Annotated in this window: 51 protein-coding genes, 1 tRNA gene and 2 pseudogenes (1 of these 54 cut by a window edge); 15 read left to right on the top strand and 39 right to left on the bottom strand. The window is 65.6% G+C overall.

Annotation, left to right across the window (positions count from 1 at the left end; translation table 11 throughout):
* Window positions 1–118: 118 nt before the first annotated feature.
* A pseudogene (locus EPD82_RS07635) lies at window positions 119–586 on the top strand (ArsA-related P-loop ATPase); the annotation flags it as partial.
* A gap of 51 nt (window positions 587–637) precedes the next feature.
* On the opposite strand, the gene EPD82_RS07630 reads toward EPD82_RS07635, so the two are convergent.
* Window positions 638–1,075 carry an HPP family protein gene (locus tag EPD82_RS07630; protein WP_198289008.1) on the bottom strand — a complete coding sequence of 146 codons (438 nt, stop codon included), beginning with the start codon at window positions 1,073–1,075 and terminating at the stop codon, window positions 638–640.
* Window positions 1,076–1,288: 213 nt separating this feature from the next.
* Between EPD82_RS07630 and EPD82_RS07625 the strand changes: the two genes are divergently transcribed.
* The 4 genes from EPD82_RS07625 to EPD82_RS07610 are packed head-to-tail and all read left to right on the top strand — an operon-like array spanning window position 1,289 to window position 4,163.
* Window positions 1,289–1,909: a TetR/AcrR family transcriptional regulator gene (locus EPD82_RS07625; RefSeq protein ID WP_055423306.1), complete on the top strand. Its 621-nt coding sequence runs from the start codon at window positions 1,289–1,291 to the stop codon at window positions 1,907–1,909.
* A 37-nt stretch (window positions 1,910–1,946) separates the two neighbouring features.
* Window positions 1,947–2,681, top strand: a complete 735-nt coding sequence (gene ubiE / locus EPD82_RS07620; protein ID WP_141056306.1) for a bifunctional demethylmenaquinone methyltransferase/2-methoxy-6-polyprenyl-1,4-benzoquinol methylase UbiE — start codon at window positions 1,947–1,949, stop codon at window positions 2,679–2,681.
* Between the two features lie 18 nt (window positions 2,682–2,699).
* Window positions 2,700–3,572 carry a Tim44 domain-containing protein gene (locus tag EPD82_RS07615; RefSeq protein WP_141056305.1) on the top strand — a complete coding sequence of 291 codons (873 nt, stop codon included), beginning with the start codon at window positions 2,700–2,702 and terminating at the stop codon, window positions 3,570–3,572.
* Window positions 3,573–3,575: 3 nt separating this feature from the next.
* A complete protein-coding gene (locus EPD82_RS07610) occupies window positions 3,576–4,163 on the top strand; it encodes a hypothetical protein (protein ID WP_055423309.1) in 588 nt (195 codons plus the stop codon).
* A gap of 53 nt (window positions 4,164–4,216) precedes the next feature.
* Here the strand turns inward: EPD82_RS07610 and EPD82_RS07605 are convergent, their stop codons facing one another.
* The 9 genes from EPD82_RS07605 to EPD82_RS07565 form a co-directional block, all read right to left on the bottom strand.
* A complete protein-coding gene (locus tag EPD82_RS07605) occupies window positions 4,217–4,657 on the bottom strand; it encodes a F0F1 ATP synthase subunit epsilon (protein ID WP_055423310.1) in 441 nt (146 codons plus the stop codon).
* A gap of 86 nt (window positions 4,658–4,743) precedes the next feature.
* Window positions 4,744–6,141: a F0F1 ATP synthase subunit beta gene (atpD, locus tag EPD82_RS07600; RefSeq protein ID WP_141056304.1), complete on the bottom strand. Its 1,398-nt coding sequence runs from the start codon at window positions 6,139–6,141 to the stop codon at window positions 4,744–4,746.
* Between the two features lie 29 nt (window positions 6,142–6,170).
* Window positions 6,171–7,040 carry a F0F1 ATP synthase subunit gamma gene (gene atpG, locus EPD82_RS07595; RefSeq protein ID WP_141056303.1) on the bottom strand — a complete coding sequence of 290 codons (870 nt, stop codon included), beginning with the start codon at window positions 7,038–7,040 and terminating at the stop codon, window positions 6,171–6,173.
* A gap of 34 nt (window positions 7,041–7,074) precedes the next feature.
* A complete protein-coding gene (gene atpA, locus EPD82_RS07590) occupies window positions 7,075–8,613 on the bottom strand; it encodes a F0F1 ATP synthase subunit alpha (RefSeq protein WP_055423313.1) in 1,539 nt (512 codons plus the stop codon).
* A 10-nt stretch (window positions 8,614–8,623) separates the two neighbouring features.
* Window positions 8,624–9,166, bottom strand: a complete 543-nt coding sequence (locus tag EPD82_RS07585) for a F0F1 ATP synthase subunit delta (RefSeq protein WP_141056302.1) — start codon at window positions 9,164–9,166, stop codon at window positions 8,624–8,626.
* Between the two features lie 3 nt (window positions 9,167–9,169).
* Window positions 9,170–9,643: a F0F1 ATP synthase subunit B gene (locus EPD82_RS07580; protein ID WP_028875395.1), complete on the bottom strand. Its 474-nt coding sequence runs from the start codon at window positions 9,641–9,643 to the stop codon at window positions 9,170–9,172.
* Window positions 9,644–9,692: 49 nt separating this feature from the next.
* Window positions 9,693–9,938, bottom strand: a complete 246-nt coding sequence (gene atpE, locus EPD82_RS07575; RefSeq protein ID WP_028875394.1) for a F0F1 ATP synthase subunit C — start codon at window positions 9,936–9,938, stop codon at window positions 9,693–9,695.
* Window positions 9,939–10,042: 104 nt separating this feature from the next.
* Window positions 10,043–10,894 carry a F0F1 ATP synthase subunit A gene (gene atpB, locus EPD82_RS07570; RefSeq protein WP_141056301.1) on the bottom strand — a complete coding sequence of 284 codons (852 nt, stop codon included), beginning with the start codon at window positions 10,892–10,894 and terminating at the stop codon, window positions 10,043–10,045.
* A 9-nt stretch (window positions 10,895–10,903) separates the two neighbouring features.
* Window positions 10,904–11,260, bottom strand: coding sequence for an ATP synthase subunit I (locus tag EPD82_RS07565; protein ID WP_141056300.1), 357 nt, complete (start codon window positions 11,258–11,260; stop codon window positions 10,904–10,906).
* Between the two features lie 144 nt (window positions 11,261–11,404).
* On the opposite strand from EPD82_RS07565, the gene EPD82_RS07560 reads away from it, so the two are divergent.
* Window positions 11,405–11,845: a PaaI family thioesterase gene (locus EPD82_RS07560; RefSeq protein WP_055423317.1), complete on the top strand. Its 441-nt coding sequence runs from the start codon at window positions 11,405–11,407 to the stop codon at window positions 11,843–11,845.
* 42 nt (window positions 11,846–11,887) lie between these two features.
* On the opposite strand, the gene EPD82_RS07555 is transcribed toward EPD82_RS07560, so the two are convergent.
* The 10 genes and pseudogenes from EPD82_RS07555 to mdh all read right to left on the bottom strand — a co-directional run bounded on the left by EPD82_RS07555 (window position 11,888) and on the right by mdh (window position 23,322).
* Entirely contained in the window at window positions 11,888–12,709 is an 822-nt protein-coding gene (locus EPD82_RS07555; protein ID WP_072247929.1) for an ABC transporter ATP-binding protein, read from the bottom strand.
* 46 nt (window positions 12,710–12,755) lie between these two features.
* Entirely contained in the window at window positions 12,756–14,006 is a 1,251-nt protein-coding gene (locus EPD82_RS07550) for an ABC transporter substrate-binding protein (protein ID WP_141056299.1), read from the bottom strand.
* A 41-nt stretch (window positions 14,007–14,047) separates the two neighbouring features.
* Window positions 14,048–15,121 carry a branched-chain amino acid ABC transporter permease gene (locus tag EPD82_RS07545; RefSeq protein ID WP_055423319.1) on the bottom strand — a complete coding sequence of 358 codons (1,074 nt, stop codon included), beginning with the start codon at window positions 15,119–15,121 and terminating at the stop codon, window positions 14,048–14,050.
* A gap of 3 nt (window positions 15,122–15,124) precedes the next feature.
* Window positions 15,125–16,012 carry a branched-chain amino acid ABC transporter permease gene (locus EPD82_RS07540; RefSeq protein ID WP_028875388.1) on the bottom strand — a complete coding sequence of 296 codons (888 nt, stop codon included), beginning with the start codon at window positions 16,010–16,012 and terminating at the stop codon, window positions 15,125–15,127.
* A 1-nt stretch (window position 16,013) separates the two neighbouring features.
* Window positions 16,014–17,978 (bottom strand): AMP-dependent synthetase/ligase, encoded by a 1,965-nt coding sequence (locus EPD82_RS07535; RefSeq protein ID WP_141056298.1) that lies wholly within the window; start codon window positions 17,976–17,978, stop codon window positions 16,014–16,016.
* Entirely contained in the window at window positions 17,968–18,765 is a 798-nt protein-coding gene (locus tag EPD82_RS07530) for an ABC transporter ATP-binding protein (RefSeq protein WP_198289009.1), read from the bottom strand. The genes EPD82_RS07535 and EPD82_RS07530 overlap by 11 nt, the downstream gene beginning before the upstream one ends.
* A 140-nt stretch (window positions 18,766–18,905) precedes the next feature.
* Window positions 18,906–19,280: a DUF779 domain-containing protein gene (locus tag EPD82_RS07525; protein WP_141056297.1), complete on the bottom strand. Its 375-nt coding sequence runs from the start codon at window positions 19,278–19,280 to the stop codon at window positions 18,906–18,908.
* A 99-nt stretch (window positions 19,281–19,379) separates the two neighbouring features.
* A complete protein-coding gene (locus tag EPD82_RS07520; protein WP_141056296.1) occupies window positions 19,380–20,435 on the bottom strand; it encodes a zinc-dependent alcohol dehydrogenase family protein in 1,056 nt (351 codons plus the stop codon).
* Window positions 20,436–20,497: 62 nt separating this feature from the next.
* Window positions 20,498–22,018: an aldehyde dehydrogenase gene (gene adh, locus EPD82_RS07515; protein ID WP_141056295.1), complete on the bottom strand. Its 1,521-nt coding sequence runs from the start codon at window positions 22,016–22,018 to the stop codon at window positions 20,498–20,500.
* A 124-nt stretch (window positions 22,019–22,142) separates the two neighbouring features.
* Window positions 22,143–23,322, bottom strand: a pseudogene (gene mdh / locus EPD82_RS12275) (iron-dependent methanol dehydrogenase).
* Between the two features lie 312 nt (window positions 23,323–23,634).
* On the opposite strand from mdh, the gene EPD82_RS07505 reads away from it, so the two are divergent.
* On the top strand, window positions 23,635–25,470 hold the full coding sequence (locus EPD82_RS07505) for a sigma-54-dependent Fis family transcriptional regulator (protein WP_206202236.1): 1,836 nt from the start codon (window positions 23,635–23,637) through the stop codon (window positions 25,468–25,470).
* 4 nt (window positions 25,471–25,474) lie between these two features.
* On the opposite strand, the gene EPD82_RS07500 is transcribed toward EPD82_RS07505, so the two are convergent.
* The 7 genes from EPD82_RS07500 to EPD82_RS07470 all read right to left on the bottom strand — a co-directional run bounded on the left by EPD82_RS07500 (window position 25,475) and on the right by EPD82_RS07470 (window position 31,893).
* Window positions 25,475–26,323 (bottom strand): ParB/RepB/Spo0J family partition protein, encoded by an 849-nt coding sequence (locus EPD82_RS07500; protein WP_055423325.1) that lies wholly within the window; start codon window positions 26,321–26,323, stop codon window positions 25,475–25,477.
* The gene (locus EPD82_RS07495) at window positions 26,323–27,114 is read right to left on the bottom strand and encodes a ParA family protein (protein WP_055423326.1); all 792 of its coding nucleotides are present in this window, start codon (window positions 27,112–27,114) and stop codon (window positions 26,323–26,325) included. The genes EPD82_RS07500 and EPD82_RS07495 overlap by 1 nt, the downstream gene beginning before the upstream one ends.
* On the bottom strand, window positions 27,114–27,782 hold the full coding sequence (gene rsmG / locus EPD82_RS07490) for a 16S rRNA (guanine(527)-N(7))-methyltransferase RsmG (protein ID WP_055423327.1): 669 nt from the start codon (window positions 27,780–27,782) through the stop codon (window positions 27,114–27,116). The genes EPD82_RS07495 and rsmG overlap by 1 nt, the downstream gene beginning before the upstream one ends.
* Complete coding sequence (gene mnmG, locus EPD82_RS07485; RefSeq protein WP_141056293.1) at window positions 27,779–29,701, bottom strand: tRNA uridine-5-carboxymethylaminomethyl(34) synthesis enzyme MnmG; 1,923 nt, start codon at window positions 29,699–29,701, stop codon at window positions 27,779–27,781. Before mnmG ends, rsmG begins: the two co-directional genes overlap by 4 nt.
* Before the next feature lie 68 nt (window positions 29,702–29,769).
* On the bottom strand, window positions 29,770–30,627 hold the full coding sequence (locus EPD82_RS07480; RefSeq protein ID WP_055423329.1) for an SPFH domain-containing protein: 858 nt from the start codon (window positions 30,625–30,627) through the stop codon (window positions 29,770–29,772).
* 28 nt (window positions 30,628–30,655) lie between these two features.
* Window positions 30,656–31,114 carry an NfeD family protein gene (locus tag EPD82_RS07475; protein ID WP_055423330.1) on the bottom strand — a complete coding sequence of 153 codons (459 nt, stop codon included), beginning with the start codon at window positions 31,112–31,114 and terminating at the stop codon, window positions 30,656–30,658.
* Window positions 31,111–31,893, bottom strand: a complete 783-nt coding sequence (locus EPD82_RS07470) for an alpha/beta fold hydrolase (RefSeq protein WP_055423331.1) — start codon at window positions 31,891–31,893, stop codon at window positions 31,111–31,113. The genes EPD82_RS07475 and EPD82_RS07470 overlap by 4 nt, the downstream gene beginning before the upstream one ends.
* A 117-nt stretch (window positions 31,894–32,010) precedes the next feature.
* Between EPD82_RS07470 and EPD82_RS07465 the strand changes: the two genes are divergently transcribed.
* Window positions 32,011–32,280, top strand: coding sequence for an HPr family phosphocarrier protein (locus EPD82_RS07465; protein ID WP_055423332.1), 270 nt, complete (start codon window positions 32,011–32,013; stop codon window positions 32,278–32,280).
* A gap of 13 nt (window positions 32,281–32,293) precedes the next feature.
* The gene (gene ptsP, locus EPD82_RS07460; RefSeq protein ID WP_055423402.1) at window positions 32,294–34,036 is read left to right on the top strand and encodes a phosphoenolpyruvate--protein phosphotransferase; all 1,743 of its coding nucleotides are present in this window, start codon (window positions 32,294–32,296) and stop codon (window positions 34,034–34,036) included.
* Between the two features lie 3 nt (window positions 34,037–34,039).
* On the opposite strand, the gene EPD82_RS07455 is transcribed toward ptsP, so the two are convergent.
* On the bottom strand, window positions 34,040–34,645 hold the full coding sequence (locus EPD82_RS07455) for a UbiX family flavin prenyltransferase (RefSeq protein ID WP_055423333.1): 606 nt from the start codon (window positions 34,643–34,645) through the stop codon (window positions 34,040–34,042).
* A 37-nt stretch (window positions 34,646–34,682) separates the two neighbouring features.
* On the opposite strand from EPD82_RS07455, the gene EPD82_RS07450 reads away from it, so the two are divergent.
* Complete coding sequence (locus tag EPD82_RS07450; RefSeq protein WP_198289012.1) at window positions 34,683–35,795, top strand: C40 family peptidase; 1,113 nt, start codon at window positions 34,683–34,685, stop codon at window positions 35,793–35,795.
* Between the two features lie 40 nt (window positions 35,796–35,835).
* On the opposite strand, the gene EPD82_RS07445 is transcribed toward EPD82_RS07450, so the two are convergent.
* Genes EPD82_RS07445 through EPD82_RS07425 form a run of 5 tightly spaced genes read right to left on the bottom strand, consistent with a single transcriptional unit; the run spans window position 35,836 to window position 39,839 of the window.
* Entirely contained in the window at window positions 35,836–36,552 is a 717-nt protein-coding gene (locus EPD82_RS07445; RefSeq protein WP_055423335.1) for a uracil-DNA glycosylase family protein, read from the bottom strand.
* Window positions 36,549–37,166, bottom strand: coding sequence for an ABC-type transport auxiliary lipoprotein family protein (locus EPD82_RS07440; RefSeq protein WP_170210805.1), 618 nt, complete (start codon window positions 37,164–37,166; stop codon window positions 36,549–36,551). The genes EPD82_RS07445 and EPD82_RS07440 overlap by 4 nt, the downstream gene beginning before the upstream one ends.
* Window positions 37,167–37,204: 38 nt before the next feature.
* On the bottom strand, window positions 37,205–38,125 hold the full coding sequence (locus EPD82_RS12265) for an MlaD family protein (protein WP_141056291.1): 921 nt from the start codon (window positions 38,123–38,125) through the stop codon (window positions 37,205–37,207).
* 3 nt (window positions 38,126–38,128) lie between these two features.
* A complete protein-coding gene (locus EPD82_RS07430; protein ID WP_141056290.1) occupies window positions 38,129–38,848 on the bottom strand; it encodes a dienelactone hydrolase family protein in 720 nt (239 codons plus the stop codon).
* Between the two features lie 55 nt (window positions 38,849–38,903).
* A complete protein-coding gene (locus EPD82_RS07425; RefSeq protein WP_141056289.1) occupies window positions 38,904–39,839 on the bottom strand; it encodes a LysR family transcriptional regulator in 936 nt (311 codons plus the stop codon).
* Window positions 39,840–39,958: 119 nt separating this feature from the next.
* On the opposite strand from EPD82_RS07425, the gene EPD82_RS07420 reads away from it, so the two are divergent.
* The 4 genes from EPD82_RS07420 to gabD all read left to right on the top strand — a co-directional run bounded on the left by EPD82_RS07420 (window position 39,959) and on the right by gabD (window position 45,312).
* The gene (locus EPD82_RS07420; RefSeq protein ID WP_141056288.1) at window positions 39,959–41,146 is read left to right on the top strand and encodes an acyl-CoA dehydrogenase; all 1,188 of its coding nucleotides are present in this window, start codon (window positions 39,959–39,961) and stop codon (window positions 41,144–41,146) included.
* A 17-nt stretch (window positions 41,147–41,163) separates the two neighbouring features.
* A complete protein-coding gene (locus tag EPD82_RS07415) occupies window positions 41,164–42,387 on the top strand; it encodes a CaiB/BaiF CoA transferase family protein (RefSeq protein ID WP_141056287.1) in 1,224 nt (407 codons plus the stop codon).
* 182 nt (window positions 42,388–42,569) lie between these two features.
* Complete coding sequence (locus EPD82_RS07410) at window positions 42,570–43,844, top strand: Glu/Leu/Phe/Val family dehydrogenase (RefSeq protein WP_141056286.1); 1,275 nt, start codon at window positions 42,570–42,572, stop codon at window positions 43,842–43,844.
* Between the two features lie 16 nt (window positions 43,845–43,860).
* Window positions 43,861–45,312: an NADP-dependent succinate-semialdehyde dehydrogenase gene (gene gabD / locus EPD82_RS07405; RefSeq protein WP_141056285.1), complete on the top strand. Its 1,452-nt coding sequence runs from the start codon at window positions 43,861–43,863 to the stop codon at window positions 45,310–45,312.
* Window positions 45,313–45,373: 61 nt separating this feature from the next.
* Here the strand turns inward: gabD and EPD82_RS07400 are convergent, their stop codons facing one another.
* From EPD82_RS07400 to EPD82_RS07380, 5 genes are all read right to left on the bottom strand, one after another.
* Window positions 45,374–46,570 (bottom strand): RNA-guided endonuclease InsQ/TnpB family protein, encoded by a 1,197-nt coding sequence (locus EPD82_RS07400; RefSeq protein ID WP_141056284.1) that lies wholly within the window; start codon window positions 46,568–46,570, stop codon window positions 45,374–45,376.
* Window positions 46,567–47,199 carry an IS607 family transposase gene (locus EPD82_RS07395; RefSeq protein ID WP_141056283.1) on the bottom strand — a complete coding sequence of 211 codons (633 nt, stop codon included), beginning with the start codon at window positions 47,197–47,199 and terminating at the stop codon, window positions 46,567–46,569. Before EPD82_RS07395 ends, EPD82_RS07400 begins: the two co-directional genes overlap by 4 nt.
* Window positions 47,200–47,224: 25 nt before the next feature.
* Complete coding sequence (locus tag EPD82_RS07390) at window positions 47,225–48,013, bottom strand: ABC transporter ATP-binding protein (protein ID WP_141056282.1); 789 nt, start codon at window positions 48,011–48,013, stop codon at window positions 47,225–47,227.
* Window positions 48,010–49,146: an MlaE family ABC transporter permease gene (locus EPD82_RS07385; RefSeq protein ID WP_141056281.1), complete on the bottom strand. Its 1,137-nt coding sequence runs from the start codon at window positions 49,144–49,146 to the stop codon at window positions 48,010–48,012. Before EPD82_RS07385 ends, EPD82_RS07390 begins: the two co-directional genes overlap by 4 nt.
* 19 nt (window positions 49,147–49,165) lie before the next feature.
* A tRNA-Sec gene (locus EPD82_RS07380) sits at window positions 49,166–49,261 on the bottom strand.
* 124 nt (window positions 49,262–49,385) lie between these two features.
* Between EPD82_RS07380 and EPD82_RS07375 the strand changes: the two genes are divergently transcribed.
* Window positions 49,386–50,444, top strand: a complete 1,059-nt coding sequence (locus EPD82_RS07375; protein WP_141056280.1) for a transglutaminase-like domain-containing protein — start codon at window positions 49,386–49,388, stop codon at window positions 50,442–50,444.
* Here EPD82_RS07375 and selB read toward each other — a convergent pair.
* Window positions 50,437–52,345: the 3' portion of a selenocysteine-specific translation elongation factor gene (gene selB, locus EPD82_RS07370; RefSeq protein ID WP_141056279.1), read on the bottom strand. 11 nt of this gene lie beyond the right edge of the window; 1,909 of the gene's 1,920 nt are visible here — the last part of the coding sequence; its start codon lies off the right edge, out of view — the gene reads right to left on this strand; its stop codon occupies window positions 50,437–50,439. The genes EPD82_RS07375 and selB overlap by 8 nt on opposite strands.

The raw sequence follows: 52,345 nt of genomic DNA, 5'->3' as shown, positions 1-52,345 counted from the left end.
CATCTTCCGTACCTCCTGTAGCAACTGCGTCCGTCTCATTAGGCACCTCCTTCCATACCTAATGAAAACCGGACAAACCTCGTGCTACAAGTCCGGACAGTTTATTTGTTCGCTACACTCCGGTTTCGTCGTGCTTGACACGGCACCTACCGGCCATACCATTCTGTTGCTCGACGCGACCGAGGCTTACCACCGCGAAGTCCTGCGCACCCAGGGCGACCTGCCCGAAGCGGTGCGCGAACTGCTGCCGCGCCTGCGCGACCCTGACTTCACGCACGTCTGCATCGTCACCCTACCGGAATCCACGCCGGTTTCCGAAGCCGAGGCGCTCGAAGCCGACCTCGAGCGCGCCGGCATCCACCCCTTCGGCTGGGTGATCAACCAGTCGCTGCTCGCGAGCGGCACGCGCCATCCGTGCCTTGCCGAACGCGCCGCCTACGAACTGCCCTTCATCCGCCGCGTACAGCAACACACACGCGGCCGCTGCGTGCTGATTCCGTGGTTCGCCCGAGAGCCGGTCGGCCGCGACGGTCTGTGGCAGCTCGTCGATGCCGGGGAAAAGAGCCGTTACTGCGCTGCGGCCTGAGGCAGGAAAAGGAAAGGGACGCCTCGTTGCACCGAACGCCCCTTTCCACGCTCACCACCAGTATGTGGGATACGCTCGCCCCGTGCGCAAGTTATTGACGATCAACGCCACCCCGACCAGGGCGAGCGCCCCGCATAAGGTCGGCGTGAGCAAGAACGGCCACGACGCCCCCGAGAGCATGACGATGACCGGGTTCGAGCCGGCCGGCGGATGGACGGTACGGGTGAGTTGCATCCCGGCGATCGTGCAGCCCGCCGCCAGCGCCATGCTCCACCAAGCATCCCCGAGCAGATGCAGGAACACCAAGCCCACGAGTGAAGCGAGCAAGTGGCCACCGATCACGTTGCGCGGCTGGGAAAAGGGGCTATCGGGAAATCCAAAGAGCAACACGCAACTGGCGCCGAACGAACCCAGAACGAGCGGCAGCTGCGCCCGGCTCGAAGCATAGGCCACCACGGCGATCGCGATTGCCCCCCGAGTCCGGCCCAAGCGATATCCCCCAAAGGGGCTCGCGGCGGGCATACGGCACCGCCAATTTTCCATTTGCTGACGAATCCGATCATGAGGGGCTCCCAAGGCGTCGTCGAAAGATGGCGTGCAAGAGACACGAAACTGATAATACAGACCTGTCTGTATATGTCAACTTGGGCTTGCCCTTCTCTTCCCATATACTTCACCTTGCCTGCCACAGCGATGCTTCCGATGCGCGACACCCGCCAGCTCCTACTCGATACGGCCGAGCGCCTTTTCTACGCTCACGGCTACCACGCCGTCGGCATCGATCGGATCGTGGCCGAATCCGGCGTCTCCAAGATGACGCTCTACAAACACTTTCCCTCGAAGGACGCCCTGATCGCCGCCGTCCTCGAGCGACGCGACGCAGCGTTTCGCGCTGCGATGGATGCCTTCGTCGCCTCGTTCGACTCACCTTGGGAACGACTCGAAGCGGTGTTCGTCTGGCACGAACGCTGGTTCAACGAACCCACCTTCAACGGCTGCATGTTCATCAGCGCCGCGGCGGAGTATCCAGCACCGGATGATCCGATCCACCTCGCCGCCAAGGCTCACAAGGAAGCGATCCGAAAGAAGATCAAAGAGATCGTGTCACCACTCACCGAGGAATCCGCCGCCGGACGCCTCGCTGCACAAGTACTCTTGCTCCTCGAAGGAGCCATCGTGACGGCGCTCGTGCTCGGAGAGAAAGATTCCCCTCGCAGCGCCTGGCAAGCAACCCAGACCATCCTGGCGCAGAGCAGACCGAAGACGACAGCACCGACCGTTTCGGCTGATTCGTCCACCCCGCGGCACGATGCGTTATCATGAATGCTTCGCATCGATGCCGTGGAGAAACAGGTACGCCATGAACGAAGTCACCGACTTCGGCTTCCGCAAGGTACCCGAACCCGAAAAGAAACGCCTCGTTGGCCGGGTATTTTCCTCGGTCGCCGGCAAGTACGACCTGATGAATGATCTCATGTCGCTCGGCCTGCACCGGCTGTGGAAAAAGTTCGCCGTGACCGTCTCCGGCGTACGCCCCGGCCACCGCGTGCTCGACATCGCCGGCGGCACGGGCGATCTGGCGCTCGCCTTCGCCCGGCGCGTGGGCCCCACCGGGGAAGTCTGGCTCACCGACATCAACGGTGCCATGCTCGCGCGCGGGCGCGACCGGCTCCTCGACGAAGGGGTGCTCGTGCCCACGGCGCAGTGCGACGCCGAAGCGCTCCCCTTCCCCTCGGATCATTTCGACTGCGTCAGCGTCGCCTTCGGCCTACGCAACATGACGCACAAGGAAACGGCGCTCGCCGAGATGCACCGCGTGCTCAAGCCCGGCGGGCGACTCCTCGTGCTCGAATTCTCCCGCGTCTGGGGGCCGCTTTCCCCCGCCTATGACCTCTATTCCTTCAAGGTCCTACCTTGGCTGGGCGAGAAAATCGCGCACGACGCCGAGAGCTACCGCTACCTCGCCGAATCGATCCGCGTGCATCCCGACCAGGAAACGCTCAAGGCGATGATGGAACGCATCGGCTTTCATCGTGTCGATTATTACAATCTCACCGCCGGCGTGGTCGCCCTGCACCTCGGCCGCAAGCTGTAAGCCCTTAACGGAGGTCCCATGAAACGCCCCTTCCTCACCCTGCTGCTCGCGCTCTTCGCCTCCTTTACTTTCTTCGACGCCGCCGAAGCCAAACGCCTCGGCGGCGGCAGCGGTGGCGGCCTGCAGCGCAACATCACCCCCTCTACCCCCCTCTCCCCGGTGCCGAAACCGGCAAGTCCAACCTCTCCCACCCAGGCTCCCGCCCAGCGCCAGACACCGACGCAGCAACCCAGCACCGCGCCGCAGCCGGCACCCAAACGCTCCTGGCTCGGTCCCCTCGCTGGACTCGCTGCCGGCCTAGGGCTGGCAGCGCTCTTCCAGCACCTGGGCTTGAGCGAAGAATTCGGTTCTCTGCTCCTCCTCGTGCTCTTCGCCGTCGTGCTCTTCGCCCTCTTTCGCCGCTTCGCCGGAGCACGGCGCGCGCCCGAACCGGCCTACGCCGGAGCGACCGAGCGCACGATGACCGGGCCCGCCATGAGCGCGCCCCCTGCAGCGCCGGCCAACGGCACTCCTGTCGCTGACGACCTGCGCGCCCAGCTCGACGAAGCCGCCTTCCTCGCCGAAGCCAAGCGGCGTTTCGTCGAACTGCAGGCAGCGCACGACCGCGGCGACTGGGAAGCCATTGCCTCCCTCGTCACGCCGGAGCTGCTCGCCGACCTGCGCCGCCAGGGTGGGCAGACTCCCGGTGAGAAGACCGACATCGTGATGCTGGAAGCGCGCCTCGTCGATCTCGCCCTCGAAGGGGACCACTACGTCGCCACGGTCGAATTCTCCGGTAGCCTGCGCGAGTCGCGCGACGCCCCGCCGCAACCCTTCAGCGAATACTGGCATCTGGTCAAACCGCTCCACGGCGGCGGCTGGCGGCTTGCCGGCATCCAACCGGTTGCCTGAACCATGTGGCAAGGGGTGCTCACGGCGGCGCTCGAGCGTCACCTCGACGAAGTCCCCTGGTGGCGCGAGCGGCTCGCCGCCCACGCCGGCGCTGCGGTACGCCTCGAAATCGAACCCTTGCCGCCCTTGGGATTGCGAATCGACGCAAACGGCCGACTGCTGCCCGATGCTGCCGTTGCGCCCGCCGTGACGATCCGCCTGCGCCTCGAAGAAGTCCTGCGGCGGAGGCTGCTCGCCGAAGGCGCCGCGGTGCGCACGCACGTCGAGGGCGAAGCGGCGATCGCCGAGCTGCTCGCCAAGGCCTTCTCCGAACCTGCCCCAACGCTGGAACACTGGTTTGCCGAGCGGTTTGGCCCCATCCTGGGGCTGCGCCTGCATGCGCTCATGCGCGCCGGTCTCGCCGCCCTGCGCAATGCCGGCGCGGCGATCGGCGGCAACCTGATCGAAACCCTGAAAGAAGAAGAGGGGCTGCTCCCCTCTCGCGCCGAATACGAACGGCTGCAGGCAGACGCGGCGGCGCTCACCCGCGAACTCGACGCCCTACGCCGGCGCATCGCACGCCTGGCCTCCGGCACAGCGGCACACAAGTGAAAAAGGCCGCATGTCGCGGCCTTTTTCTTTTCCACCTCCGAACAGCAGGCGGCTCAGGTGCCGCCCACGCGGTTCTTCAGGCGCTTCATCTGCTCGATCGTCTGCAGCTGCGCCACGGCCTCGAGCAGCTCGGCCTGCGCCCGCGCGTAGTCGATCTTCGCCTGCTGGTCCTTCAAAGCCTCCTCGGCCCGGCGCTTGGCCTCCATCGCCCGCGCCTCGTCCAGATCGCGGCCGCGGATCGCCGTATCGGCGAGCACCGTCACCAGGCTGGGCTGCACCTCCAGCATGCCGCCAGCCACGAAAATGATCTCCGGCTCCTCGCGATCCGGCACCTTGATGCGCACTGCTCCCGGACGGATACGGGAAAGCAGCGGCGCATGCCCCGGCAGCACCCCCAGCTCGCCCGCCTCGCCGGGCAGCACGACCAGCTCCGCGAGCCCCGAGAAAATCTGCTCCTCGGCGCTCACGACATCGACATGTACGGTCATCGCCATCTTTGCATCCCCTCGTCGAAGGCGCCGCGGACGAGATGCCGCGGCGCGCGATCACGGCCGCCACAACACCACGGCGGCCGAGACCGTCATTGCAGTTTCTTGGCCTTTTCCATCGCTTCGTCGATGGTGCCGACCATGTAGAACGCCTGCTCGGGAATGTCGTCGCACTGCCCTTCGACGATCATCTTGAAGCCGCGGATCGTCTCCTTGAGCGGCACGAACTTGCCGGGGCTGCCGGTGAACACCTCGGCCACGTGGAAGGGCTGCGACAGGAAGCGCTGGATCTTGCGCGCGCGGGCCACGACCAACTTGTCTTCCGGCGAGAGTTCGTCCATGCCGAGAATGGCGATGATGTCGCGCAGTTCCTTGTAGCGCTGCAGCGTCGCCTGCACGGCACGGGCCACGTTGTAGTGCTCCTCACCCACGACGAGCGGGTCGAGCTGGCGCGAGGTGGAATCGAGCGGATCGACCGCGGGATAGATCCCCAGCGCGGCGATGTCGCGCGACAGCACCACGGTCGAGTCGAGGTGAAGGAAGGTGGTGGCGGGCGACGGGTCGGTCAGGTCGTCCGCCGGCACATACACCGCCTGGATCGAGGTGATCGAACCCACCTTGGTCGAGGTGATGCGCTCCTGCAGCTTGCCCATCTCCTCGGCGAGCGTCGGCTGGTAACCCACCGCCGAAGGCATCCGCCCGAGTAGCGCCGACACTTCGGTACCGGCCAGCGTGTAGCGGTAGATGTTGTCGACGAAGAAGAGGATGTCGCGACCCTCGTCGCGGAACTTCTCCGCCATGGTCAGACCCGTGAGCGCCACGCGCAGACGGTTGCCCGGCGGCTCGTTCATCTGGCCGAAGACCATCGCCACCTTGTCGAGAACGTTCGACTCCTGCATCTCATGGTAGAAGTCGTTGCCCTCGCGGGTACGCTCGCCCACACCGGCGAACACCGACAGACCCGAGTGCTGCTTGGCGATGTTGTTGATGAGCTCCATCATGTTGACGGTCTTGCCCACGCCGGCGCCGCCGAACAGACCCACCTTGCCTCCTTTGGCAAAGGGGCAGATGAGGTCGATCACCTTGATGCCGGTCTCCAGCAGCTCCACCGACGGGGAGAGCTCGTCGAATTTCGGCGCCTTCTGGTGGATCGAGCGGTATTCTTCGGCCTGGATGGGGCCGGCCTCGTCGATGGGGCGCCCCAGCACGTCCATGATGCGGCCCAGCGTGCCGGAACCGACCGGAACGGAGATCGGCGCCCCCGTGGCCTTGACTTTCATGCCGCGACGCAGCCCATCGCTGGAGCCCAAGGCGATGGTACGCACCACGCCGTCGCCCAACTGCTGCTGCACCTCGAAGGTGAGCCCCGTCTCGGCGAACTCACTCGTATCTTCGAGCTTCAAGGCCTCGTAGATTTTCGGCATCTCGTCGCGGGGGAACTGAATGTCCACCACCGCGCCGATGCATTGAACGATCGTACCCGTTGTCATCGTGTCTTTCCTCGATTGTGCATTGTCCGTCACACCGCCGCCGCGCCGCCGACGATCTCGGCGAGCTCTTTCGTGATCGCCGCCTGCCGCGATTTGTTGTAGACGAGCTGCAGTTCCTTGATCACGTTGCCCGCGTTGTCGGAAGCCGCCTTCATCGCCACCATCCGGGCGCTCTGCTCGGAAGCCATGTTCTCGGCCACCGCCTGGTAGACGATCGCCTCGATGTAGCGCACCAGCAGCTCCTCGATGACCAACTGGGGATCGGGCTCATAGAGGTAATCCCACGCGTGCTCCGGCGCCCCCAGCCGTTCCCCGGTGAGCGGCAGCAGCTGCTCGACCACCGGCTCCTGTTTCATCGTGTTGATGAAACGGGTGTAGGCGAGATGCACCGCATCGACCTCACCGGCAGTGTAGGCGTCGAGCAGCACGCGCACCGGGCCGATGAGCTGGTCGAGGTGCGGCACGTCGCCGAGCTGCGTGCGCTGGGCCACGACGTTGGCCTTGATGCGCTGCATGAACCCCAGGCCTTTGTTGCCAATGGCCACCACACGGATGTCCTCGACCCCACTGCCTTCCCACGCCTTCATGGCAGTGACGGTGTGGCGCAGAATGTTGGTGTTGAGGCCGCCACAGAGCCCCTTGTCGGTCGTCACGAGAATGAGCCCGACCCGCTTCACCGCTTCCTTCTGGATGAGGAAGGGGTGACGGAACTCGGTCACATTGGCGTGCGACAGGTTTGCGGCGAGCCGGCGGATCTTCTCGGCGTAGGGACGGGCCGTCCGCATCCGCTCCTGGGCTTTGCGCATCTTGGAGGCCGCCACCATTTCCATGGCTTTGGTGATCTTGCGCGTGTTCTGCACGCTCTTGATCTTGCCCCGTATCTCTTTGCTACCGGCCATATCCCGTTTCTCCTAGTGATCGTCGCCCGTACGCTCAGACCCAGGATTTCTTGAACGCGGCGATCGCATCCTTGAGGCGCTGCTCGTCTTCGGCAGAGAGCTCGCCCGTCTTCAGGATGCGCTCCATCACGTCGGGCAGCTGCTGCGCCACGTACTGGTGCATGTCGTGTTCGCAGGCGAGCACTTTCTCCACCGGCACGTCGTCGAAGAAGCCGTTGTTGACCGCCAGCAGCGACACCGCCATCTGGGCGATGTTCATCGGCGAGTATTGCGGCTGCTTCAAGAGCTCGGTGACGCGGCGACCACGCTCGAGCTGCTTGCGGGTAGCTTCGTCCAGGTCGGAGGCGAACTGCGCGAACGCCGCCAGTTCCCGATACTGCGCAAGGTCGGTCCGGATACCGCCCGAGAGTTTCTTGATGACCTTGGTCTGAGCCGCACCGCCCACCCGCGACACCGAGATGCCAGGGTTGACCGCCGGACGGATACCAGCGTTGAAGAGGTCGGTCTCGAGGAAGATCTGGCCGTCGGTGATCGAGATCACGTTGGTGGGCACGAAGGCGGAGACGTCGCCGGCCTGCGTTTCGATGATCGGCAGCGCCGTGAGCGAACCGGTCTTGCCCTTGACCTCACCCTTGGTGAAGTTCTCGACGTACTGCTCGTTGACGCGCGCGGCGCGCTCGAGCAGACGAGAGTGCAGGTAGAATACGTCGCCCGGATAGGCTTCGCGCCCCGGCGGACGGCGCAGCAGCAACGAAATCTGGCGGTAGGCCCAAGCCTGCTTGGTGAGATCGTCGTAGATGATGAGCGCGTCCATGCCGCGGTCGCGGAAATACTCGCCCATGGTGCAACCGGCATAGGCGGCCAGATACTGCATGGCGGCGGATTCGGAGGCGGGCGAGGCGACGACGGTGGTGTATTCCATCGCGCCGTGCTCTTCGAGCTTGCGCACTACGTTGGCGATGGTCGAGGCCTTCTGCCCGATCGCCACGTAGATGCAGTACATGTTCTGGCCTTTCTGGTTGATGATCGTATCGACGGCCACCGCGGTCTTGCCGGTCTGGCGGTCGCCGATGATCAGCTCGCGCTGGCCGCGGCCGATCGGGATCATGGTATCGACGGCCTTCAGGCCCGTCTGCACCGGCTGCGACACCGACTTACGCCAGATGACGCCCGGAGCCACTTTTTCGATCTTGTCGGTGAGCTTCGCTTCGATCGGACCCTTGCCGTCGATCGGTTGCCCCAGGGCATTGACCACGCGCCCGAGCAGTTCGGGGCCAACCGGCACTTCGAGGATGCGGCCAGTAGCCTTGACCGTGTCGCCTTCGGAGATGTGCTCGAAGTCGCCGAGCACCACGGCACCGACCGAGTCGCGCTCCAGGTTGAGCGCGAGCCCGTAGGTGTTGCCGGGAAACTCCAGCATTTCGCCCTGCATCGCGTCGGCCAGACCGTGGATACGGCAGATGCCGTCGGCAATCGACACCACGGTGCCCTCGTTGCGGGCCTGGGCCGATAGCTGCAGGTTCTGGATCCGGCTCTTGATCAGGTCGCTGATTTCAGAGGGATTGAGTTGCATCGAATGACTCCTAGATTTTGAGCGCAGCGGCCAGGTTCGCGAGCTTGCCACGTACGGAAGCGTCGATCACTTCGTCGCCCACCTGCACTCGCACCCCTCCGATCAGATCCGGATCGACGGCGACTTCGAGCTGCAGTTTTTTCTTGAAATGGGCTTCCAGGTCTTGCTTGAGGCGTTCCCGCGCCGCATCGTCGAGCGGAAATGCGCTCGTGACCTTGGCGACGGCGACCCCTTCGTGATCGTTCTTCCGGGCGACGAACAGCGCATGGATTTCGGGCAGCAACAGCACGCGGTCGTTCTGCACCAGCAACCGCACGAAGTTCTGCACCGCCTCGGGCAACGGCTGATCGGCGCCTGCGAGCTCGAGGAGCACACGCGCCTTGCTGTCATCGTCGACCTTGGGATCGAGCAGCACGGTGCGCACTTCGTCGAGCGTGGCGAGGGCGGCGAGCCGCTCCAGCGCTTGCGACCAGGCCTCCAGCGCACCGGCCCCCAGCGCCAGCGAGAACGCGGCCTCCGCATAGGGGCGAGCGATGGTGACTTTTTCGGCCATGGCTTAGACGAGTTCCTGTTTGAGGTTGGCCAAGAGCTCGGCGTGAGCCTTGGCGTCGATCTCGCGGCGCAGGATACGTTCGGCGCCGGCGACGGCGAGCCGGGCAACTTCCTCGCGCAGATCGTCTTTGATCCGCTCGACGGCGGCGCGCGCCTCCTGCTCGGCCGCTTCGCGCGCCTGAGCGATGAGACGGGCCGCTTCCGCCCGGGCTTCTTCCATCAGCTTGGCGATCTGCTTGTCGGCGGCCGCGCGCAGCTGGGCCGCCTCCTCGCGCGCCTTGCGCAGTTCTTCGACGGCTTTCTTCTCGGCGAGCGCCAGATCCGCCTTCGCCTTGTCGGCCGCCGCCAGCCCCTCCGCGATCTTGGCCGAACGCTCGTCGAGCGCCTTGACGATCGGCGGCCACACGTATTTCATCGTGAACCAGCCAAGGATGAAGAACACCACCAGCTGGGCGATGAGGGTTGCGTTCAAATTCACGACGTCTGCCCCCTATGAAAAAACGGATGGGCGTTCACGACTCCGAGGATCAGAGCTGGAACGGGTTGGCGAACGCGAACATCATCGCGATACCGACGCCGATCAGGAACGCCGCGTCGATCAGACCGGCGAGCAGGAACATCTTGGTTTGCAGCGCGTTCATCAGCTCGGGCTGACGGGCGGAGGCTTCGAGGTATTTCGACCCCATGATGCCGATACCGATACAGGCGCCGATGGCCCCAAGACCGATGATGAGACCAGCGGCGAGCGCGACGAGACCCAGAACGTTTTCCATGACGACTCCTAGTGGTTGATGACGAGAAAAAAAGAAAAGCGCGATTCTACACTGTTTGCCCATGGCCACCGGCGGCGGGAAACAGCCCCCGCCGCCGCATCCGATCAGTGTCCCTCGTGGGCCTGACCCACATATACCAGCGTCAGCATCATGAAGATGAACGCCTGCAGGACGATGATCAGGATGTGGAAGATGGCCCATGCCGTGCCGGCGAGGACGTGACCGACGAAGCCGAGCACGGTGGCGGTGCCGCCGAGCAGCGCAATCAGGATGAAGATGAGCTCGCCCGCGTACATGTTGCCGAAGAGCCGCAGCCCGTGCGACAGGGTCTTGGCGAGGAACTCGATGATCTGCATGAGGAAGTTCACCGGATAGAGCACCGGATGGCTACCGAAGGGGGCGGTGAAGAGCTCGTGCAGCCAGCCGCCGAATCCCTTGATCTTGACGTTGTAATAGAGGCAGATGAGGAGCACGCCGATGGACATGCCCAGAGTGGCGTTGACGTCGGCCGTGGGCACCACCCGCATGTAGGCATGATGCGGATCCCCGCCCATCGCGGCATAGACACCCTCCCAGATACGGGGCAGCAGGTCGACCGGCAGCAGGTCCATGGTATTCATGAAGAGGATCCACAGAAAGACGGTGAGCCCGAGCGGGGCCACGAACTTGCGCGACTCGGCGCTGTGGATCACGCCCTTGGCCTGGTCGGCGACCATCTCGACCAGGATCTCCACGGCAGCCTGAAAGCGCGTCGGCACGCCGGAAGTGGCTTTCTTTGCCGCACGGTAGAGCAGGTAGACGGTGAGCACGCCCAGCAGGACGGAGTAGAAGAGCGTATCGAGATTGAGTACCGAGAAGTCGACGATGTGCTTCTGCGGCCCGCCTAGAGTGTTGAGGTGCGTCAGGTGATGGACGACGTATTCGGACGCCGTAGGTCCGTGTGCGCTAGCAGTCATGCCTTTCCCTCAGATTTTGCGTAAAAATCCAGCAACGGCGATGTTTGCCTGCAGCGTCACGACCAGCCCGACGATCAACGCGGGCCAACTCTGTACGCCGGCATGGCGCACGAACGCGAACAGCAACACCACCACGGCGGCGATCTTGAACAGTTCGCCGACCAGGAAACCGACTGCCGAGGGAGTGCCGAGCCGCGCGCGTATCGCGAGATAGACGGCGAACGCGGCATTGGGCAACCAGACCGAGAACGCGCCGATCGCTGCCGATCGCCCTGCTGCTTCGCCGGCCAAGACCCAGGCCGCGAGTGTGGCGAGAATGCCGGCAACGAGTTGCCACGCCGCCAGACGCATCAGGCCGGAGCCCACAGCGACCACCCCCTGCAGAAAATCCCGTGGATTCTAAAGCACATCGGTCGATGCTGTCAAACTCCGTTACACTATTCGCGCAGTACGATCGAAACCGTTTTGCGGACGATCAAAATTTTTTGATTCCCTGCCGAGGAGGATTCCATGCCATTCACCCCCGCCGATCCCGACTTCGTGCGCCGCGTACGCGACAATTTCGCCCGCCAACGCGTCATGCAGACCTTCGGTGCCGAACTCACCCGCGTCGAACCGGGCGAGGTGGAGATCGTGCTCCCCTTTCGCGCCGACCTGACGCAGCAGCACGGCTTCCTGCATGCCGGCGTGGTCATCACCATCATCGACAGCGCCGTGGGCTATGCGGCCTATTCGTTGATGCCGCCTGGTCATGCGGTGCTGTCGGTCGAACTCAAGACCAACCTGCTCTCACCCGCCCGAGGCGATCGCTTGGTGGCGATAGGGCGCGTGGTACGCGCCGGGCGCACCCTCACGGTGTGCCTGGGTGAAGGCTGGATGGAACGAGAAGACGGGCGTGAGCAGGTGGCGCTGATGACGGCCACCATGATCGGCTTGCCCGATCGGGAGTAAGCACAAAGCAGTAGACGCGGCCACCGCCGCGTCTTCCGCGATTCAAGCGAGCCAGCGCTTGCGCCGGCGGTAGTGCTTGACGTTGTGATAATCGACGGCATGGCTGCCGCCGAGGTAGAACTCCTGGATATCGGGATTCTGGCGCAACAGCGCGGCGCTGCCCTCCATCACGATGCGGCCCTGGTCGACGACGTAGGCGTGCTGCACCACGTTCAGGGCCGCCACGGCGTTCTGCTCCACGAGGAGCACGCTCATGCGCTCTTTCTCGTTGATCGTGCGGATGATGCCAAATATCTCCTTGACGAAGAGCGGCGAGAGCCCCAGGCTCGGTTCGTCGAGCATCAGAAGTTTCGGCTCGGTCATCAGCGCCCGGCCGATGGCCAGCATCTGCTGCTCTCCGCCGGAGAGATAGCCCGCCTTCGATTTCGCCCGCTCGACCAGGCGCGGGAAGTAACCATAGACCATGTCTCGCAGCTGCAGGTAGCGGCGCTGGTCGCGCCCCCGGTAGGCGGCGATGAGGTTTTCCTCCGGCGTGAGATGCCCGAAGACGCGCCGCCCCTCGAGCACGTGGGCGATACCGAGGTGCACGCGCTGCGGCGCCGGCATCGTGCCCAGATCGCGCCCGGCGAACTCGATGTGCCCGCGGGTCACCTCGCCGCGCTCGGGCGCGAGCAGGCCACTCACCGATTTCAGCGTGGTGCTCTTTCCGGCGCCGTTGGCGCCGAGCAGTGCCACCATATCCCCTTCGCGGATCTCGAGCGAGACGCCCTTGATCGCCAGGAAAACCTTGTCGTAGACCACCTCGACGTTGGATAGCCGCAGCAGCACGGGGGCCGTGCCGCGCGTATCGCCCGTTTGGCTCATGCTCGCTCCCTGTGCGGCGCCGAGAATGTCCCGGCGCCGGCCATCCTCATTTCCCTTGGCTGAACTTGGCCGCGCTCGCGCGAGCCTCTTCCCACACCACGTCCTGATAGGCCGCGGCCCAGTCGCTCACCGGAACCCACGCCTTGCCGTCCCACTGCGACACGCGCGCCTGACCGCCGCCCTGGTGATCCTGCGGCGTGATCGTCACCGGCGGCATGAAGCCCTTGGTGTCGAGGTTGCGGATCATCTCCATGCCGGCCTTGAGTTTCTCGCCGGTGAGCGGCGGACCGAGTTTCTCCAGCGCGAGCTTCGCACCTTCGGTGGCGATCACCATGTCGGCCACGCCGTAGTTGTAGTAAGTGTTGCCCACCCGCGCTTCGGGGCCAGCTCCTTTGCCGGCCTTGTAGACCTTGTCGAGGATGCGCTGGATGATCGGATGATCGCGCCCCGGCTGCACCACTTCGACGCGCTTGGCGCCAATGGCCGTGCTCTCGCCGATGTTCTTCATGTCGGTCTCGGTGAGCCAGACGACCGACAGGATCTTCGCCGGATCGATGCCGTTGCGCACCGCCTCGCGCACCGACACCATCTGCGAGTTGCCCGCGCCCCAGATCAGCACGAAATCGGGCCGGTAACGGCGCACGTCGGACCACACGGCCGACTGCTCGTTGCCGGGGCTGGGGTAGGCAAAGGAGCGCAGCTCGAAGGATTTCTGCTGGGCGAGTTTCTCCAAAATGGGCAGCGGCTCGCGCCCGAAGGGAGTGTCGATGTGCACATGGGCGATCTTCTTGCCCTTGAGCCCGCCTTGAGTATCCTCGACGTACTTGAGCAGGCGCGCCGCCTGCGACCAGTAACTCGCCATCATGGGGAAGACGTAGGGGAAGGTCTCGCCCACCATGGTGTCGCCCCGCCCGTGCAGCGGCGTACCCAGCACCACCTTGTCCTGCAGCGCCCGCGGCACGACGGCGTTGGCCACCGGCGTGCTCAGGAACATGAAGTAGATCGCCCCTTCTTCGCGTGCGCGGTTGTAGAGTTCCAGGCCGCGCTGCGGCTCGTTGCCGTGGTCACGCACGATGGCCTCGAACTTCTGCCCCTTGATGCCACCCTCCTCGTTGATCAGCGTGAGGTAGTCCCGCTGCCCCTGGCTGAACTCGTCGGCCACGAAGGTATAGACCTTGGTGAAATCGTGGAAGAGGCCAAACTTCACCGTTTCCTGCGCCTGCAATGCCGGCGCGGCGGCGAATGCGGCCGTGGCGAACAGCGCCCCGAGCATGCCTTTTTTGAACATCGTTTTCATCGCGTCTCCTCCTTGTCGTAATGAACCACCTGAAATTTCCGTCAGCGCCGCGAGTGCTTGAACGGCCAAACGAGAAAGTAATTGCGCATGTTGTCGTAGATCTTCGCCAGCCCCAAGGGCTCGGCGAGCAGAAAGCCGATGATGAGCGCACCGTAGATCATGAGCGGCAGGTGCGCGAGGAGGTTTGCCGATACCGACAGCCAGCCGGCATCCGACAGCGCCGCGATGCCATTGGAGAGGATCATAGGCGTGAGCAGCACGAAAGCCGCGCCGAGATAGGCGCCGATCACGCTGCCCAGGCCGCCGACGAGCACCATGGCCACGAGCTGGGTCGAGACGTTGAATCCGAACTGCTCCGGCGTCACGGCCCGGTAGAAGCAGAACGCCAGCACCGCGCCGCTCATGCCGCCGAAAAACGAACTGGTGAAGAACGCGAGCAGCTTGTACTTGAACGGACTCACCCCGATCACCGAGGCGGCGTAATCCTTGTCGCGGATGGCCACCAGCGCCCGCCCAAAGCTGGTGCGCTTGGTGTTGAGCAGGAAGACCGTCATGAACACCGCCCAGAAGAAGGCGAAGTAATAGCGCGTGAACCCGTCGGCGAAGGAGAAGAACAGCACTCGCGCTTCGGGCGCCTGCAGCGTGGCGTGCGCCCCGCCCGAGATCGCCGGAACGTTGACGATGACCCAGTCGACGAGGTACTGCATGGCGAGCGTCGCCATCACGAGATAGAGCCCCTTGACGCGCAAAGCCGCCGCCCCAAACAGACAACCGATCACCGCCGCGACGAGCCCCGCCCCGATGAAGGCGAGCTCGAAGGGTACCCCCAGGCGCACGAGGTGGATCGCCGAATAGGCACCGATGGCCATCACCGCGGCGTAGCCGAAGTGCAGCTGCCCCGCCACCCCCATGAGCAGCGTCAGCGACAGGGTGGCCGCGCTCCAGATGAGCCAGGGCAGGAGATAGTTCTGCAGGTAGAGCTCGGAGAGCCACAGCGGGGCGCTGAGCGCAAGGAGGAAGAGCACCGCCACCAGCCGCCGGTCGGTGGGGATGGGCCACAGCCGCCGCGTGTCTTCGTAGCGGGTGTGATGGACGCCGGAGAGACGGTAGAACATGGATCAGACCCTCTCGATGTCTTCGCGGCCGAACATGCCATAGGGCCGGAAGAGGATGGTGAGCACGATCAGCACGGAGGTGACGACGTCGCGCGTACCGCCGCCGACGATGGGATCGAGATAGCCGGGAATCACCGAGCCGAGCACCCCGACCACCAGCCCGCCGACGAAGACGCCGAGCAGGCTGTCGATGCCGCCCAGGATCACCACGGCGATGGCAGGAAAGAGCAGTGCCGACAGGGTCCAGTCCACCCCCTGCACCGAGCCCCAGACGGTGCCGGCCCCCACGGCGGCCACGCCGGCGATCCCCCAGGAGATGCCGATCGCGCGCTCCACCGAGATACCCACGGCCCAGCTGGCGACGTGATCGTCCGAGACCGCGCGCAGCTTGGTACCGAGCCGGGTGCGGAAAAAGAGCATGGCCGCGGCGATGAGCACCATGGCACCGATCGCCCCGACGAGGTAGGCGCGGTTGACGAAGACGTCGGCCACGATGATGGGCGCAAGACCGATGCCCAGGTCGAGCCGCTTGGGCGCCGCACCCAGCAGTCCGGGCACGAAACCCCGCAGGAAGATGTCCAGACCGAGCGTGAGCATGACGATCATGATGACCGGCTGGCCCACCATGCGACGCAGCAGCCAGCGCTCGGTGGCCAGACCGAAGAGGAACATGCCCACCACCGCGAGCGCGATCGCCAGCCACAGCGGCCAGGAAAGGAGGCTCACCACAGCCCAGACGAGATAGCCCGAGAGCATCACCATCGCCCCCTGCGCCAGGTTGGGCACGCCGCTCGCCTTGTAGATCAAGGTAATGCCCAGCGCCACGAGGCTGTACATGAGCCCGGTGCTCAGACCATTGACGAAGAGTTCGGCCAGAAACAAGAAATCCATCTCACTCTCCCTGCGCCGGGGCGACGTCGTACAGCCGCAGACGGCGGGCAATGACGCCAGTCTCGCCGGTCTCGTAGGTGATCGTCGCCTGGAAGTCGATCTCGCGCCGCGCCGGGTCGTAGAGCGCCTCGAGGATGGGCGCATAGCGATCGTAGATCACCTTGCGGCGCAGCTTGCGCGTGCGCGTGACTTCGCCGTCGTCCGGGTCGAAGGGTTTGTGCAGGTTGACGAAGCGGCGGATGCGCAGCCCCGACGGCAGCACGTTGTTGACGTGCGCGATGACCCTTGCGACCAGATCGTAAACTTCGGGCTTCTGCGACAGATCGGCATAGGAGGTGTAGGGCACGCCGTGCTCCTCCGCCCAATGCCCCACCGCCTCGAGGTCGATGCAGACGATGGCGGTGAGGAAGGGGCGGTTCTCACCGACCACGCAGACGTCCTTGACGTACTGACTGAACTTGATGCGGTTCTCGATGTAGGTGGCGACGTAGCGCTCGCCGGCGGCGGTGTAGGCGACTTCCGACAGGCGCCCGAGCACGACGAGCGAGCCGTCCTCTTCGAAGTAGCCGGCATCGCCCGTGTGCAGCCAGCCGTCTTCGAGGGCCTCTTCGCTCGCCTTGGGGTTGTCGTAATAGCCGTCGAAGACGTTGTCGCCGCGCACGAGGATCTCGCCGCTGTCGGCGATCTTTACCTCCACGCCGGGAAAAGGGCGTCCGACGGTGTGTAGCTTGACGTCGTCGGCCGACTGAGCGGCGCACAGGGCGCAGTTCTCGGTCTGGCCGTAGAACTGGCGCAGCGGAACGCCGAGCGCGCGCAGAAAGAGGAAGTCGTCCTCGCCGATCGCCTCGCCGGCGGTGTAGGCGCGCCGCACGCGGGCAAGCCCCAGCTGATCCTTGATCGGGCCATAGATCATCCACTCGCCCAACGTCCGCCATAGCCGCGCACCGAGCGAAGGCGGGCTTCCGGCCAGACGCCGTCGCTCGAGGTCGATGGCGAAAGCCATGAAATGCTCGTAGAGCCGGCGCTTGAGCGGCGTGGATTCGTCCATGCCCACCTGGATGCGGGTGATCATGCCGGCCCAGGCGCGCGGCGAGGAGAAGAAGACGGTGGGCGCGATCTCGCGCAGATCGCGGATCACCGTTTCCTGCCGCTCGGGGATGTTCACCGCGAAGCGCAGGGCGAAGGCCGCCCCGATGGAGAAGATGTAGTCGCCCACCCACGCCATGGGAAGGTAGGCGACGTGCACGTCGCCATTCTGGAAATAGCCCGCCTGCGCGGCGTTGCGCACCGCCGAGAGCACGTGGCCGTGCTTGAGCGGCACCCCCTTGGGCGTGCCGGTGGTACCGGAAGAGTGCAACAGCACGGCCACGTCGTGCGCGGAGGGGCGCTCGAGCAGGGCCTGGCGCAACAGGGGATCGGCGGCGAGCCGCTCGCGCCCACGCGCGACGACGTCGGTGAAGGCAACGAAGCGCTCGGGCATCTTGCCGGCCAGGCCGCGCGGGTCGTCGTAGACGATGAGCCGGTAGCGTTCGCCGTGCTCTTTTTCCAGCTGCAGCAGCTTGTCGACCTGCTCCTGATCTTCGACGACGGCACAGCGCACGTCTTCGCGCTCGGCAAGCAGAGCGATCTCGTCCGGCGTGGCGTCGGGGTACGCCGGCGAGGCGATGGCGCGCAAGGCCCCCAACGCAACCATGGCGAAATAAAGCGCCGGCCGGTTGTCGCCGATGATCTGTACCACCTCGAAGGGACGCACGCCAAGGGCTTCGAGGCCGGCGGCGAAGGCGAGCACCGTGTCGTGATAATCCTGCCAGGTGTATTCGCGCCAGATGCCGCGGTCGCGCTCGCGCATGGCGATCTCGGCCGGATGGCTCGAGGCGTTGGCGGCGAGCAGCGCAAGCAGGTGGTCCCCTTTGTGCCAGTCGTGGGGGCGCCAGGGCAGGGCTTGAGGCAGATCGTCAGGCCGCATCGCTCGCTCCGATGTAGGCGGCCACGACGGCCGGATCGTTGATGGTCTCGCGCGGCGCACCTTCGGCGATCTTCACGCCGTCGTTGAACACCGCCACGCGGTGGCAGATGGAGGTGACCACGTCCATGTGGTGCTCGATCATGAGGATGGTGAGACCGAGATCCTCGTGCGCATCCAGGATGAAGCGCACCATGTACTCTTTCTCTTCCTGGTTCATGCCGGCCATGGGCTCGTCGAGCACCAGCAGCCGCGGCTCGGCGGCGAGTGCCCGGGCGAGTTCGACGCGCTTTTGCAGCCCCAGGGGGATGACATCGACGGGCTCGTCGCGCACGTCTTCGAGCTGCAGGAGGTCGATCACATCCTCGACCTTGGCGCGGTGCGCCACCTCCTCTTTCTTCGCCCACCACCAGTAGCCGAGCGTGGCGAGCGCGCTCGGGCGCATGTGGATGTGGCGCCCCACGAGGATGTTGTCGAGCACGGTGAGACCGCGGAAGAGCGCGACGTTCTGGAAGGTGCGCGCCACGCCCTTTTGCGCGATGCGATAGGGTGGCAGGCCGTTGATCTGCTCGTCGAAGAGCAACACCCGCCCCTTCTGCGGCGGATAAAACCCCGTGACGGTATTGACAAGGGTGGTCTTACCGGAGCCGTTCGGCCCCACCAACCCAAAGATTTCGCCTTGGAAGATCGCCAGATCGGGGCCCTTGAGCGCATGCAGGCCACCGAACCAGCGATTGACGTTTTCACAGCGCAGCGCGACCCTGCGCGCGGCTTCGGCCGTCGTCGCCACTCCTCCCTCCTTTTGTTGCATCGCAATATCGAATGATGATGCGATGAACGTTTGTTATCGTATGAAGGAGATACTAGAGGAAGTTCAGCATGGGGTCAAGAGGGTCTGGTCGAAGGAGATTTGTTGCATAGCAACGAGGCTCACACCTTGCCGGCCGCCTGCAAGGCGGCATATTCTTCATCAGTAAAAAGCCGAGAACGCACGAGGAAGCGCACTCCTTCGCCATTTTCCAGGGAGAACATGCCGCCCCGGCCGGGCACGACGTCGATGATGAGCTGCGTGTGTTTCCAGTACTCGAACTGCGGCTTGCTGATGTAGAACGGCGCCCCGCCGATCTCGCCGAGCAGCACGTCGTTGTCGCCCACGAGAAATTCCCCCTGCGGATAGCACATCGGCGAGGAGCCGTCGCAGCAGCCGCCGGATTGGTGGAACATCACCGGCCCGTACTTCGCTTTGAGCTTTTCGATGAGCTCGAGCGCGGCCGGCGTGGCAACGACCTGTGGCGGCGGTTGCATCCGAGGGCGTTCCCCGGATGCAGTTTGTGCGGACATTTCTGCAGCCATCGTAGCCTCCCAGACAAAGCGCCGGGGGCACAGCCCCCGGCATCCGGAACCTCAAAAGCGCGTAATGACGTGGAAGCCCATCGTCTTGAACTCACTCATCGCCTGGAAGACGCTGTTGACCTCCTCCAGCGCCACCTCGCGGCTGATGAGTGACTTCGGATTGAGCTTGCCTTGTGCGATGAGCGCGAGTAGTCCGGCGTAGTCGGGATGCGGATTACCGAAGCTACCCACGAACTCGAGCTCCATCGCCGTGAAGAGATCCACGGGTAGAGGCACCATTCCGCCCTCTTCCTTGGTGGTGAGCCCGATCTGCACGTGCCGGCCGCCACGGCGAAGCGACAGGACCGAATTGGTCGTCGTCTCGCGCACACCCAAGGCTTCGATGCTGGCATGCGCCCCGCCTTTGGTGATTTCCTTGATCGCCTCAGGGACTTTATCGCGCTTGGCGTTGACCACGGCCACCGCCCCTTCCTGCTTGGCTTTTTCGAGCTTGGCATCGTCGATGTCGACGGCGATCACGTTCTTGCCCAAGGCGGCGGCGATCTGCACCGCCGACAATCCCACGCCTCCCGCTCCATGCACCGCCACCCAGTCACCGGGTTTGCCGCCGGCGCGTACCACCCCGTGATAGGCGGTCATATAACGGCAACCGATGGCGGCAGCCGTCTTGCCGTCTACATTTTCGGGCAGGCGGATGAGGTTGAAATCGGCATTGCGCACGAGCACGTATTGCGCATAGCCGCCGTTATAGCCCGTGCTCAAGCCGAAAATGACCACGTTTTCGCAGATGTTGGGCTGCCCTTTGAGACAGTATTCACAATGGCCGCAAGCTGAATGGAACGGGACGGTAACGGCGTCCCCCTTGCGGTAGCGCTTGACGTTGCTGCCGACTTCTTCCACCACCCCACCGAACTCGTGCCCGGGAACGATCGGAAGGTCGGGGGAAATGCCGATCCACGACCAGTCGCCCTGCCAGGCGTGCCAGTCGGAGCGACAGATACCACAGGCCTCGACCTTGAGGATGACATCATCGGGTCCGGGTGTGGGATTGGGCAGATCATCGATTTTGAGGGGATTGCGGTGCTTGACCAAAACGGCTGCTTTCATGATTCGCTCCTCTACTACCAATAGAAGGGAAGGAGGGAGAATCTCCTCCCTCCCCATCCCTATTAGAAGAAACCGAGTTTCTTCGGCGAGTAGCTCACCAGTAGGTTCTTCGTCTGCTGATAATGCTCCAGCATCATCTTGTGGTTCTCACGGCCGATGCCGGACTGCTTGTAACCGCCGAAGGCCGCGTGCGCCGGATAGAGGTGGTAGCAGTTGGTCCACACCCGACCGGCTTGGATGCCGCGGCCCATGCGATAGGCCCGGCTGCCGTCGCGCGTCCACACGCCCGCGCCAAGGCCGTAGAGCGTGTCGTTGGCGATCGAGAGCGCCTCGGCTTCGTCCTTGAAGGTGGTGACCGCCAGCACGGGGCCGAAGATCTCCTCCTGGAAGATGCGCATCTTGTTGTGCCCTTTGAAGATCGTGGGCTTGACGTAGTAGCCGCCGGCGAGTTCTCCGGGCAGTTTCGCCTGTTCGCCGCCGATGAGGCACTGCGCCCCCTCTTGCTTGCCGATGTCGAGATAGGAGAGGATCTTCTCCAGTTGCTCGGAGGAAGCCTGAGCGCCGATCATCGTCGTCGGATCGAGCGGGTTGCCCTGTTTGATCGCCTTGACGCGTTCCAGGGCGCGCGACATGAATTTGTCGTAGATCGACTCCTGGATGAGGGCGCGCGAAGGACAGGTGCACACTTCGCCCTGGTTGAAGGCGAAGAGCACCATGCCTTCGATTGCCTTGTCAAAGAAGTCGTCGTCGGCCGCGGCCACGTCCTCGAAGAAGATGTTGGGCGATTTGCCGCCGAGCTCCAGTGTGACCGGAATGAGGTTCTGGCTGGCGTACTGCATGATGAGCCGGCCGGTGGTGGTCTCGCCGGTGAAGGCGATCTTGGCGATGCGCGGGCTGGTGGCCAGGGGCTTGCCCGCCTCGAGACCAAAGCCGTTGACGACGTTGACCACGCCCGGCGGAATGATGTCGGCGATGAGCTCCATGAGCACCATGATGCTCACGGGCGTCTGCTCGGCGGGCTTGAGCACCACGCAGTTGCCAGCCGCCAGCGCCGGGGCGAGTTTCCAGGCCGCCATCAGGATGGGGAAGTTCCAGGGAATGATCTGACCGACCACGCCCAGCGGCTCGTGGAAGTGGTAGGCGACGGTATTTTCGTCGATCTCGGAGAGCGTCCCTTCTTGGGCGCGGATGCAGCCGGCGAAGTAGCGGAAGTGATCGACGGTGAGCGGAATGTCGGCCGCAAGGGTTTCGCGGATCGGCTTGCCGTTGTCCACCGTGTCGGCGTAGGCGAGTTTTTCCAGGTTCTGCTCGAGCCGATCGGCAATCGCGAGCAACACCTGGGCGCGTTGCGCCGGCGGGGTCTTGCCCCATTTTTCCTTGGCGGCATGCGCGGCATCGAGCGCGAGCTCGATGTCTTCGGCCGTGGAGCGCGCCGCTTGGCAGAACACCTTGCCAGTGATGGGCGTGATGTTGTCGAAGTACTGCCCCTTGACGGGCGGCACCCATTTGCCGCCGATGAAGTTGTCGTACTTGGCCTTGAACTGGACCGGGGCACCAGCAGCGCCGGGGAAAGGGTAGGTCATCTTCGCGTCTCCTCGTGGATCAATGATTTCGTTGCCACATCTATGGGCAGCGTATAGATAAAATTAGCACATGCACAGATAAATTCAATCCTCCATCAAGTCGTCTCTTCCGAAAGGGAGGATGTCACATGGCCGCCTCGAAGATGCCGATCACCTGTTCCAACGTAGCTTTGCGCGGATTGGTGAGCATGCAGGCATCCTTCTGGGCGTTTTCGGCCATTACCTTGTGATCGGCCGCCTTCACACCCAGCTCACTCAGACCACGGGGAATGCCAATGGATGAAGAAAGCTCCTTGATGGCAGCGATCGCCGCCAAGGCAGCCTCTCGCGTCTCCATGCCTGAAGTGTCTACACCCAGCAAGGCGGCAATCCGGGCATAGCGTTCAGTGGCTGCGATGAGATTGAACTGGCAGACGTGCGGCAGTAGGATGGCATTGCACACACCATGCGGCAGATTATAGAAACCGCCGAGCTGGTGCGCCATGGCATGGACGTAACCGAGCGAGGCATTGTTGAACGCCATGCCGGCAAGATACTGGGCATAGCACATGGCGGCGCGCGCTTCCATCCAATCACCGTTGGCCACCGCTTTGGGGAGCCATTGACCGATGAGTTCGATGGCCTTTTCGGCACAAGTATCGGTGATGGGGGTGGCGGCGGTGGAAACATAAGCCTCGACCGCGTGCGTCAAAGCGTCCATACCCGTGGCGGCGGTAAGCGCAGGCGGCATCTTCACCATCAAGCGAGGATCATCGATCGCTACCAACGGGGTACAGCGCCAGTCGACGATGGCCATTTTCACGTGGGTATCGGTATTGGTGATGATGCAAAAGCGGGTCATTTCCGAGGCGGTACCGGCAGTGGTGTTGATGGCGATCAGCGGCGTCATCGGCACCTTGGACTTGTCGACTCCTTCGTAGTCGCGGATATGCCCCCCCCGCGGTGACCAGACCGATACCTTTGGCACAGTCGTGCGAGGATCCGCCACCCAAGGAAACGATGAAATCGCACTTCTCTTTCTGATAAACTTTTACACCATCATGAACATTGATGTCGGTTGGATTGGGTTCGGCACCAGCGAAAATTACACTGTCAATGCCCTCGCTGCGCAGTAGGTCGGCAATTTCCTGCGACAACCCCATCTTGTGCAACCCAGCGTCGGTGACGATCAACGCCCGTTTCGCTCCCAGCATCTTGGCCCGTGGCCCAACTTCTTTGACACATCCAGGGCCAACGAGGGTCACTGAAGGGATGAAGAAACCATCGGTGCGGTCGGCCAGTTGAAGATAATTCACCAAACTCATGGAAGTCTCCTCTCAAAATATAGAGATACAATTTTCATCATACCGATGGATCGATCCATCGGTGAAATTGATATAGCAAAAAACATGCCGCAAACCGCATCCCTGTAACTTCACTCATGAAGAGGGGTATCGGGGCCAAAAAACGGAAAAGTGTCGCAATTCGAGACGATACACCGAAATACAGGGTCGCAATCTGCGACACCGTCTCACATAGTGGAGGAGGAAATGGAGATCGAATTCCGGGTTTGTCCAGAATCCGTACGTCAAGCTAAGCGAATCTTTGTCGAACGAGGTGAACTTCCCGCCCTTCCCTTGGCGACACCCATCCTACACTCGTGGAAACGCTGCCGTGAGCACCATGTAGCAGCCGAGCGTCTCCTGCCTCCCGAAGAAGGTGTAGTAGAAACACTCATCCTCGAGCAGGCTCGCCAGTCGGTCGAGGAATGGCTACGGCTTGCCCGTCCAGTATTGGAGGGTGTTTTCGGCGGCTTCGACACGAGTCGCAGCGTACTCGTCGTCGCCGACACACAGGGTTTGATCGTAGAGGCGGAGGGAAATTCGTCTTTCCTCGAACGCGCGCAACGGGTCCACCTGGCCCGCGGTGCGATCTGGCACGAAGGCGTGCGCGGCACCAACGCCGTGGGTACGGCGATCGCCGAAGGGGCTCCGGTCGAGGTGCTGGGGCCGGAGCATTATCTGAGCTGCAACGAATTTCTCGCCTGCACCGCCGCCCCCATCTTCGACGGCACTGGCCGCTTGGTGGCGGTGCTCGACGTCTCCTGCGACTGGCACGACCACCATCCACACACCCGCGCCCTGGTCGATACGGCGGTGCGCCTGATCGAGAACCACGCCATCGTTGCCCGCCACCGCGGTCTGCGCATCCATTTGCATCGCGATGCGCACGCCCTGGGCAGCTTCGTCGATGACGCCATCGTCTGCGTGGACGACGACGGTCGCGTGGTGGCAGCCAATTCCGCTGCCCGCCGCCTTTTTTCTCTACGGCACGAGGAGCTTGGTGCGGTGCCACTGGAACGGCTCTTCCGCCGCGCCGCCCCCGTGCCGCGCGGCGACGAACCGGTGCTGCTGTACGATCCGCAGGGCAATCCCCTCTATGCGCGCTTCGAAGGACGCCGCGCGCGCGTCGTGATCCGCCGCGCCGATCCTGCACCGGCCAACGATGCCTTGGCCGAGCTCGACACCGGCGACGAGGCGCTGCGCCGGGTCATCGCCCAGGCCCGTCGGGTGCTCGACAAGGACATCCCCATCCTGCTGCGCGGCGAGAGCGGCGTGGGCAAGGAACTCTTCGCCCAAGCCCTCCATCGCAGCTCGCCGCGGCGCGACAAACCGTTCGTAGCGGTCAATTGCGCTGCGTTACCGGAAGCGCTCATCGAGGCCGAGCTCTTCGGCTATGCCCCCGGCGCCTATACCGGCGCGCGCCGCGAGGGGAGCCTCGGGCGCATCCGCGAGGCGCACGGCGGCACGCTCTTTCTCGACGAGATCGGCGACATGCCGCTCGCGCTGCAGGGGCGACTGCTGCGGGTGCTGGAGACGAAGGAGGTCGTGCCACTGGGCGGAAAACCGGTGCGCGTCGAGTTTGCGCTCATCGCGGCCACGCACCGCGACCTGCCGGCAGAAGTCGAGGCGGGGCGATTCCGCGCCGATCTCTACTATCGGCTGGCGGGCCTGACGCTGACCCTGCCGCCGCTGCGCGAGCGCAGCGATCTACCCGTGCTGGTGGAGCGCATCCTGCGCGCCTGCGCGCCGGACCGGGACCTGAGGCTCGCGCCCGAGGTGGCCGCCGCGTTCGCGGCCCATTCCTGGCCGGGCAACGTGCGGGAACTGGCGCAGGCGCTGCGCGTGGCCGCAGCCCTGGTGGATGAGGAAGAAATGGTGATCGGCTGGGAGGCGCTGCCCGAGGGGCTCGCGGCGGCGCTGAAGCAACGGACCAGCATGTCCCCCTCCCTGCCGCAAGGGCAGGAAGAGACATTGGAACTGGCAACCCTGTCGCGCGCCGCGATCGAGCGGGCGCTCGTCGCAAGCCGCGGCAACCGCACGGCGGCGGCAAGGCGCCTGGGCATCAGCCGCGCCACGCTCTACCGCAAATTGCGCGAGATGGGCAGCACCCCCGCGCAAGCGGCGGGTTGACCGTTCAGGCCCGCACGCCCAGGCGTTCGAGCAGGCCCTCGAGCGTGTCGTCGTCGGCGAAGGCGATCTCGAGCGTGCCGCGCCCGTCGCGGCGGCGCTTGATGAGGACTGGCGCGCCGAAGTGTTCGGAAAGCGCCTCTTCCAGCCGCCGCCAGTCGGGGTCTTTCACCGCTTCGGGTTTGGGCGCGGGCGGAGAAAGCAGCGCCTGCACGGCGCGCTCGGTCTGGCGCACCGACCAGCCCTGCGCCGCAGCGCGGCGGGCGAGTTCCACCTGTTGCGGCACGGCAAGCGCGAGCAGCGCCCGGGCGTGGCCCATTTCGAGCGCCCCCTCCATCAGCAGCTCGCGCACCGGCTCGGCCAGTTGCAGCAGGCGCAGCAGGTTGGTGACCGCCGAGCGGCTGCGCCCGACGGCCTCGGCCGCCTGCTGGTGGGTCATGCCGAATTCGTCGATGAGCCGCTGCAGCCCTTGAGCTTCTTCGATGGGGTTGAGGTCTTCACGCTGGAGGTTCTCGATGAGGGACATCGCCAGCGCCGCCTCGTCCGGGATCTCGCGCACGAGACAGGGCACTTCCAGCAGACCCGCCATGCGGGCGGCACGCCAGCGCCGCTCGCCGGCGATGAGCTCGTAGCGCTCGCCCACGGGGCGCACCAGCAGCGGCTGCATCACGCCCTGGGCGCGGATCGAGGCGGCGAGTTCTTCCAGCGCCTGAGGGTCCATGCGCGTGCGCGGCTGGTAGCGGCCGGGGTCGATGCAGTCGATGTCGAGGCTGCGCAGCGCCTCTTCCACCGCCGTCGGCGCGCCCAGCAGTGCGTCCAGCCCGCGCCCCAGCCCCTTGCGCTTGCCCGCTGCCATCAGTGCGCCTCCGCGAGCGGAGCGGCCACGCCCAGGCGCCGCTCCAGCTCGGCGGCGAACTCGAGGTAGGCGAGGGCGCCCCGAGAGCGGGGATCGAAGACGACCCCGGGCATACCGTGGCTCGGCGCCTCGGCCAGGCGCACGTTGCGCGGAATCACCGTCGCGAAGACTTTCTCGCCGAAATGGCGCTGCACTTCCTCCGAGACCTGCTGCTGCAGCGTCACGCGCGGATCGAACATCACCCGCAGCAGCCCAACGATGCGCAGGTCCCGGTTGAGGTTGGCATGCACGCGCTTGATGGTGTTGGCCAGATCCGACAAGCCCTCCAGCGCGTAGTATTCGCACTGCATCGGAATGATCACGCCGTGGGCGCAGGTGAGCGCATTGAGCGTGAGCAAGGAAAGCGAGGGCGGACAATCGATGAGCACGAAATCATAGGTGGAAGGGGCGGCGGCGAGCGCATCGCGCAGGCGGAATTCACGCCGAGGCAAGTCGACGAGCTCCACTTCGGCGCCGGCCAGTTCCCGATTGGCCGGCAGTACGTCGTAGCCGCCGGATTCGGAGCGTAACGTTGCCTCTTCCAGGCCCGATAACCCGACCAGCACCTGATAGACGGAGCGCTCGAGCGTGCGCTTGTCGATGCCACTGCCCATGGTGGCGTTACCCTGTGGGTCGAGGTCGACGAGCAGCACGCGGTGCCCCCGCCGGGCGAGCGCCGCGGCAAGGTTGACGCTGGTCGTGGTCTTGCCGACCCCGCCTTTCTGGTTGGCGATGCAAAACACGTGGCCCATCAGCGAAGTTCCCCGATCACGAGATGGCGCGCCTCGGCAAGCCCCGGCACTTCGAGCGGCACGACCCGAACCGCCACATCTTCCGGCAAGCCGGCGAGCTCTTCTTCATGGCGCGGTCCTTTCATGGCGTACCAGCGTCCGCCCGGCGGCAGGAGGTGGCGTGTGAGGGCGATGAATTCATCGAAGCGCGCGAATGCCCGCGAGATGATACCCGAGATCGGCGCCGGTGGCTGCCAGCGCTCGATGCGTTCGTGCCAGGGATGGAAGCCTTTCAGTCCCAATTCGATCGCCACCTGACGCTGAAAGGCGATCTTCTTCGCCACCGCATCGAGCGAATGCACTTCGAGCGGCCGCCCCTCGGCCTGCGCCGCGAGCGCGAGCACGATGCCCGGTAGTCCCGCGCCGGAGCCGACGTCGACAAGCACCCTTTCCTGCCGCACCCAGGGCCAGACGGCGAGCGCATCGAGCAGGTGGTGCGTGACCACTTCCTCAAGCCGCGTGATGGCCGTGAGGTTATAGACGCGATTCCACTTCACCAGTAGGCCAGCGTAGCGCCACAGCGCCTCCAGCGTCGTCGCAGGCAAGGAAAGCCCGAGCACGGCGACACCCTCTTCGAGCAGGGCGCGCGCCGCGGCTTCGTCCTGGGACGAGGGAGCGCGAGGGCTCACTCGATGCCCTCCGGCGCCACTTCGACCTGCGGCGCGGGTTCGCCACGGCGCAGCCACACGAGCAGGATGGCGATCGCCGCCGGGGTCACGCCCTGGATGCGACTTGCCTGCCCCAGCGTCTCGGGCGCGTGCTGGGCGAGTTTCTGCTGGATCTCGCGCGACAGCCCCGGGATGCGGGAATAGTCGATCCCCGGCGGAATGCGCAGCGCCTCGGCGGCCTTGAGCCGCTCGACCTCGGTGTGCTGGCGCGCGAGGTAGCCGTGGTACTTGGCGGCGATCTCGAGCTGCTCGATCACCGCCGGGTCGCACTCGGGCAGCTCCGGCGCCCCTGGCAGGGTCATGAGTTCCTCGTAGCGCACGCCGGGGCGGCGCAACAGGTCGAAGAAGCTCGCCTCGCGCTCGAGCGGCGCACCCAGCACGCGCGCGAACGCCTGCGCCTCGTCCGGGGAGAGCCGGGCCGGCACGACGCGGCTTGCCTGCAGACGCGTGGTCTCGCGCTCGATTGCCTCGCGCTTGCGGCAGAACGCCGTCCAGCGCAGATCATCGACCAGCCCCAGGCGACGCCCGATCTCGGTGAGCCGCAGGTCGGCGTTGTCCTCACGCAGTTGCAAGCGAAACTCCGCGCGCGAGGTGAACATGCGGTAGGGTTCGCTCACGCCCTTGGTGACGAGATCATCGACGAGCACGCCGAGATAGGCCTCGTCGCGCCGCGGCCACCACGGCTCATGGCCGAAGACGAAGCGCGCCGCATTGACCCCGGCGAGCAAGCCCTGCGCGGCGGCTTCTTCGTAGCCGGTGGTGCCGTTGATCTGCCCGGCGAAGAAAAGCCCGTGGAAATGCTTGGTCTCGAGGCTGTGCTTGAGGTGGCGCGGATCGTAGTAGTCGTATTCGATGGCGTAGCCTGGGCGCAGCACGTGCACCCGCTCCAGCCCCGGGATGGTGCGCAGCATCTCGATCTGCACGTCGAAAGGCAGCGACGTGGATACGCCATTGGGGTAGATCTCGTTCGTCTCCAGCCCCTCGGGTTCGAGGAAGACGTTGTGTCCATCCTTGTCGGCGAAGCGGTGGATCTTGTCCTCGATCGAGGGACAATAGCGCGGCCCCACCCCCTCGATCACGCCGGCGTAGAGGGGCGAGCGATCGAGGTTGCGACGGATGATCTCGTGCGTGCGCGCGTTGGTGCGCGTGATCCAGCAGGGGCGCTGCGGCGGATGCATGGCGCGCGAGCCGAGGAAGCTGAACACCGGCTCGGGATCGTCGCCCGGCTGCACGGTGCAGCGGGAGAAGTCGATGGTGCGCGCATCGAGCCGCGGCGGCGTGCCGGTCTTCAGGCGCCCCTTGGGTAAGCCCAGCTCGGCGAGCCGCTGCGCGAGCGACACGGAAGCCGGATCGCCCGCCCGCCCGGCCGTGTAGCGCGACAGTCCCACGTGCACGAGGCCATTCAAGAAAGTGCCGGTAGTGAGCACCACGGCTGGCGCCTCGAAGCGGATACCCAGCTGGGTGACCACGCCCAGCACGCGATCGCCCTGCACCAGCAGGTCGTCGACCGCCTGCTGGAAGAGCCACAGGTTGGGCTGGTTCTCCAGGCGCTTGCGGATCGCCTTGCGATAGAGCACGCGATCGGCCTGGGCGCGGGTGGCGCGCACCGCCGGCCCCTTGCTCGCATTGAGCGTACGAAACTGGATACCGGCTTCGTCCGTGGCGAGCGCCATCGCCCCGCCCAACGCGTCGACTTCCTTGACGAGATGCCCCTTGCCGATGCCGCCGATGGAGGGGTTGCAGCTCATCTGCCCCAGGGTGTCGAGGTTGTGGGTGAGCAGCAGCGTGCGCGCACCGGCGCGCGCCGCGGCCAGCGCCGCCTCGGTGCCGGCGTGGCCGCCGCCGACGACGATGACGTCGAAGCGTTCAGGAAAAATCATGGGCTTGCGATGGTCGAGGAGAAACTTTTGATTTTAGGCGTTTTCGACGCCGAAGACCAGCAAAGGGTTCAATGCCCCCCGCGGGCGAAGAGCCCCGCCACCGCCTGGGGCAGATCGGCCGGCAGGACGAGGAACTTGGCGTTCTCTCCGGCGGCGAGGCGCTCAAGCGAGGCGACGTACTTCTCGCCCAGCAGATACCACAGGGCGGCGGAATCCGGTCCCACCGCCTCGCCCACCCGGCGCAGCGCCTCGGCGGAAGCCTGCGCCAGCATCACCTGGGCGTTGGCGTCGCGCTTGGCCGCCTCCAGCCGCGCCTCGGCTTCCAGGATGGCCGCCTGTTTCTCGCCTTCGGCGCGCGTGACCATGGCCTTGCGCTCGCGCTCGGCGGCGGCCTGCTGTTCCATTGCCTGCTGCATGGACGGGGAAGGACGAATGTCCTGGATTTCCACCGACTTCACCGTCAGCCCCCAGTCGATCGCCTCATCGACGATGGATTCACGCAGCCGCACCTTGATCTTCTCGCGCGAGGAGAGCGCTTCGTCGAGCTCCATCTCGCCGATGATCGAGCGCAGCGTCGTCATGATGAGGTTTTCGATCGCCACGGCGAAATTCGTCACGCCATAGGCGGCCTTCACCGGATCGGTGACCTTGACGAAGGCCACCGCATTGGTGACGATCACGGCGTTGTCGCGCGTGATCACCTCCTGTTCCTTGATGTCGAGGATGAGATCCTTCGTCACCAGCTTATAGGCGATGCGATCGAAGTACGGGATGACGATGTTGAGCCCGGGCCGCAGGGTGGTCCGGTATTTCCCCAGACGCTCCACGATCCACTCTTCCCCCTGCGGCACGATACGCACCCCCTTGGCGATCGTGACGACCACGAAGAGCAGCAAGACGCCGACGACGACCAGACTCGCGTTCATTTCCCCACCTCCCGCAAAAAAGCATCCCTCAAGATCGCCCCTGACGCAGCCGCGCCACTTTCACCATCTGCCCTTCGACCGCCACCACCCGCACCCGCTCGCCTTCGCCGATCGGCTCGTCGGCCAAGGCCGGCCATTCTTCCGCCCCGAGAACCGGCCGCTGGAACCGCACTTTTCCTCGCCGCTGCGGCTCGATCGCCTCGCTCACCCAGCCGATCTCCCCCACCGCCGCGTCGGAAGCCCCGATGCGCGAGCGCCGCCGGCGCGGTTCCAGCCAGCCAAACCACGCCGTCACGAGCAGCAGGGAAGCGACCAGCCAGAGACCGAGCTCCAGAAGTAGCGAACTCTGCGGCAGGATCGCCACTACGGCGGCCACGCCACAGGCGGCCAAGCCGAACCAGAAAATGAAGAAAGAAGGCACCACCAGCTCGGCGAGCATCAGGAGCACGCCCAGCACCAGCCACACCCAGGCAGGCCAGCCGTTCATGTACGTTCCTCGTCGAGCTGGTGGAGGAAGTCGGCAATCAGCGCGATCAGCGCCTCAGGTCGCTCCCGATGCGGGCTGTGGCCGCACTGCGGCAATACCGCCATCTTCCCGCGAGGCGCGCCCCGTGCGATCTTCTCGATCTGGGCCAAGGTCGCGTATTCGTCCCGGTCACCCTGCACCGCCAGCACCGGACAGGCGATTTTCGGGATCTCCGCCTCGATGTTCCACGCACGAAACTCAGGCGAGCGCCAGGTATCACGCCAAGCGGCGAACACGCGCTGCGGATCGGGCTGATGCCGCGCCAGGCGCTGCGGCCAGTCGGTCGTGCGCCACAGCCGGTCGGCCGCCTCGATGCCGGCGATCGCCTCGGGTTCCACCTCGACGTGCGGCGCGATCAGCACCGCCGCCTCTGGCCGCGGTGCCAAACCGGAAGCGGCGCAGATCAACGCGATCGAAGCCCCGTCGCTGTGCCCCACGAGCACCGGATGCTCGATCTCCAACGCCGACAGCACCCGCGGCAGCCAATGCAAGGCCTCGCGGTGCAGGTAATCCACCCCGCGCGGACGATCCTCCCGGCCGCTGCGCCCATAGCCCTGGCGCGAGTACGCCATCACGGGACGGCGCAGGGCAGCGGCCAGCCGCTGCGGGAAATCGCGCCAGATCGACACCGAGCCCAGGGCCTCGTGCAGCAACACCACGGGCGAAGCCGCCGCAGCGGCATCCTGCGGCCGCCACCATTCGTATTCCAGCGCAATTCCATCGATCTCGACGAATGCCATGGTCTCCTTTCCTTCCATCCGTTTTGCGCAGTCTAGCATTACCCTGCTTTCCACGAAAAGAAACCCTTTCCCCCGCAGATTCGCTAAAATGCAGACTCCTTTCCCGGCGCTACCACCATGCCCAAGGCCGAAGTCGAAATCATCAACAAGCTCGGACTGCACGCGCGGGCCTCGGCCAAGCTCACCGAGCTCGCCAGCCAGTTTCCCTGCCAGATCTGGATCAGCCGCAACGGGCGACGGGTCAACGCCAAGAGCATCATGGGCGTGATGATGCTTGCCGCCGCCAAAGGCAGCAAGATCGAGATCGAAACCGAGGGCGAGCGGGCCGACGAAGCCTTGCAGGCCATCGTCGAGCTCATTGGCAACCGCTTCGGCGAGGAGGAGTGAGCCCTTGGGCGGCATCTCCTTCGCGCTGCACGGGCTCGCCGTCTCGAGCGGCATCGCCATCGGCCGGGTGCACCTCGTCTCGCACGCCCTGCTCGAAGTCAGCCATTACGAAATCCCCGAGAACCGCGTCGAGGACGAATGCGCCCGGCTGCGTGCCGCCGCCGCCGCGATCAAGGCCGAACTGGCCGCGCTCAAGGCCACCACCGCCGCGAGCCAGGCCTCGGCCGAACTGAACGCCTTTCTCGACCTGCAGGCGATGATGCTCGAAGACCCGCTGCTCATCGAAGCCGCCTGCGATCGCATCCGCCAGCAGCACATCAACGCCGAATGGGCCCTCACCCAGCAGCTCGACACGCTGCTCGAGCAGTTCGACACCATCGAAGACCCTTACTTGCGTGAGCGTCGCGCCGACGTCATCCAGATCGTCGAGCGGCTCCTCAAGGAACTGCTGGGGCTGGCGCGCCCGCCGAAACCGCGGCGCGACGATCTGCCCACCATCGTCGTGGCGCACGACCTCTCGCCGGCCGATACCATCGGTTTTCGCGGCCAGCACATCGCCGGCTTTCTCACCGACGTCGGCGGCCCTACCTCCCACACCGCCATCGTCGCGCGCAGCCTGCAGCTGCCGGCGGTGGTGGGTGTGCGGCTCGCGCGCCAGCTCCTCGAAGAAGACGATCTCGTCATCATCGACGGCGCGCGGGGCGTGGCCATCGTCAATCCCCATCCCAGCATCGTCGAGGAATACCGCCTGCGCAAGGCCGAGCTGGAGATCTCGCGCACGCGGCTCGCCCGCCTGAAAGACGCCCCCACCGTCACGCTCGATGGCACACCGATCGAGCTCTTGTGCAACATCGAGACACCGAGCGACCTCGAGCTCGTGCAGCGCGTCAACGCCGATGGCATTGGGCTCTACCGCACCGAATTCCTCTTCCTCGACCGGCTCGATCGGCCGAGCGAAGACGAACAGTACGAAGCCTATCGCGACGTGCTCAAGAGCATGAAAGGCAAGCCGGTCACCATCCGCACCTTCGATCTGGGCGGCGACAAGGATTTCGAGCCGAACACCTCGCGCGTGCAGCCCAATCCCGCCCTGGGGTTGCGGGCCATCCGCTATTGCCTCGCCGAGCCCACGTTTTTCCTCACCCAGCTGAGGGCGCTGCTACGCGCTTCGGTGCACGGCAAGCTCAAGATCCTGCTGCCCATGGTGGCGCACGCCCACGAAATCGACCAGACACTGCAGCTGCTTGCCCGCGCCAAGGAACAGCTGCAGCGCGAAGGGAAGAAATTCGCCGAAGACGTCGAACTCGGCGCCATGGTCGAAATCCCGGCCGCGGCGCTCGCGCCTGGTATCTTCCTCAAGCGCGTGCAATTCCTCTCCATCGGCACCAACGACCTCATCCAGTACACCTTGGCCATCGACCGGCAGGACGATGCCGTGGCCGATCTCTACGACCCGCTGCATCCGGCCGTACTGCGGCTCATCGCCGGTACTATCCAGTTCGGCGCCAAGAACGGCCTGCCCGTATCCCTGTGCGGGGAGCTCGCCGGCCACGCCGAATACACCTGGCTCTTCCTCGGTATGGGTCTGCGGCAATTTTCCATGCACCCCGAGCGGGTGCTCGGCGTGAAGCAGCGCCTGCTTCATGCCGACATCAACGAACTCACTCCCAAGGTGCAGCGCCTGCTCAAGCTCGACGAGCCGGCGCGGCTGCGCGAGGCGTTCGAAAAACTCAACGCCGCCCTGCCCGCCGCCTGAGCCTCACTCTTCGCCCGTCCATTGCGCCCACGGCGCCGGTGCCACGCCGAAGAGCGAAGCCACCCGCATGGCGATCTGCTGTACCAGCCGCTGCGGCGTGAGTTCCCCCAGATAGAACGCCGGCACGGGCGGGGCCACCACCGCACCCGCCTCGGTCACCGCCGTCATGTTGCGTAGGTGAATGAGGTTCAAGGGCGTCTCGCGCGGCACCAGAACCAAGCGCCGGCGCTCCTTGAGCGTCACGTCCGCCGCCCGTGCGATCAGGGTGTCCCCCAGACCGTGGGCGATCGCCGCCAAGGTGTTCATCGAACAAGGGATCACTACCATGCCGAGCGTGGCGAACGAACCCGAGGCGATCGATGCGCCGATGTCCTTGTTCGCGTACATCGCATCGGCGAGCGCCGCGAATGCCTCGCGCCCGACGCCCAGTTCGAGCCGGGCGGTACGCAGCGCCGCTGCCGACACCACCACGTGCAGTTCCCAATCGGTCGCCTCGCGCAGCCAGCGCAGCAGTTCCAGCGCCAAGGCGCTACCAGAAGCGCCGGTCACCGCCACCACCAGCCGCGACGGGGAGCGGGCGAGGTTTGCATCTCGTACGTTTCGTTGCATAATTGGCAATTATCCTTTTCTGGTCGGAGGGTCTGCCATGCCGACACCAGTGACCCAGCCCTTGTGGCGGCTGAGCCTTCTGGCGATGGCGTTCGGTCTGCTGAGCGCCTGCACCCTCACCCAACAAGCAACACGCCCCGATGATTCTTCTCAGTATGCCCTAACCAGCGGCAACGAGATCGCCACCCAGGAAGAAGACGAAGAGGCAGCGGAAGACGCGCTCGACGTCTTTCTCTCTGCCCCCATCTACCGCAGTCCCGACTATACCCTGAGCGCCGACGTCAAACCCGGTCGCATGGCTCGGGCACTGGAGACCGCCCTCTCCTTGCAGGGAACACCTTACCGCAACGGAGGGGACCTCCCTGAAGAAGGCCTCGATTGCAGCGGTTTCGTCAAATATTCGTTTTCCAGCGTCGGCATCGACCTGCCGCGCACCTCCAGCGACATGTACAACGCCACGGAACGGGTCTCGCGCAGCGAGCTTCAGCCAGGCGATCTCCTCTTCTTCAAGACCGGGCGCCGCAGCCGCTCGATCAACCACGTCGCCATCTACCTCGGTAACGGCCGTTTCATCCACGCCCCTCGGCGCGGCCGCACCGTCTCCATCGACACGCTCGAGCAGGACTACTGGCGCGAGCGCTTCATCGCCGGAGGTCGCGTCGGCGGCATGAGCCACGCGCCGCTCGAACTCGCCGCCAAGGAAGAAAGCCAGGAAACTCCTTCTTCCCACGGCAAAGATTCCCTCGAAACGGCGGCCGCCGCGGCCGCTCCTCTGCTCGCGGCCGGCGTCGCACCCAACAAGGGGGGCAGCAGCAAGGCCAAGCCCGCCAAAGCGGCTCCCTCGGCCAACCGCGTCGTCGCACGCAACGACAAAACCCGCAAAACCGCGGCACCCACGGCTCAGGGGCGCGCCACGCCTACGGTCCACACGCAGACGGCGAGCCGAACGCCCGCGTCACGCTCCCCGGTGGGGAAGAACACCGTACAGACCGCCAAGGCCAGCGGCAAGCCGCCCGCCAAACCCGTGGTTCAGGCGAAGAACGAGAAGCCTGCCGCGGCACCGCACGGCGTTCAGGCCAAAGCCCAAGCCAAAGACAACGACAAAGCCAAGTCCAAGGCTCCTACCCGAGTCGCTCAGGCCGGTCGCTGAGAGCCGCATCGCAAAGGGCGGCCAAGGAGACGGATCGCCCCTAGCGCCACACGTCCAGTTCGGTCAGCGTCTCCCGCGCCTGCTCGGCCCAGCCGCGATTGGCCGCCGGGCTCGCCGGGCTCGGGTGCAGGATACGGGCAATGCGAACCGGCAGATCCTCGAGCGCTTCCCGCGCACGCTGCTCCGCCCAGGCGCCCACCCCGATCACCCATTGCGGCCTCAAGGCTTCGACCACTTCGCGCAAATGCGCGTCGCAGGCCGCGAGCAGCGCCGTGCGCGCCGCGGCGGGCAGTTTGTCCGGCGTGAAGTTGCGCGTGCCGGCAAAGAAGGCAAGCGGGCAGTAATTCGCCACGAAATGTTCGGTGAAAAAGGCTGCCGCAGTGCCGAAGCGCTCGCGGAAAAGCCCCCACAGCCTCGCCCCCGAGACTTCGGATCGCCGGCAGGCCCAGCCTTCGATGGGGCGCTGCGGGTGTTCGCGCACCGGGCGCACGATCGGCGCATCCAGTCCCAGCCAGTCGCGCACCGCCGCGATCTCGCCAAACGGCACCCCCGTCTGTACCATGCCGAACGGCCCGGGATTCATGCCGAGGAAAAGCACGCGCTTGGGCCCTTCACCATAGCGGCTCAGGTATTGCTCGTGCACCGCCCAGGCGTAGTCGAGCGGGGCATAGACGTGCGTCACCGGCGGGCCGAACTCGAGCGCCGCCGTGCGCTCGTGCAAGCGGCGCGCCGCTGCCACCAGTGCCCCGGCGCTCATCGCCCTTGCGCCTCCACGGCCAACGTCCAGCGCGCGACCTCTTCGCTCACGCGCGCGAGCGCCTCCCCGAGCGCTGCCACCGCCCCTTCGGCGTTCGGCTGGGTCACGGGCGCCGTGGCGGCGAAGCGCTTGCTCGCCAGTACCCGACCGTCGCTCGTCTGCACCCAGCGCGCCCGCAGCGCCACCTCCGCTTCGCCGTAAGGGGCAGGTCCGACCGGCGGAACCCGTTCTTCCAAGAGCTCTAGGTCGACGGCGAGCCGCCGATCGGCCGACAGACGCGCCTGCGGCGGCAGCACCACGCGAAATGCGCCGCTTTCCTCGAGGCGGCGCGTGAGTACCGCCGCCACGGCCTCCTGCGGCGGCTCCGCCCAGCGGCTAAGGGTGTAATACTCCAGGCGCAGCGGCTCGCGCCGGTAGGCGATGCGCTCTCCGGCGAAGGCCGGCGCCACCCACGGCGCGCTCACTTGCACCGTCAGGGACGAAGAGGCCTGCGGCGGGGCGGAGGCCTCTCCTCCTTGCCCAGCCGTGCGTGCCGCCGCCTCCAGCGACAGCCGCGCCGGCGCCTGCGAAGACCCTTGCTGGCCCATGGCGCAAGCGCCCAACGCCAAGCTCACGACCCCTATCGTCGCAACCGCCCTTACGCTCATCGTGCTCACTCCCCTGGCCCTGGCCGTTCCGGCGGATCGCCCCACAGCAGACGCTGCGGCCGCTCCTCGAGCGAAGCGCTCAAGCGCTCCAGCCGGGCCATCGACGCCTCCAAGCGTTGCAGCGCCGCCTCCGCCTCCGGTTGCAGCCCGCGGCGCGCCGCCTGCAATTCTCCCTGCGCCGCCACCGTGGCCTCTCGCAGGGCCGCAGCCGTGCGCTGCAGCTCCGCCAGAAGCGCCTGTGCCTCGCGCAAGGTCCGGCGCCCGTCGGCGGCCAGTTCCGGTGCCTGCGCTGCCGCCTTCTCGAGGGAAGCGGCCAGCGCATCGATGCGTTTCTCCTGGGCGGCGAGCGCAGCCATGAAACGGCGCGCGTCGGCCATCGTCGCCGTGAGGTTGGCGAGGTTGTCGTCGGAGAGGAGCTTGTGCAGCTGCTGCATCACCCCCGCCACCTGCTCCAGATTCTGCGACAGCGCCACGTCCAGCCGGCGCATCAGCGAAGGCGCCGCGGTGATCACCGCCGGCGTGCCGTCCGGCCCCGGCAGCAGGGGCGGCGCCTCGACCGAGCCGCCGGACAATTCGATGTACGACAAGCCCGTCAGGCCTTGGCTGGAGATCGTCGCCTTGGTGTCGGTCTTGATCGGCGTGCCTTCGACGATGTCGAGGTCGATCGCCACGCGCTCGGAATCGACGAGCGTGACCCCCTTCACCCGTCCGACGACGACACCGCGGTAACGCACGAAACTGCCACGATTGATGCCGGTCACCGACTCGGTGGTCAGCACCCGGTAGGGCAGATAGCGGCGGGTATCGACGTCGGCGCCCAGCCACAGGCCTAAACCGGCCAGGGCCGTGAGCGCCACGACGACGAACACGCCGACGATCACATAAGGGACGCGCGATTCCACCGTCTGGTCAGCGCCGCGGCGCACGCCTCATGCGAAGATCTCGTGCAGGAACTCGCGCAGGATCGCCCACGAGCGCGCATCGGCTTTGGGCTCATAAACCGTCCCAAAGGACGGGTCGTTCGCCTCGGGCAGGGTAAAGGCGTGCATGGTGTTGCCAAAGGCATGCAGCTGCCAGTCGGCGCCGGCTTCCGTCATTTCCTTGGCGAAGTCCACCACCATGTTCGGCGGCACCATGGGATCGTCCCAGCCGTGCAGCGCCAGCACCTTGGCCTTGATCTTCTTGCCCGCGGTATTGCCCGGCGGCGTGAAGAGGCCGTGGAAACTCGCCACCCCACGCACGTCGGCCCCAGTGCGCGCCAGATCGAGCACCGTGAGCCCGCCGAAACAGAAGCCGATCGCCGCAATTTTTTCGGCATCGACTTCGGGTTGCGCCCGCAGGGTCTCGATCGCCTGGGCGATACGCCCCTGCAGCTTCGCGCGATTCTCGACGAAGGGGGCCATCAGCTTCGCGTTCTCTTCCTTGCTCTTGCCGAGCACCCCCTTGCCGTACAGGTCCACGGCAAAGCCGACGTAGCCCATCATCGCGAGCTGGCGCGCCTTCTCGCACTCGAAGGCGGTACGCCCGGCCCAGGCATGCGCCACGGCCACGGCCGGCCGCTTGCCGACGATGGCGTCGTCCCAGGCCAGGAAGCCTTCGAGCGTCGTTCCTTCGTGCGTGTATTCCACCAAACGCGTACGTATCGCCATCTCGTTCCTCCTCAGGGCAGGAAATCCTCATGGGCCGGATGGCCCTCGGCATATCTTAGCACCGCCCCGCGCCGCCGGCCACCGCCGCGTCCCGGACCGCTTCGTGGCTGCGTCCCGCCTCTTCGACCAACCACTGGCGGAACACCGCTAGTGCCTGACGTTCGGCTTTGCGCTCGGGCACGATCAGATAATAGGCCCGGCGGCTCACAAAGCTTCGATTGCAGGGGATCATCAGATCGCCCGCGGCGAGTTCCCGTTCGATGAGAAACGGAGGAATGAGCGCCACGCCCATGCGTTCGATCGCCGCCTGGGCCAGCATCGAGAACAATTCGAGCCGCATCCCCGACAGGTCGTGCGCCACCCGCATGCCCGCGGCCTCGAACCACTGCCGCCAGGCATAGGGACGGGTGCTCTGCTGCAGCAACGGCAGACGAGCCACCTCTTGAGGGGAAAGATCCGGCCTTGCCCCCGGTAATGACGGGCTGCACACCGGCACGGGGAATTCCGGCATCAGGAAATGCGCTTCCGTCCCCGGCCACCCCGCTTCGCCGAAATAGATCGCTGCATCGAACGGCGTATCGGCGAAGAGGAAAGGGCGGGTGCGCGTCTCCATGTGGATCACCACCTCGGGATGGAGCGCGCGAAACGCGCCCAGGCGAGGCAGCAGCCAGCGGGTGGAGAAGGTGGGCACCACGGCGAGCTCCAACGTTCCCGCCCCTTGGCCGGACATCACCGCCAGCGTGTCGCGCTCCAGCGCCTCGAGCCGCAGCGCCACCTGCCGGCTGTAGGCCCGGCCGGCTTCCGTGAGTTGCACCCCGCGCCGCGTCCGCCGAAACAGCGCCACCCCCAGAAAGTCTTCCAGCGCCCCGATCTGGCGGCAGACGGCACTCTGCGTCAGGGCCAATTCCTCGGCCGCCCGGGTGAAACTCTCATGGCGCGCCGCCGCCTCGAACGCCGTCAGCGCCATCGTCGAAGGGATTCTCTTGCGCATACCCCAATGCCGCGAAGTGAGCAAAACGCACCGGTCGATGCATAAAAAGCGCTTGCCGGCAGAAGATTCCCTTTATACCATACCGAAACATCACATCTACCCCACCGAAGGAGATCGCCATGCCCTCCCCCCGCGCCGCATTCGACTGGCAAGACCCGCTGCTGCTCGACACCCAGCTCACCGAAACGGAACGCCTCGTGCGCGACACCGCCCGCGCCTACGCCCAGGAAAAACTCCAGCCCCGCGCCCAGCATGCCTTCCGCCACGAACACACCGACCCGGCGATCTTCCGCGAGATGGGCGAACTCGGCCTGCTCGGCCCCACCATCCCCGAAGAATACGGTGGTGCGGGACTCAACTACGTCGCCTACGGGCTCATCGCCCGCGAAATCGAATACGTCGACTCGGGTTTCCGTTCGATGATGAGCGTGCAGAGCTCGCTCGTGATGGTCCCCATCCACGAATTCGGCACCGAAGCGCAAAAGCGCAAGTACCTGCCCAAACTCGCCCGCGGCGAATGGATCGGTTGCTTCGGGCTCACCGAGCCCAACCACGGCTCCGACCCCGGCAGCATGGAAAGCCGCGCGCGCCGCGTCGAGGGCGGCTATCTGCTGTCGGGCAACAAGATGTGGATCACCAACAGCCCCATCGCCGACGTCTTCGTCGTCTGGGCCAAGGACGACGAGGGGCAGATCCGCGGTTTCATCCTCGAGAAGGGCTGGAAGGGGCTCTCGGCGCCGGTCATTCACGGCAAAGTGGGACTGCGCGCCTCGATCACCGGCGAAATCGTCATGGACGAAGTCTTCGTTCCCGAAGAAAACGCCTTTCCCGAAGTCCGCGGCCTCAAGGGCCCCTTCACCTGCCTGAACTCCGCCCGCTTCGGCATCGCCTGGGGTGCGCTGGGCGCGGCTCAAGCCTGTTATGAAACCGCCCGCAACTACGTGCTCGAACGCAAGCAGTTCGGCCGACCGCTCGCCGCCAACCAGCTCATCCAGAAAAAGCTCGCCGACATGTGCACCGAGATCGCCCTGGGGCTGCAGACGGTGCTGCGCATCGGCCGGATGAAGGACGAAGGCATCGCGGCCGTCGAACTCACCTCCATCGTCAAGCGCAATTCCTGCGGCAAGGCGCTCGACATCGCCCGCACCGCCCGCGACATGCTCGGCGGCAACGGCATCAGCGACGAATACTGCGTGGCGCGCCACCTCGTCAACCTCGAAGTGGTCAACACCTACGAGGGCACGCACGACATCCACGCCCTCATCCTCGGCCGTGCCATCACCGGCATCGCCGCCTTTGCCAACTGAGCCGGGGAATCGCGACGATGGACCAGGCCCTCTCCCACCTGCGCGTGCTCGATCTCTCGCGCGTGCTGGCCGGCCCCTGGGCGAGCCAGCTGCTCGCCGATCTGGGTGCCGACGTCATCAAGATCGAAAAACCCGGAAGCGGCGACGACACCCGTACCTGGGGCCCGCCGTGGTGGAAAGGGCAGGGCGAGGAGGAAGAAGCGGTGGCCGCCTACTTCCTGTGCGCGAACCGCAACAAGCGCTCGCTCACCGTCGATCTCACCCGTCCCGAAGGCCAGGAGATCATCCGACGCCTGGCCGAGACGGCCGACGTCGTCATCGAAAACTTCAAGGTGGGAGCGCTCGCCCGCTACGGCCTGGATTACGCCAGCCTCTCGGCGCGCAATCCCCGCCTCGTGTATTGCTCCATCACCGGCTTCGGCCAGACCGGCCCCTACGCGCCCCGGGCGGGGTACGATTTCCTCATCCAGGGCATGGGCGGTTTGATGAGCATCACGGGCCGCCCCGATCACGAACCCGGCGGCGGGCCGATGAAAGTGGGCGTGGCGCTCACCGACATCCTCACGGGGCTCTACGCCGCCAATGCCATCCTCGCCGCGCTTGCCTGGCGCGAACGCAGTGGCCGCGGCCAGTACATCGACATGGCGCTCCTCGACGTGCAGGTCGCCTGCCTCGCCAATCAGGCGCTCAACTACCTCACCACCGGCCAGGATCCTCCGCGGCTGGGCAATGCGCACCCCAACATCGTCCCCTACCAGGATTTTCCCACCGCCGACGGCTGGATGATCCTGGCGATCGGCAACGATGGTCAATTCGCCCGTTTCTGTGCCGAAGCAGGGGTGCCGGAACTCGCGGCCGACCCGCGCTATGCCACCAACCCGGCGCGCGTGGCCCACCGCGCCGAGCTGATCCCGCGCCTGCAGGAGCTCACCCGCACGCGCAGCACCGACGCCTGGATCGCCGCACTGGAGCGGGCCGGAGTCCCCTGCGGCCCCATCAACCCCCTCTCCCGGGTCTTCGCCGACCCTCAGGTACGCGCCCGCGACATGGCGCTGCGCCTGCCCCACGAGCGGCTCGGCGAGGTGCCTCAGGTCGCCAACCCCATGCGCCTGTCGGCCACGCCCCCCGCCTACCGCGGCGCTCCACCGCTCCTGGGTGAGCACACCGCCGAAGTCCTGCGCGAGGTGCTCGGGATGGACGAAGCAGAAGTGGCCGCACTGCGGGCGAAGGGGGTCGTCTGAAGGATTGGTGAAAAAATCGTCTGCCCGCAGGGAGATCTCTGTTCCATGGCAAATCCCGGCGGTATCACCTACACTTGTAGGAGCAGCCTTCCTCGAATGAATGAACTCGCTGAAAAATCCCCGCCGTGACCGACCCCAATCCCATAAGGATTTTTTTGCGCTCCCAAAAGGAGAAACCCACGATGGATGCCATTCCTTCCTACCTCGACCGCGCCCATCTCGGCCCATGGGAAGTCTTTCTCGAACAGGTCGATCGCGTGGCCCCTCACCTCGGTGATCTGGGCTACTGGATCGAGACCCTCAAACACCCCAAGAGGATCCTCATCGTCGACATCCCGGTGAAGATGGACGACGGTTCGATCAGGCACTTCGAAGGCTACCGCGTCCATCACAACACCTCGCGCGGGCCGGGCAAGGGCGGGGTGCGCTATCACCAGGACGTCACGCTCTCGGAGGTCATGGCGCTCGCCGGCTGGATGACGATCAAGAACGCCGTGATCGGCCTGCCCTTCGGGGGCGCCAAAGGGGGAGTACGGGTCGATCCCCGCACCTTGACCCGAGGCGAACTGGAGCGCCTCACTCGCCGCTACACCAGCGAGATCGGTGTGCTCATCGGCCCGGACAAGGACATTCCCGCGCCTGACGTCAACACCAACGAGCAGATCATGGCCTGGATGATGGACACTTATTCCATCAACCAGGGGCGAACGGTGATGGGCGTCGTCACTGGTAAACCAGTCAGCCTCGGCGGCAGTCTGGGGCGGCGTGAGGCCACCGGCCGGGGCGTGTTCATCGTCGGGCGCAGTGCGGCGTGCAAGCTTGGCCTGGATCTAGCTGGGGCCCGCGTCGCCATCCAGGGCTACGGCAACGTCGGGGCCACCGCCGCCCGCTGTTTCGCCGCAGCCGGCGCCAAAATCGTTGCCCTGCAGGACGTCACCGGCTCGATCCACGCCGGCGACGGGATCGATCTCGACGCCCTGCAACGCTGGCTCGACGGCGGCGGTGCCCTGGGGCGCTTCCCCGGCGCCACGGCAATTGCGAACGAAGACTTCTGGACGGTCGAAGCGGACATCCTCGTGCCCGCGGCGCTGGAAGGCCAGATCGACCGGCACAATGCGCGAGACATCAAAGCGCGCCTCGTCCTCGAAGGCGCCAACGGCCCCACCACGCCCGAAGCCGACGACATCCTCACGTCCCGCGGGGTGACCCTCGTGCCCGACGTGCTCACCAATGCCGGCGGCGTCACGGTGAGCTACTTCGAATGGGTGCAAGATTTCTCCAGCTTCTTCTGGACCGAGCAGGAGATCAACGAACGGCTCGAGCGCATCCTCAGCGAAGCCTTCGAGTCCGTGTGGAAAGCCGCGCAAGAACACCGCGTGACCCTGCGCACCGCCGCCTACCTCCTTGCCTGCCGGCGCGTACTCGAGGCACGGCAGCTGCGCGGCATTTATCCCTAACCCCCCGGAGACGAGCATGAACCTCAAAGACCCCTCCCTCTTCCGCACCCAAGCCTACATCGACGGACGCTGGGCGGATGCCGACGACGGCGCCGTCCTCACGGTGCGCAACCCCGCCGACGGCAGCGTGCTCGGCACCGTGCCCAAGATGGGTGCCGCCGAGACGCGCCGTGCGATCGAGGCTGCCAACGCCGCCTGGCCCGCCTGGCGCGCCCTCACCGCCGGAGCACGGGCCAAGATTTTGCGCCGCTGGTTCGACCTCATCGTCGAGAATCAGGAAGACCTGGCCGTCCTCATGACCTCGGAGCAGGGTAAGCCGCTGGCCGAAGCGCGCGGCGAAGTGCTCTATGCCGCCTCCTTCATCGAGTGGTTCGCCGAAGAGGGCAAGCGCATCTACGGCGACGTCATTCCGCCGCACCTGGCCGACAAGCGCATCGTCGTCACCAAGGAACCGATCGGCGTGTGCGGTGCGATCACGCCATGGAATTTCCCTTCGGCCATGATCACGCGCAAGGCCGGACCGGCGCTCGCCGCCGGCTGCCCCATGGTGCTCAAGCCCGCGAGCCAGACCCCCTACTCGGCGCTGGCGCTGGCGGTGCTCGCCGAGCGTGCCGGCGTACCGGCTGGCGTGTTCAACGTCGTCACCGGCTCGGCCACGGCCATCGGCGGCGAGCTCACCGCCAACCCCATCGTGCGCAAGCTCTCGTTTACCGGCTCCACCGAGACCGGTATCAAGCTCATGGCGCAGTGCGCCCCCACCTTGAAGAAACTCTCGCTCGAACTCGGTGGCAACGCGCCGTTCATCGTCTTCGACGATGCCGACCTCGACGCCGCCGTGCAGGGGGCGCTCGCCTCCAAGTACCGCAACACCGGCCAGACCTGCGTGTGCGCGAACCGCCTGCTCGTGCAGGACGGCGTCTACGAGCGCTTCGCCGCCAAGCTCGCCGAAGCCGTCTCCCAGCTGAAAGTCGGCCCGGGGCTCGCCGAAGGCACCAACCAGGGGCCCCTCATCGACGAGAACGCGGTGCGCAAGGTCGAAGAGCACATCGCCGATGCCGTGAGCAAAGGCGCGCGCATCCTCACTGGGGGCAAGCGTCACCCCTTGGGCGGCACCTTCTTCGAACCGACCATCCTCGCCGACGTCACCCCTCAGATGAAAGTCGCACGCGAGGAGACCTTCGGCCCGGTGGCACCGCTCTTTCGCTTCCACACCGAAGAAGAAGCCATCCGCATGGCCAACGATACCGAGTTCGGCCTGGCCGCCTATTTCTACACCGAATCCTCGAGCCGCGTCTGGCGCGTGGGGGGGGCGCTCGAATACGGCATCGTCGGCATCAATACCGGCCTCATCTCCACCGAGGTCGCGCCTTTCGGCGGCATGAAGGCTTCCGGCATGGGGCGCGAGGGCTCGAAGTACGGCATCGAGGAGTATGTGGAGATCAAGTACATGTGCATCGGCGGTATCTGATGCCGGCCCTATAGGGTGGGGGTGGATGGATCACCGTTCTGTCAGACTTACTCATTCCTGCCTAAACAGGAACAAAGCTGACTTCCTGCTTCATCGGGGCTGGTTTCGCCTTGGCGTCACCGCCAAGGCCAGCGCCTTCCCCTCCACAGGCAGACACCGTGGAACTCACCGCGTAATTCTTCAAGTTGATCGCGGCATTTAGGTCACGGTCATGTTCCACGCCACAGATGGAACATGACCAGCGCCGCACCGACAGCGGCAGTTCTTCTTGCTTGTGTCCGCAGCATGAGCAGATCTTGCTACTCGGAAACCATCGGTCGGCGATCACCACCTGCCCGCCGCGCATCGCGGCCTTGTATTCCAGTTGCCGACGGAACTCGAAGAAGCCCATATCGGCTATGGAGCGGGCCAGATGGCGGTTCCTCACCATGCCGCGCACGTTCAGATCCTCGATGCCGATGGCGTGGAATCGGCGCGTGAGGTCCGTCGTGAGCTTGTGCAGGGCGTCCTGCCGGATGTTGGCGATCCTGGCGTGCAGACGTGCCAGCCTCGCCTTGGCCTTCTTGCGATTGGCTGATCCTTTTTGCTTGCGGCTCAGACTGCGCGAGAGCCGTTGCAACCGGGTCAGCAGCGCCTTGTGAGGCTTCGGACCGGTGATGGTTTCTCCCGTCGAGAGTGTTGCGAGCGCGGATACACCCAAATCCACACCAACCACGCCTTGGTTTTCGGCTTTGGGCAAATGGGACTGATCGGGAACATCCACGGTGATACTGGCAAACCAGCGGTCGGCCACACGGGAGATCGTGGCCGACATGATCTTGCCATTGAAGCGCAACGACTCGCGCATACGCACCCATCCCAACTTGGGGATACGTATGCGGCAGCCGTCGATGTCGAACTGGTCGTTGGTGAGCGTGAAGCGGTCGTGCACGCCCTTCTTGCGGAATTGCGGATAGCGGGCGCGGCCCGCAAAGAAATTCTTGAACGCTTCGCCCAACTGGATGATCGCCATTTGTGGCGCGTTCTTGGTGACCTCCAGCATCCACGGGAATTGCTCGCGCTTGATGGCGTTCAACTGACGGCGTAGTGCGGCTTGCGATGGCTTGGGCAAGCTGTTGTCCTGTTTCCAGGCTTCGTGCTGCCGTTGCCACTCGGCCAGCGCCCAATTGTAGGCAAAGCGCGCCGTGCCTGCGGCCTTGGCAAAGTAGGTGGCCTGCACGTTGTTCGGATCGAGCGCGATCTTGTGAGCAACGATCATGCCTGCATTTCCTCCACGGCTTTCTTCACACTGTCCAGTAGCTTCTGGTTCTTGCGGCTGCGCGAGCCATACAACCGCGCCGAGAACACGGTGATGATTTCCAGTACATCCTTCGCTAAATCCTCCTCAAAGGTCGTGTCCTCGCCTTGATTAAGGATGACCACCTCGACGTTCTTGGCCTCGCAGATGGCGAATACCAACTCCGCGCCGAAGCGCAGCAGCCTGTCCTTGTGCGTGATGACCAGCCGACCCACCTGGCCTTCGATGATGGCCTCCAGCAGCTTCTTCAAGCCCTTCTTGTGGTAGTTCATGCCGGAACCCAGGTCGGCGATGACCTCGAACGTCCAGCCTTGCCGTGCGCAATACAGTTCGAGAACCTGCTTCTGCCGCTCCAGATCGTCTTTCTGGTCGTGGCTGGAAACGCGAGCATAGGCAACCGTTTTGCGTACTGCCTCGGCTTGCGAGCGGAACTTCTCTGGCTTGAGCCGGGCAAGGTCATAGCGTCTGCGCCCGCCCGCCGTGCGCTCATCGGGCAACAGTCGCCCTTCGCGCTCCCAGCGGCGAAGAGTCTGCGCCGAGACGCCAAGCGCTTCGGCAGCCTCATGTATTGGTACGAGCTTGCGAGACATGATTAAAGTGTATACAAACGCGCAACTATAGGCAAGTATTTAACGAACAGTTGGAACCCCCCGCCCGCGCCGAGAAATACGCCCGCAGCTCCGGCTCCGGACGCTGCGCCAGTTCCTCGGCCGTGCCCGCGGCCAGTACTTTCTTGCGCGCGAGGAAGACCACGAGGTCGCTTGCACCGAAGATCGAATCGAGGTCGTGCGTGATTTGGAAGATCGTCACGCCCAGCGCGTCGCGCAGCGCGAGCACCAGCCGGTCGAACGCCCGGGCGCTCACCGGATCGAGCCCGGAGGTGGGCTCGTCGAGGAAGAGGATCTCCGGGTCGAGCGCGAGCGCCCGGGCGAGCGCCGCGCGCTTGGTCATGCCGCCGGAGAGTTCGCGCGGATGGCGATGCACTGCGTCCGCGTCCAGCCCCGCCAGCTGGATCTTGAGCATGGCCGCCTCCTCGCGCAGCCGCCGCGGCAGGCGCGCGTGCTCGGCAAGCGGCAGCATCACGTTCTCCAGCACCGTGAGCGAGGTGAAGAGCGCCCCTTGCTGGAACATCACCCCCAGGCGCAGCTGCAGCCGGATACGCTCCTCACGCCCGAGCGCGGCGACATCCCGCCCCAGGATACGGATGGAGCCGGCCGCCGGGCGAGTGAGCATGATGAGGTTGTTGAGCAGCACCGTCTTGCCGCTGCCGCTGCCGCCCACGAGCGAGACCACCTTGCCGCGCGGCACCACCAGGTCGAGCCCCTCGTGCACCACGTGCGCACCGAAACGGTTGCACAGGCCGTGCACCTCGATCGCCGGCGTCTCTTCGCTTACCTCGCTCATAGCCCCAACCGCCGAAATGCGATGGAGAAGATCGCATCGAGCACGATCACCCAGAAGATGGCTTGCACCACGCTGGAGGTGGTCGCCCGCCCCACTTCCAGCGCCGAGCCGCGCACGCTCATGCCTGCCTGGCAGCCGATGAGGGCGATCACCGTGGCGAAGACCGGCGTCTTCACCAGTCCCACCCAATAATGGGTATTCTCCAGCCGCCCCAGACGCTGCAAACCGACCGTCCAGTCCAGCCCGAAACCGCCGGTGGCCACCACCATTCCGCCCAGCACCCCGGCGGCGTTGGCCAAGGTGGTGAGTAGCGGCAGCGTGATCGCCAGCGCAAGGAAGCGCGGGATCACCAGCATCTCGACCGGCGGCAGCGCGAGCGAGCGCAGCGCGTCGATCTCCTGGGTGACGCGCATCGACCCGAGCTGGGCAGCATAGCTCGATCCAGTGCGTCCGGCCACGAGGATGGCGGCGATCATCGGTCCCATCTCCCGCATGACGACGACCCCGATCATGTCGGCGATGAAGACGTTGGCGCCGAAACGATCGAGCGTCACCCCCGCCTGGTAGGCGAGCACCACGCCGATGAGAAAGGAGAGCAAGGCCACGATGGGAACCGCCCGCACGCCGGCTGCCTCGATCTCCACGATCACCGAATCCCAGCGGATGCGCCAGGGCCGTACGAGCAGCGGCAGCAGATGCAGCGTGACCTCGCCGATGAACGCCAACATGTCCCGGTAATGGCGCGCGAGATCGACGGCGACCTTGCCGATGTAGGCGAAGCCGGAAAAAGGCTCGGGCGCGGGCGGAGGCGTGCGCTGCGCCACATGGGCGATGAGGGAGCGCGTCGCCTGCCAGGCCGGAGGCAGGGAAGAGAAATCCAGCACCCGGCCCTTGGCTTTTGCCTCGGCCGCGATGTGCTCCAGCACCAGGGCGCCGACGGTGTCGAGCTCGGCCTGCGCGGCCGCTTCGAGCGCAACCGGCCCTTCAGGAAGCGCGGATAAAGCCTGCGCGGCAGCCGCAATGAGCGCCTCGGCCTTCACCCCGGCCGCCGTCCACGCCCCCTCGAGCACGAGGCGCGGCGGCTCACTCGCTGCGTGCAGGCGTGCAGGGGAGGAAGCGGCGATCTCGTCCATGGGGCAATGATACGCCAGATGGCGGAAGGCAGCAGGAGTCGAACCTACCTGGGAGCGTCGGACGCCCCCAACCGGGTTTGAAGCCCGGCCGTGCCACCGGACACGGATGCCTTCCTCGGGAAAACCAGGATATCGTTCCTGCGGCGGGTAAGGACATGCGTCCCGTCCGCCGCAGGAACGATACAATATACCGCAACCCACCCAAGAAAAAACATTGACCCCCAGCGGAGGACCCACCCATGGATCGACGCGAGTTTCTCGGCCTGGCGGGCGGCACCTTGCTGCTCACCCGCCTGCCAACCCTCCAAGCCTCGCCTGCCGACTCGGCCGATTCGCGATCTTGGCGCCGTTTCGCGCTCACCTACCACGTCGAACTTGCCGAACCCGGCCTCGAAGCCGAGCTGTGGTTGCCCTTGCCGCAGAACTTCAGCGACTATCAACGCGCCGAGATCCCGCAATGGCAGAGCAATGCCGACACGGCCGAAGTGCGGCGGCTGGGGCGCGCCGAGGCCTTCTTCGCCCGCTGGCGTGGAGCCGCCGAGCGCCGCGCCAGCGTGCGCATCGAAGTCGCCACCCGCGATCGGCAAATCGACTGGCACCGGCCGCCCCGACCCACCCCCGAGCAGGAGACGGTACTCGAACGCTATCTCCAGCCCACCGAACGGGTGCCGCTCGATGGCATCGTGCGCGACACGGCGCTGGCAGCGAGCGCCGGAGCGGAAACCCCGCTGCAGAAAGCCCGCGCGATCTACGACTGGGTGGTGGAACACTCCTTCCGCGATCCCAAGGTGCGCGGCTGCGGCCTGGGCGACGTCAAGAGCATGCTCGAGAGCGGAAACCTTGGCGGGAAATGCGTGGACATCAATACCCTCTACGTCGGCCTGTGCCGGGCCGTCGGCATCCCCGCGCGCGAAATCTACGGCATCCGCGTGGCCGACTCACGCTTGTTCAAGTCCTTGGGCCGCAGCGGCGACGTGACCGGCGCACAGCACTGCCGCGCCGAATTCTACGTGGCCGAGTTCGGCTGGGTCCCCGTCGACCCGGCGGACGTGCGCAAGGCGGTGCTCGAAGAAAAACTGCCGCTCGACGACCCGAAGATCGCCGGGCTGCGCGAACGGCTTTTCGGCAGCTGGGAGATGAACTGGGTGGCGTTCAACGACGAGAACGACCTGCGCTTCGGACCGAGCATGATGTCGGGCTTTTTCATGTATCCGCAGGCGCGGGTGGGCGGCAAGGTCCTCGACAGCCTCGATCCGGAGCATTTCTCTTACCGCATCGAATCGGCCTCCCTCAGCTGAAGACGGAACCGGCATCGCCGCGCAACAGGTGCGCATCCTGGCCGCGGCGCTGCACCCGGCGGGTGTAGCCGATGCGATCGAAGAATTCCAGGATCTGTACCGCCCGTTTACGCCCCAAGCCCGTGGCATCGCGAAAACGCGCCGCCTGCACTCCGCCCTCGGCCGCGGCGAGCTCGGCGGCGATCGCCGCGAGCTCCCGCACCCGCCGGGGGGCATAGAAGAGATCCTTGACCACTTGCGCCGCCTCGCCACGGCGCGCGAGCTTGCGCAGCAGGGTGCGCACCACCTCCTCGGGCAATCCTTCCGCGCGCGCCAGATCCCGCACCCACGGCGGATCGAAACCGCCCGCTTCGAGCCGGGCGAGGAGCCGCGCCGCGAGCGCCTCCTCTTCGGGTGCGAGCCGGGCCGCATGCCCCGGCAGATGCCACCAGGGGCCGCTGCGCGCCACCTTGCCCTGGCTCGCCAGCGCGTCGAGTACGCCCTGCCACAAAGGCTCGGGGATGAGCGCATCGACCATGCGGCGCAGGCGCGGCGTGTCCACACCGGGGTCGTCAGGCACGCGCTCATGCTGGCGTTCGAGCACGGCGAGTACCCGTTCGGCGAGCGCCTCCCAGTGTCCGGGCAGGATCCAGGCCGCGCCTCGAGCTCCCTGCACCCGCAAAGCCTCGGGCGGCAGCACAGCCGCCGAGATCGGCGCCGCGAACAGCCGCTCGAGCAGCGCTTCGTCCACACCGTAGGGCGCCTGCCCCAGCAGCGGTCCGAGCCCCTCGCCTTCCAGCAGGCGTGTGATCGCCTCGAGCCAGGCTCGGCGCCGCGGCGAACGGCGCTTGCGCTCGGGCGCATAAGGGTCGAGCACGCGGCCGCCTCCCAGGGTGCGGTTCGCCTGGGCGTTGCGGAGGATGAAACGATCGCCCGGTGCAGCGCACAGCGGTTCCTCGAAAACCAGCTGCACGAGCCCCCGCCGGCCGGGCGGCAGGAGATCGCCTTCGAGCGGTATGACGTAAGCGAGCCGGTGCGCCGCGGCGAGGTGCACATGCACCGGCGTGCGCACGCCGAGCGCCGGCGCGTCCGCAGAGAGCGCCAATTCCACATCGAGATGGCACGTGGGTAAGAAACAGCGCGCATCCGCGATCCAGTCGCCGCGCGCGATGGCCTCTTTCGCCACCCCCGGAAGGTTCAGGGCGCAGCGCTCACCGGCCAAGGCGCGCTCGCTCGGCCGGTTCTGCGCATGGATGTTGCGCACACGCACCGGCAGTTCTGCCGGCATGAGCCGCAGTTCCTCCGGTCCGCCCAAGGCGTAGCATCCTCCATGGACCGTACCGGTCACTACGGTACCCACGCCGGCGAGTGTAAACGCCCGGTCGATCGCAAGCCGAAAGAACCCCTCGCGGCGGCGCGCCGCGATTCGGCCCGCCTCACGTTCCAGATGCGCGCGCAGCGCCGCCGTGCCTTCGTCGCCCGGCTCCTGCGCCCGCACGGCGAAGACCGGCGCGCCTTCGAGAAAACTCCCCGCCGTGAGCGCGGCGATTTCGTCCCGTACCTGAGCCAGGCGCGTCGCCTCGACTCGGTCGATCTTGGTGATCGCCACCGCCCCGCGCGTCACGCCGAGCCAACCGAGGATGGCGAGGTGCTCGCGCGTCTGCGGCATCACCCCATCGTCGGCGGCCACCACCAAGAGCGCGAAATCCATGCCGCTCGCACCCGCGGCCATGGTGTGCACCAGGCGCTCGTGGCCGGGCACGTCGATGAATCCGAGCACTTCGCCGTCGGCGAGCGGTAGATAAGCGTAGCCGAGCTCGATGGTAATGCCGCGCGCCTTTTCCTCGGCGAGCCGGTCGGTGTCGACGCCGGTGAGCGCCTTGACCAGCGTCGTCTTGCCGTGGTCGATGTGCCCCGCCGTG

Source organism: Tepidiphilus succinatimandens (assembly GCF_006503695.1).
In the GTDB taxonomy this organism is placed as follows: Bacteria; Pseudomonadota; Gammaproteobacteria; order Burkholderiales; family Rhodocyclaceae; genus Tepidiphilus; species Tepidiphilus succinatimandens.
Note: the sequence above shows the minus strand (reverse complement) of the source record. Positions and strands in the feature narration are given on the sequence as shown.

Coding starts and splice junctions, on each gene's coding strand:
- atpB (WP_141056301.1), bottom strand. CDS start 10,894: ATGACTGCTAGCGCACACGGACCTACGGCGTCCGAATACGTCGTCCAT.
- EPD82_RS07625 (WP_055423306.1), top strand. CDS start 1,289: ATGCGCGACACCCGCCAGCTCCTACTCGATACGGCCGAGCGCCTTTTC.
- EPD82_RS07525 (WP_141056297.1), bottom strand. CDS start 19,280: ATGCAACCGCCGCCACAGGTCGTTGCCACGCCGGCCGCGCTCGAGCTC.
- EPD82_RS07420 (WP_141056288.1), top strand. CDS start 39,959: ATGCCCTCCCCCCGCGCCGCATTCGACTGGCAAGACCCGCTGCTGCTC.
- atpD (WP_141056304.1), bottom strand. CDS start 6,141: ATGACAACGGGTACGATCGTTCAATGCATCGGCGCGGTGGTGGACATT.
- EPD82_RS07605 (WP_055423310.1), bottom strand. CDS start 4,657: ATGGCGATGACCGTACATGTCGATGTCGTGAGCGCCGAGGAGCAGATT.
- EPD82_RS07425 (WP_141056289.1), bottom strand. CDS start 39,839: ATGCGCAAGAGAATCCCTTCGACGATGGCGCTGACGGCGTTCGAGGCG.
- EPD82_RS07540 (WP_028875388.1), bottom strand. CDS start 16,012: ATGGATTTCTTGTTTCTGGCCGAACTCTTCGTCAATGGTCTGAGCACC.
- EPD82_RS07465 (WP_055423332.1), top strand. CDS start 32,011: ATGCCCAAGGCCGAAGTCGAAATCATCAACAAGCTCGGACTGCACGCG.
- EPD82_RS07445 (WP_055423335.1), bottom strand. CDS start 36,552: ATGAGCGCCGGGGCACTGGTGGCAGCGGCGCGCCGCTTGCACGAGCGC.
- EPD82_RS07475 (WP_055423330.1), bottom strand. CDS start 31,114: ATGAACGGCTGGCCTGCCTGGGTGTGGCTGGTGCTGGGCGTGCTCCTG.
- EPD82_RS07450 (WP_198289012.1), top strand. CDS start 34,683: ATGCCGACACCAGTGACCCAGCCCTTGTGGCGGCTGAGCCTTCTGGCG.
- EPD82_RS07390 (WP_141056282.1), bottom strand. CDS start 48,013: ATGAGCGAGGTAAGCGAAGAGACGCCGGCGATCGAGGTGCACGGCCTG.
- atpE (WP_028875394.1), bottom strand. CDS start 9,938: ATGGAAAACGTTCTGGGTCTCGTCGCGCTCGCCGCTGGTCTCATCATC.
- EPD82_RS07395 (WP_141056283.1), bottom strand. CDS start 47,199: ATGTCTCGCAAGCTCGTACCAATACATGAGGCTGCCGAAGCGCTTGGC.
- atpA (WP_055423313.1), bottom strand. CDS start 8,613: ATGCAACTCAATCCCTCTGAAATCAGCGACCTGATCAAGAGCCGGATC.
- EPD82_RS07400 (WP_141056284.1), bottom strand. CDS start 46,570: ATGATCGTTGCTCACAAGATCGCGCTCGATCCGAACAACGTGCAGGCC.
- EPD82_RS07385 (WP_141056281.1), bottom strand. CDS start 49,146: ATGGACGAGATCGCCGCTTCCTCCCCTGCACGCCTGCACGCAGCGAGT.
- EPD82_RS07470 (WP_055423331.1), bottom strand. CDS start 31,893: ATGGCATTCGTCGAGATCGATGGAATTGCGCTGGAATACGAATGGTGG.
- atpG (WP_141056303.1), bottom strand. CDS start 7,040: ATGGCCGGTAGCAAAGAGATACGGGGCAAGATCAAGAGCGTGCAGAAC.
- EPD82_RS07520 (WP_141056296.1), bottom strand. CDS start 20,435: ATGAAAGCAGCCGTTTTGGTCAAGCACCGCAATCCCCTCAAAATCGAT.
- EPD82_RS07610 (WP_055423309.1), top strand. CDS start 3,576: ATGTGGCAAGGGGTGCTCACGGCGGCGCTCGAGCGTCACCTCGACGAA.
- adh (WP_141056295.1), bottom strand. CDS start 22,018: ATGACCTACCCTTTCCCCGGCGCTGCTGGTGCCCCGGTCCAGTTCAAG.
- gabD (WP_141056285.1), top strand. CDS start 43,861: ATGAACCTCAAAGACCCCTCCCTCTTCCGCACCCAAGCCTACATCGAC.
- EPD82_RS07535 (WP_141056298.1), bottom strand. CDS start 17,978: ATGCGGCCTGACGATCTGCCTCAAGCCCTGCCCTGGCGCCCCCACGAC.
- mnmG (WP_141056293.1), bottom strand. CDS start 29,701: ATGATTTTTCCTGAACGCTTCGACGTCATCGTCGTCGGCGGCGGCCAC.
- EPD82_RS07495 (WP_055423326.1), bottom strand. CDS start 27,114: ATGGGCCACGTGTTTTGCATCGCCAACCAGAAAGGCGGGGTCGGCAAG.
- EPD82_RS07545 (WP_055423319.1), bottom strand. CDS start 15,121: ATGTTCTACCGTCTCTCCGGCGTCCATCACACCCGCTACGAAGACACG.
- EPD82_RS07410 (WP_141056286.1), top strand. CDS start 42,570: ATGGATGCCATTCCTTCCTACCTCGACCGCGCCCATCTCGGCCCATGG.
- EPD82_RS07375 (WP_141056280.1), top strand. CDS start 49,386: ATGGATCGACGCGAGTTTCTCGGCCTGGCGGGCGGCACCTTGCTGCTC.
- EPD82_RS07555 (WP_072247929.1), bottom strand. CDS start 12,709: ATGAGCCAAACGGGCGATACGCGCGGCACGGCCCCCGTGCTGCTGCGG.
- EPD82_RS07560 (WP_055423317.1), top strand. CDS start 11,405: ATGCCATTCACCCCCGCCGATCCCGACTTCGTGCGCCGCGTACGCGAC.
- EPD82_RS07550 (WP_141056299.1), bottom strand. CDS start 14,006: ATGAAAACGATGTTCAAAAAAGGCATGCTCGGGGCGCTGTTCGCCACG.
- EPD82_RS07455 (WP_055423333.1), bottom strand. CDS start 34,645: ATGCAACGAAACGTACGAGATGCAAACCTCGCCCGCTCCCCGTCGCGG.
- EPD82_RS07585 (WP_141056302.1), bottom strand. CDS start 9,166: ATGGCCGAAAAAGTCACCATCGCTCGCCCCTATGCGGAGGCCGCGTTC.
- EPD82_RS07415 (WP_141056287.1), top strand. CDS start 41,164: ATGGACCAGGCCCTCTCCCACCTGCGCGTGCTCGATCTCTCGCGCGTG.
- EPD82_RS07615 (WP_141056305.1), top strand. CDS start 2,700: ATGAAACGCCCCTTCCTCACCCTGCTGCTCGCGCTCTTCGCCTCCTTT.
- EPD82_RS07500 (WP_055423325.1), bottom strand. CDS start 26,323: ATGGCAGCGGGCAAGCGCAAGGGGCTGGGGCGCGGGCTGGACGCACTG.
- EPD82_RS07480 (WP_055423329.1), bottom strand. CDS start 30,627: ATGAACGCGAGTCTGGTCGTCGTCGGCGTCTTGCTGCTCTTCGTGGTC.
- ubiE (WP_141056306.1), top strand. CDS start 1,947: ATGAACGAAGTCACCGACTTCGGCTTCCGCAAGGTACCCGAACCCGAA.
- EPD82_RS07430 (WP_141056290.1), bottom strand. CDS start 38,848: ATGGCGATACGTACGCGTTTGGTGGAATACACGCACGAAGGAACGACG.